A 57,671-nucleotide genomic window follows, 5' to 3' on the forward strand; every position below is an offset into this window, starting at 1 on the left:
GGTCGGTCCCGTAGCCGTGCGCCGCCCAGCGCTCCAGGGCGAACTCGTCGGAGGCGCTGGGCCGCACCGTACGGTCGGCGTCCGCCGCCGTGGCGTCGTACCAGTCGATCACCTCGTCGACCAGCTCGGCGTGGTCGGGATGGACCTGATAGGCCAGGTAGGCACGGGTGACGTCCCTCACCGACCCGTCGTTCATCCTCACCCGCCGTGGAAGCTGCGCCCAACCCCACGCCACCAGGTCCCCGCCGGAGAACCACAGCCGGCATGGCCAGGTCGCGTGGTCGGTGGCGTGTCCCCTGCCCCAGTTCCAGGCCAGCTCGCCGAACGAGGAGTCGCTGTTGATCAGGTCCGGTCGGACGGCGGTGACACGCTGTGCCAGGCCCTGCATGAGTCGTAGATCCGCGGCGTTCACATATCGGGGGGTCGTCATGGTGCACCACTGTGACAGGGCGCCGGGAAGCCGTCGAGTCGTTTTCGGGGCGCGGGTCACGGTGGAAGGCACGAAGGGCGGCGGCCCGGAGGGAGATCCTCCGGGCCGCCGCTGGGGGGGAATCGCCCCGGTCGCACGGAATACTCCGTGCGACCGGGGGCGGACACGGGCTCGGGCCCCCTAGTGCGGGCAAGAGTCCCGGTAGTCGGAGAAGTCCGTGCCGAAGCCGGTCCTGGGCGCCGGGCAGAGGAACTGCGTGTAACGCTCGTCCTCGTCCACGAAGCGCTTCAGCCAGGAGATGCTGTACTTGGCGATGGTCGAGTTGGAGACGTTGGGAGCGAAGTGGCTCGCGCCGCGCAGCTCCACGTAGGCGCGGTCCAGGTTGCTGTCCAGGCTCTCGTAGAACGGGATGGAGTGCAGACGCACGGAGGCGGTCACGTCGTCCTCGGCGCCGATGATCATGGTCGGAACCTGCACGTTCGACCAGCGCTTCTGGGTGTGCCAGGGCGTCAGCGGGATGGCGGCCTTCAGCTCGGGACGGCTGTTGGCCGCGGCGAGCGTTCCGCCGCCTCCCATCGAGTGACCCATCACGGCCATGCGGTCGCCGTCCACCCGGTCGGCGACACGGCTGTCGTTGGCCAGGTAGTCCAGGGCGGCCTCGATCTGGCGGCCCCGGCTGTTGGGCTGGTCCACACGGGTGATGGTGTCGATGGTGAAGACCACGAAGCCCTGCGAGGCGAAGCGGTGGCCCATCCACGACATCGAGGAGGAGCTGGCCGTGTAGCCCGGGGCGATGACCACGCCGCCGAACGTTCCTTGGCTCCTGTCGGTGGGGTAGTAGATGGTTCCGCCGCCGAAGCCGCGCACCAGCGACGACACGTTGACGCTGTCGGTGTCGAAGTGGCCGCGGGTGGCGGTGACGCTCCGCTCGGTCGGTGCCGGGCCGCGCTCATAGGGGTTGGAGGCGTGTGCGGGGGCGACGACACCGCCGGTGACGCCCGCCACGAGCGCCAGGGTCATCGCCGCGCGGGAGGCGAAGCGTGTCACCCGTGCGCGCAGACTCGGGCGAGGGCTTTCGGTTTCGGGGGAAAGGGGGTATGTTCGCACGCCTTTTTCCTTTTCTCGTGCAGCGGGAATCCACGCGCCTTTCAGGCGGCGCGGACTGGGTTCTCCCCGGGGGGGAAGCCGACCTTCCATACCTCAGGGGTCCAGGTATGGAGACCGACAGGAGGTCACCCGGGCTCTCGCGGACAGAGAGTGAAAAGGGACCGGGTACCAGAAGTCATATTCCCTTCACTCGTGGGTTAACTATGGTGTCGCTTCGATGAATGTGCATCCGTTGAACCACCAGTGGTGGTGCGGCGAAGTACGTGCGGGTGTTATAGGACAGGGCCACGCGGTGTTTTCGGTCTTGTCCGCTTGGGCAGGCGGACCTTGTAGGCGCATGACGAGGGAGTGAGGACCATGCCCGGTGCGGACGAACTTCCGTCGACGCTCCAGAGGTCTCCGAAAAAGGCCCAGCGCACCTGGATCAAGGCGCACGACTCGGCGGTGGAGCAGTACGGCGAGGGTGAACGCGCACACCGCGTGGCGTTCGCCGCGCTCAAGCACGAGTTCGAGAAGAAGGGCGACCACTGGGTGCCCAAGCAGCGCTCGGGCCCCTCGGACGAGCAGGCGTCCAACCCCCGGGCGGGCAGGGGCGAGGACAAGAAGACCGCGGGGGGAGTGGACGCCAACGCCTCCAAGGAGCACCTCTACCAGAGGGCCCGAGAACTCGGCGTCCAGGGGCGCTCGTCCATGAACAAGGACGAACTCGTGGAGGCGCTGCGCAAGGAGAACGACCGGCGCACCGCCAGGGCCCGCTCGTCCTGACACACCCTGGCGAAGAAGGAGGGGCGGGACCGGTCCGACCGGTCCCGCCCCTCCTACGGTGTCCGACGAACCTCAGCTGGCCTGGATCTCCCCGCCGACCGGGGCCAGGGTCTCCCCGGTGTAGTACGAGGACAGGAGCCCGCTGGCGAAGAACACGTACGAGGGCGCGATCTCGTCCGGATCGGCCGCCCTGCCCATCGGCGCCTGCTGACCGAAACCCTCCGCGCCCTTCTCTCCCAAAGTGGAGGGGATGAGCGGTGTCCACACCGGCCCCGGCGCCACGCAGTTGACCCGGATACCCCGGTCCATGAGCGTCTGGGCCAGAGAGTTCGACAGATTCATCACCGCCGCCTTGCTCGACGCGTAGTCGATCAGCGACTTGTTGCCGCGCAGGCCGTTGATCGACCCCGTGATGATGATCGAACCCCCCTCGGGGATGTGCGGCAACGCCTCGCGAACGGTCCAGAACACCCCCATCACGTTGACGTCGAACGTGCGGCGCAACTGCTCGGTGCTCAACTCCGAGAAGTCGTCCACCGGAGCCTGGGTCGCGGCGTGTTCGACCAGGATGTCGATCCCGCCCAGTTCGTCCACGGCACGACGGACCAGTTCGGAACAGAAGGACTCGTCGGCCAGGTCCCCGCGCACGCTCACGGCCTTACGTCCCTGCTCCCGCACCAGGTCCACGGTGTGCCGGGCGTCGTCGTCCTCGCTGAGGTAGCCGAAGACCACGTCGGCCCCCTCCTTGGCGAAGGCCACCGCCACGGCGCGGCCGATCCCCGAGTCGCCACCGGTGATCAGCGCCCGTTTCCCCTCCAACAGGCCACGTCCCTCGTAGTCGCGCATCTCGTCCCGGGGCCGCGGCTCCATGGGTTCGGTACGACCCGGGTGCGGCTGGCTCTGGGCCGGGGGCGGAGTCTCGGGCATGTCGCCTCCTCGCTCGTCGGTCTCCTGGCCTGCTCGCACCTACCCGCTTCGCCGTGTCCGACTCCCCTCGGTGTGCGCGGCGGATCTCCTTCGCACTGGCGCGGTGAACACCGACCCAAATGGGAGTCAACGGTGTTTGTCCGCGTTCCGCCTCGGTCAGTGGCACGGAAGGCAGGGGCACTCCGGCGCGGAGCCCGTCGACCGACGGAAGTGATGAGGGAGAGCGGACGTCATGAAGGTCGGTTTCAAGCTGTTCGCCGAGGCCTTCGGGCCCAGAGAACTGGTGGACCAGGCCATCCGCGCCGAGCAGGCGGGGTTCGACTTCGTGGAGATCAGCGACCACTTCCATCCGTGGTTGTACAGCCACGGACATTCCCCCTTCGTGTGGTCGGTGCTGGGTTCCATCGCCGAGCGCACCGATCACATCGGGTTGGTCACGGGCGTCACCTGCCCGACCATCCGCGTGCATCCGGCGATCGTCGCGCAGGCCGCGGCCACCACCGCCCTGCTGTCGGAGGGGAGGTTCACGCTGGGGGTGGGCTCGGGCGAACGCCTCAACGAACACGTGGTCGGCAAGGGGTGGCCCAACGCGGCCAGGCGCCACGAGATGTTGCGCGAGGCGATCCAGATCATCCGTCTTCTGTGGTCGGGCGGCTACCACTCCTACGACGGCAGGTACCTGACCCTGGAGGACGCCCAGGTGTTCGACCTGCCGGAGGAGTCGCCGCGGATCATCGTGGCCGCGGGCGGCGAGCAGGCCGCACTGCTCGCGGCGGAGGAGGGCGACGGTCTGTTCTGCACCGAGCCCAGCAAGGCGCTCACCCGGGTCTACCAGGACACCGGGGGCCATGGTCCGCGTTACGCGGAGGTGCCCCTGGCCTGGGCCACCAACGAGGGGGACGCCATGGACTCGGCGCGTGAGCTGTTCCGCTTCGCCCTGACCGGATGGAAGGTGCAGTCCGAGCTGCCCAACCCGATCAACTTCGAGGCCGCCACCGCGCTGATCAGCAGGGACGCGATGCGCGACGTGTTCGCGTGCGGCCCGGACCCGGACAAGCACATGCAGGTGGTGCGCGACTTCGCCGCCGCGGGGTTCGACCACCTGTGCCTGATCAACGCCGGCCCCGACCCCGAGGGGTTCTTCGACTTCTTCGAACGGGAGCTGTCGGGAATGATGCGCACGATGGGAAGGCCCGGCTGAGCACCCCCCGAGGCCCCGTGCGTGGGCGGTCCGGCCCATGCGACACGGTCGTCGGTGACCGGCAAGGCCCGGGGACCGCGCACGAACGGTGACGGCACCCGGCGCAGATCCTCGGGGGCACGGCCGGGTCACGGTGGGCGGAGTGAGAACCGATGAGGAGGGCGTCGCCCACCCGGATACGGGTGCCCGCGAGGGGAACCCGGCGGGGACAAGGGGATGAAACCCCGGTCGTGGCATTGCAGGAGCGTCGTTGCTCCGCTTTCAACGGCTCAGAGAAATTCCTTTTCCCGGGCTCTTCGCGAAGGGCGACAACACTTCGGAGAATACAAAAAGAATATATGCGTCACATGAGTGCGAACCTGCGTGTACAGGGGGTTCAGGGCCTCATCGACGCCGCTGCGCGGACCGAGTATGCCACGGGGGAACGACATTCGCGTCACCCCATGGAGCGTGCGTCACGGTGTTCGAGAAGGCTCCTGGGAGGAGGCGTCCCTTTTCCCCGTTCTGTCACACCCGCCCCCTAGGTTCTCCCGTGTGAGCGATCGATGGAGTACCGACGACGTATGGGCTCTGGCTCCGGACGCCGCCTCCCACAAGGCCGCCCTCAAGGTGGCCAAGGACGGCTCCTGGCCCGAGCGCGGAGTGGTCGCCGCCCCCGCGGGCGGCGCCTCCGCCTTGTGGGGCGAGTGCAAGGGCAGTGGATCCAAGCCCTACCTGGCCGCCGTGCACCTGGACGGCGCCGGAGGCCCCGCGTACAAGTGCAGCTGCCCCAGCCGCAAGATCCCCTGCAAGCACGTCCTGGGCCTGCTCGCCCTGTGGGCACAAGAACAGGTCGATCTGCGCGAGGAGAGGCCCGACTGGGTCTCCACCTGGCTCTCCGACCGGAGCGCCCGACAGGAGCGCGCACGAAGCGGCGCCTCAGCCACGGCCACCGACCCGAAGAAGGCCGCCGCCACCCTCCGGGAGAGGGAGGAGTCGGTGACGGCGGGGATGGAGGAACTCCGGCTCTGGCTGCGCGACCAGATCGACGCGGGACTGGCCGAGGCCCCCAAGCACGGCTACGACCACTGGGACCGCATGGCCAAACGCCTGGTGGACGCCAAGGCGGCCGGGGCGGCGTCCCTCGTGGAGCGGTTGCCGGGTCTGGTCCGCGCCGACGACTGGCCCGAGCGTCTGCTCGAACGACTCGCCCTCCTGCACCTGCTGGCCCGTGGCCACCGCGCGGGCGAGGCACTGGACGCAAGGGTCCGCGGCGCCGTACGCGCCCGCGTCGGCATCGCCACCAGGGTCGAGGACGTCCTGGCCCGAGGCGAACGCGTCCAGGACACCTGGCGGGTCCTGGGCCTGCGCGACACCGTCGCCCCCGAGGCCGGCATGCGCGCCCGCCGCCTGTGGCTGCGCGGTACCGAGAGCGGACGCACCGCCCTGTTCCTGAGCCACGCCCGCCCCGGACAGGCCCCCGCCACCCCCTTCCGCGTCGGTACCGACGTGACCGCCGAGTTCGCCTTCCACCCCGACGGACACCGCGCCGTCGCCGTCGACCAGGGCCGGACCACTCCGGCCTCCCCACCGGCGGGGGGAACGGCCGCCGAGGCGCTCGACGCCTTCGCCGCCGCCCTCGCGGAGGACCCCTGGACCGAGGCCTGGCCGATCGTGCTCGACCGTGCCGTACCCGGCCGCGAGGACGATCGATGGTGGCTCATCGACCCCGACGGCGCCGCGCTGCCACTGACCACCTCCGAACCCTGGCACCTCCTCGCGGTCACCGGCGGACACCCCGCCACCATCGCCGCGGAGTGGTCGCCCGGCGAGGGCCTCACCCCCATCACCGCATGGGGCCCCGATGGAAAGGCGGTCTCCCTGTGACCGACGCGCGCACCCCCGCACCCCCGACCCCCGCCGACTCCTGGGACGACCTGGTCTCGGTCGCCCTGGTCGGCACCTCCCGACGCGGAGTCCCCCACACCCCCGACCTGCCGGACGTCCCCGGGACCGGGAACGACGAGGCCGCCCTCGCCCTGCTGGACCGCGCCGCCCTGGCCGTCGTCCGCCGCGCGGCCGGACACGTTCCCCGGACCGGCGTCGCGCCCGTCCCCACCGCCGCCGAGGACCCCCGTCCCGAGGTCGGCGAGGCCGCCACCGACCACCTGAACCACATCTTGGAGCACAAGCCCGAACTCCTCCCCGAGTGGCTGGAACTCGTGCTCTCCAGCGGACGGCGGGCCGCGCACGCCAGTGTCCCCGCCCTGCTCGACCGGGGCGTGCGCGACGGCCGCCTGCGTCCGGCACTCGCCACGGTCGTCGGTACGCGAGGACGGTGGGCGGCCGGCCTCGACCCCGCATGGGCCTACGTCCGGGACGAGCCCGCCCCCGAAGACCGCTTCAGCGAACGGGACTGGGAACACGGAGACCCGGGCCAGAGGCGTCGCTCCCTCCTCGCCCTGCGCGCCACCGACCCCGACCGCGCGCGTGAACTCCTCACGGGGATCTGGCCGGGTCTGGCCAGGGCCGACCTGCGCCGCCGCCTCCTGGAGACGTTCGCCATCGGCCTTGGACCCACGGACGAGGACTTCCTCGAAGGGGCGCTCGACGACCGTAGCGCCGGCGTGCGCGGACTCGCGCTGTCCCTGCTCAACCGGCTCCCCGACGGCGCCCACGCCCAACGACTGCGCGACCACGTCCTCGCGCACGCCCGTCCGCGCGAGGACGGCGCGCTGTGGGTGGACCCGGTGGACACACGCGATACCGCCCTCCACCGCGACCTGGCCCTGGCCGCCCCCTCCGCAGGCGCCGAGAACGACTCCGAACGGTTCGAGCGGGTCTGGGCCCTGGTCACCCACGCGCCGCTGGACGTGTGGACCACTCTGCTCGGTACCGACTCCGCCGGGGTCGTCGCCGCCGCGATGAAGAAGACGGCGGAACCCGCAGGGCTCTTCGAGGCCCTCGCCAACGCCGCCGTGGTCCAGGAGGACGCCGCATGGGCCAGGGCCCTGCTGGAAGTCCTCGGCCCGGCCCTCTCCCGGACCCGGCCCGTGCGCACACGAGAACCGTTCCGCCTGGACCGGCTGCTGGACCTGTTGCCTCCGGAGGAACGCTACGCGCGCGTGCTCCACGCCCTGACCAGGACGGACTCGCTCCACCGCTACGGGGAACTGCTCCAGGCCACCCGGGGCCCGTGGTCCGCGGAGCTGTCCGCCGAGGTCCTGCGGCGCCTGCACGCCCCACGGCGCGGGAACGACCACGCGGGCTATCGGCTGGTCTGTGAGGTCGCCGCCCTGCGCATGCCCCCCGCCCACGTCGCCGACCTGCACCCCCAGCTCCCCTTCGACGACTCCACCGCCGACGCCTACCTCCACCTTCGGGACACCCTCCGCTTCCGTCACGACATGCACAAGGAGCTGTAGTTGACCACCTCCGCACCCTCCCTCCGCACCGACGCCGCCCAGGCCCTGCGCCCGCACGCGGAGCAGACCTACGCCGCCGAGATCGAGGCGCTGGCCAAGGTCGACGACCGTCAGCGTCCCCCCGGCTGGCGGCTCTCCCCCTGGGCGGTCACCCGGTACCTGTTGGGCACCACCCTGGACGACGGCACCGAGATCACCCCCAAGTACATCGGTGCGCGCCGTATCGTGGAGGTCGCCGTGGCCACCCTGGCCACCGACCGGGCGCTGCTGCTCATCGGCGTCCCCGGCACGGCCAAGACCTGGCTTTCCGAGCACCTGGCCGCCGCGATCTCCGGTGACTCCACCCTGCTCGTCCAGGGCACGGCGGGGACCTCGGAGGAGGCCGTCCGCTACGGCTGGAACTACGCGAGGCTGCTCGCCGAGGGACCCTCCGAGGCCGCCCTCGTGCCCAGCCCGGTGATGACCGCCATGGCGCGGGGGAGCATCGGCCGTATCGAGGAGCTCACGCGCATGCCCTCAGACGTGCAGGACGGCCTCATCACCGTGCTCTCGGAGAAGGCCCTGCCCGTGGCGGAGCTGGGCATCGAGGTGCAGGCCCAGCGCGGGTTCAACATCATCGCCACCGCCAACGACCGGGACCGAGGAGTCAACGACCTCTCCAGCGCCCTGCGTCGTAGGTTCAACACCGTGGTGCTGCCGGTGCCCGACAGCGCCGAGGACGAGGTGCGCATCGTCACCCAGCGCGTGGAACAGCTCGGCCGCTCCCTGGAACTGCCGGAGGTGCCCACCAGCCTCACCGAGATCCAGCGGGTGGTCACGGTCTTCCGGGAACTGCGCTCGGGGGTGACCGAGGACAACGGAACCAAGGTCAAGTCGCCCAGCGGAACGCTGAGCACCGCCGAGGCGATCTCGGTGATCACCAGCGGGATCGCGCTGGCCGCGCACTTCGGCGACGGGCGACTGCGGCCCGCCGACGTGGCGGCCGGCATCCAGGGCGCCGTCGTCCAGGACCGGGTCTCCGACGGTGTGGTGTGGCGCGAGTACCTGGAGACCGTCGTCCGCGGTCGCGAGGGCTGGGGCGACTTCTACCGTGCCTGCCGCGAGGTGGGCGCCTGATGGCCCGACCCCGACTGGACACGAGCGGACTGCACGTCCTGGGCGTACGACACCACGGCCCCGGATCGGCCCGAGCCGTCCGGGCGGCCCTGGAGGAGATCGAGCCCGACGCCGTGCTGATCGAGGGACCACCGGAGGCGGACGCGCTCACCGCCCTGGTGGGCGAACTGGAACCGCCGGTGGCGCTGCTGGTCTACGCCGACACCCCCAAGGGCGGCAAGGAGCCCGCGACGGAGGGGGACGCGAGGGACAGGTGGGCGTTCTGGCCCTTCGCCACCTTCTCCCCCGAGTGGGAGGCACTGCGCTACGCGGTGACCACCGGTGTCCCGGTGCGCTTTTGCGACCTGCCCGCCGCGCACACCATCGCCGAGCGGATGGCCGAGGAACGGCACGGTGAGAACGAAGGCGCGGAGAAGGAGGGTGCGGACGACGGCGAGGTCGGCGAGCCCGAACGTGTCCGGCTGGACCCCCTCGGGGTCCTGGCCGAGGCCGCCGGTTACGACGACGCCGAACGCTGGTGGGACGACGTCATCGAGCAACGCGGCGACGGCGAACCCTCCCCGTTCCCCGCGATCGCCGACGCCATGGCCGCCGTCCGCGCCGAGTCCGGTCCCGTACGAGGCAGGGAGGCACGTCGGGAGGCGTACATGCGCCAGACCCTGCGCGCCGTGCTCAAGGAAGGACACGAAAAGGTCGCCGTGGTCTGCGGCGCCTGGCACGCCCCCGCCCTGCGCGAGGTGTCCGACCACCCGATCAAGGACGACACCGCGCTGCTCAAAGGACTGCCCAAGGTGAAGGTCACCGCCACCTGGGTGCCCTGGACCCACGGACGTCTGGCCACGGCGAGCGGCTACGGCGCGGGTGTGGCCGCACCCGGCTGGTACCACCACCTGTTCACCGCCCCCGACCGGCCGGTGCACCGCTGGTTGACCGACGCCGCCAGGATGCTGCGCCAGGAGGGGCAGTCCGTGTCCTCCTCCCACGTCATCGAGGGGGTACGGCTGGCCGAGAGCCTCGCCGTGCTGCGCGGGCGTCCGCTCGCCGGACTGGAGGAGGTCTCCGAGGCGCTCACCGCCGTCCTCTGTGAGGGCGAACCCGTCCGGGCCGCCCTCGTCCACTCCCGGATGGCGATCGGTGAACGGCTGGGTTCGGTACCCCCGTCCACCCCCATGGTCCCCCTCCAGCGCGACCTCATCGCCGCACAGAAGCGGTTGCGGCTCAAACCCGAGGCCGTCACCCGAGACCTCGACCTGGACCTGCGCAAGGATAACCAGCGCGAACGCGGGGTACTGCTGCACCGGCTGCGGATGCTCGGCGTGGAGTGGGGCGTTCCCCGCAGGTCGGACACGGGCAACAAGGGCACCTTCCGGGAGTCCTGGCGGCTGCGCTGGGACCCGGACATGGACGTGGCGTTGATCGAGGCCTCCCGGTGGGGCACCACCGTGGCCTCGGCCGCCACGGCCAGGGCGGTCGACCTCGCCGGAACCGCGGACCTGCCCGGGTTGACCTCGCTCACCGAGCAGTGCCTGTTCGCCGAACTGGAGCGGGCACTGCCCCGGGTGCTGTCCCTGCTCACCGACCGCGCGGCCACCGACGGTGACATCACCCACCTGATGGCGGCGCTGCCCCCACTGGCGCGCTCGACCCGCTACGGGGACGTGCGCGGCACCGACGGCGCGCACCTGCGCGTCGTCGCAGAGCAGATCCTGCGCCGCGTGTGCGCCGGACTGGCCCCGGCGGCACACGGGCTGGACGACGACGCGGCCGCGCGGTTCGTCGGGCACATCGACGCCACGCACACCGCCGCCGCGCTGCTGGGCGGCGAGGCCGTCCAGGACTGGAACGCGGCACTGCTCTCCCTGGCCCGACGCGACACCCTGCCGGGACGGATCGCCGGACGGGTCAACCGGATGCTGGCGGACGCCGGACTGGTGGAGGCGGACGAACTGCGCCGCCGCCTCGGCCTGGCTATGTCACCGGGGGTCGACGCCGCGGGGGCCTCCGCCTGGCTTGAGGGCTTCCTCCAAGGCAGTGGTCTGATCCTGGTGCACGACCAGCGCCTGCTCGGTCTGATCGACACCTGGCTGCTCGGCCTGCCCGAGGAGCGTTTCATCGCCGTGCTGCCGCTCCTGAGGCGCACCTTCGGGGCCTTCGACGGTCCCGAACGTCGGGAGATCGGCGCCGCGGCACTACGGCTGGGATCGGCCCCCGCCGCCGACCACACGGCCCCCGTCAGGGTGGACGTGGACACCGAACGCGCGGCCCCGGCCCTGGCCACCGCGCTGGCCGTCCTCACCGAAGGAAGGAACCGCGGATGAACACCGTGGACGAACGGGAACGCCGCTGGCGCCTGGTCCTGGGCCGGGAGGCACAGTGCCCCTCGGGGCTCGGTGCCGCCGACCAGGGGATGGACGGCGCACTGGAGGCGCTGTACGACAAGGGGGCCTCCGAGTCCGGTGCCGGAGGTCGACGCCGCGCCGGCCTGGGCGGCTCGGCGCCCCGGGTGGCGCGCTGGCTGGGCGACATCCGGGAGTACTTCCCCTCCTCCGTGGTGCGGGTGATGCAGAAGGACGCCATGGATCGGTTGGGCCTGCACCAGCTCCTGCTGGAGCCGGAGATGATGGAGGCCGTCGAACCGGACGTTCACCTGGTGGGGACACTGCTGTCCCTCAACCGGGTGATGCCCGACCAGGCCCGCGAATCCGCCCGCGCGGTGGTACGCCGGGTGGTGGAGGAGCTGGAACGCCGGGTGGCGCAGCGGACCAGGTCGCTGGTGCAGGGGGCGATCGACAGGTCGGTGCGAACCCACCGACCGCGCCGGACGGCCGACATCGACTGGAACGCGACCATCCGCCGCAACCTGGCCCACTACCTGCCCGAGCAGGGCACGATCGTGCCGCAGACCCTGGTGGGCTACGGGCGGCGCAGTCGCGGGGTGCACAAGGACGTGGTGCTGGCCATCGACCAGAGCGGTTCGATGGCCCCCTCGGTGGTCTACGCGAGCGTGTTCGGCGCGGTCCTGGCCTCCATGAGGACCCTGCGCACGTCCCTGGTCGTGTTCGACACCGCCGTGGTGGACCTGACCGAACAGCTGACCGACCCCGTGGAGGTGCTCTTCGGTACCCAGTTGGGCGGGGGCACGCACATCAACAAGGCCGTCGCCTACTGCCAGGGGTTGATCACCAGGCCCAACGACTCGATCTTCGTGCTGATCAGCGACCTGTGCGAGGGCGGTGTCCGAGCGGAGATGTTGAGGAGGGTGGCCGCGATGCGGGCCGCCGGGGTCCAGGTCGTGGTACTGCTGGCGCTGTCGGACGAGGGCGCGCCGTTCTACGATCGTCGGAACGCGGCGGCGCTCGCGGAGATGGGCGTGCCGGCGTTCGCGTGTACTCCGGACGTCTTCCCCGAACTGATGGCGGCGGCCATCCAGGGGGAGCCCCTCACGTCCTGGGTCGACAAGCACCAGGACGCCTGATCGGGGCGGGCGGGGCCGTGGCGGTCCCCGTCCGCCCTCTGACCGGCCGTGTCCGCCGCGACCGTGCTTGCGTGGTCGCTTTCGGCGCCGAAAGTGGCCACAGAAGCACGGTCGCGGGAAAAGGCGGGCTTGTTCGGCCGAGGGCCTCCGAGCCGCGGCGACGTTCCCGGTGTCGCGGCGGCTCTGGAGGCCCTGGCTCGGCCGGTGGTCACGGTCGGCGGTCCTAGACTCCGGCCTCCACCTTCGGAGAGGAGGTCTCGTCCGCCGGGAGGTCACGGTCCAGCGGAACGAGGAACTCCCCGTGGTCCATCTTCTTCACGCCGTCGACATAGAGGGTCGGTTGGAGGACGACGAGGTCCATGTGCAGGTTGCTCTCGACGGTTCCGCCGACGTCCGAGTTCGTGCCGAGCCCGAAGTGGACGGCTCCGTAGATGTTCTTGTCCTCACGCTGGCTGCCGACGATCTGCGCCTTCTTGTTCAGACCGATGGAGGCCTCGGTGGGGAACTCGTAGGCGGACTCGTCACCGAAGTCCCGCAGGTGGTCGCGGAACCGCTTGGCGTCCCGGTGCCCCTTGATGTCGACGATCCGGCCGTTCTCGATCGTCAGCAGGATGGGCTCGTCGATCTTGCCGAGGTGGTGCATGGTGAGGTCGGCGGCGTAGACGCCGTTCGCGGTGCCCTCCACCGGAGGAACGTTGAACTCGCCACCGGGGAAGAGGCACGCGTACATGGGGCTGCCCTCGCGCCCCTCCTCGGTGCGGCGGTAGGCCTTGAACGGATCCCAATCCTGGCCGCGAAGCGGCGGGACGAAGATCCTGTTCTCGACGCTGTACTCCAGGTCGGTGCCGAAGTCCGAGGTCACGCGAGCGGTCTTGGCGCCCTCACCGAAGACGTTCTTCGCCGCGTAGTGCTTCATCGTGGCGATCTCGTGATAGTCGGCCGTCGCCGCGCCGTATTGGAACATCTCCAACGTGACCTGGCCGTCCAGGCAGATCGTGGGGATGCCGGAGGCCATGGCGGCCATGGAGGCGGGGGAGTGCAGCATCGAGGTGGAGGCCACCAGGACGTTCACGTCGGCGGTCATCATCGCCGACGCCACCACGCTCGGCGGGTCGTAGTAGTCGGCGGGACGGGGTTCGAACATGGCCAGGGTGGGCTCGGCGCCGATGTCCTCGACGATGGACATGATCGCCTGCCACACACGGGCGTCCTGCCGCGTGTCCGTGACGATGACGACCTTGTCGCCCTCCTCGACGTTGGAGGTGAAGGGGCGACGCAGGTACTTGAGCGGTCCTGTGATCATTGACATTGACTGTGCTCTTTCAGGTTTCCGACGGGATCACTTGCTCTTGTGGAGCTTCAGGGGGATCTTCTTCCTGCTCCGCACGACGTTGTTCAGGCGCAGTTCGGGTTCGCCGGCGAGCTCGATGGACTCGTACTCCCGCACGAGTCGGGTGAGGATGACCTCGGCCTCCAAGCGGGCGATCATCTGCCCCAGGCAACGGTGGATTCCCACACCGAAGCCCATGTGGCCCGCGGTGTTGCGGTGCGGATCGAACGTGTCGGCGTCCTCGCCCCAACGACGTGGGTCCCGGTTGGCCGAGGCCAGGGACAGAAGGACCTTCGCGTCGGCGGGGATCTCCACACCGTGCACCTCGACGGCCTGGGTGGTGGTCCGGAAGAACAGCTGCACCGGAGCGTCGTGGCGCATGGTCTCCTCGATGGCGCCCTTGACGAGTGCGGGGTCCTCCTTGAGGTCCCTCCAGTACCGAGGGTTCCTGGCGAGGGCGAGGAGCGTGTTCCCGATCAGCGCGATGGTGGTGTCGAGCCCGGCGGTGAGGACCGACCGCACCAGAAGGGCCGCCTGCTCAGCGGTGATCAGTCCCTGGTCGTGCGCCGCCCAGATGTCGGCTCCGAAGCCCGTGTCGGCGAGGTTCTCGCGCTTACACGCCTCCTCGATCCAGGCGTGGACGGTGTCCGCGTGGCGGAAGGCGTCGTGGTAGATCTCGTTCTTGGGACCCTCTGAGTTGAAGGCCATGAGGCCATAGAGCAGAAGGTTGTCGCGCCCGTCGGGGCGGACACCGACCGAGTCGGGGAAGACCGCGATCGGGAACGCCTCGGCGATCTCGGTGGCACCGTCGATCTCGCTCCGGTCCCCCAGCGCGGCGACGTGTTCCTCGGCCGTGGCCTCGAACTGCGCACGCAGGTTGCGGATGGCCCTCGGCGAGAAGATGCCGTTGACGATCTTGCGCATCTCGGTGTGCTGGGGCGGGTCGGCGTTGAGCAGGAGGCTCGGTTTGCGCCATGCCTGCTCCTTGGCCGTGTCAGTGATGCCCACACCCCGGCTGGAGCAGTACGTCTCCCAGTCCGACATGGCGGCCGCGACGTCTTCATGGCGGTACATGGACCAGAAGCCGTACTTGGTGTTCTTCACGACCGGTCCGGCGTCGCGCAGGCGAGCGTACCGATCGTACGGAGACCGGAGCAGTCCCTCCTCCCACGGGTCAGTGGGATCTTCTACAGCCAACATGCGCTACCTCCATAGCGTTCTGTCAGAGCAGGCGGACGATCCGTATCGTTCTGTTGTGGAATACGGACGTTCCGCAGTAAGAACCATACACGTCGGTCTTGTCTGAGCGAAGACCCCGTGCGACATGCGCATACTGCACATTCTTCTCCTCTTGACAGCACTGTGGTCGTGGTTACTCTTGTGGAGACCTTGCTGAACGCAACGCATGTTCTGCTTAGGAGTGAGATGCAGCCCAGGATCACCTTCGTCCACCCCGACGGGACGCGGGACGACGTGGACGTCGCACCCGGGCGTTCGGTCATGGAGGCCGCCAAGATCAACCAGGTGGACGGCATCGTGGCCGAGTGCGGGGGCAACGCGATGTGCGCCACCTGCCATGTCTATGTCGCCGACGAGTGGACCGAGCGTCTGCCGGAGATCAGCATGGTCGAGGAGAGCATGCTGGAGTTCACCGCGTGTGAGCGGACCGACGCCAGCCGTCTGAGCTGCCAGATCGAGGTCACTGAAGAACTCGACGGCCTGGTCGTCGAGCTCCCCGAGGAGCAGCTGTGAGCGTGGACGACGTCGTGATCGTGGGCGCCGGCCACGCCGGTGTCCAGACCGCGGTCACGCTGCGCAAGCGCGGTTTCGAGGGGCGGATCAGCCTTGTCGGCGCCGACGACGAGGTGCCCTACCAAAGGCCCCCGCTGTCGAAGACCTACCTTGAGGCCCTGGTCGGTGGCGAGGGGGCCCTCGGGGGTCTGCTGGACCTTCAACCGGAGAGCGCGTACGAGAAACTGCGCGTCCATCTCCTGCGTGGCCGCGAGGTGACGGCTCTGGACCGTGACCGTCGCCTGGTCCACACCTCCGACGGCGAGGAACTGCGTTACGACAAGCTCGTGCTCGCGACGGGGGCCCGCCCCCGCACACTGGATCCGCCGGAGGAGGTCTCCGATCGTGTCGTCCACCTCAGGACGAAGTCGGACACGGAGCGTCTGGCGCGACTGGTGGGACCCGGTGCGAAGGTCGCCGTTCTCGGCGGCGGGTTCATCGGACTGGAGGCCGCCTCCGTCCTGTCCCGGCTCGGCGTCGAGGTCCAGGTCTTCGACAACGCCCCCAGGGTCCTGAACCGTGGGCTCAGCACGCGCATGGCGGACCACCTGGTCGAACAGCACCGCCGCAACGGAGTGTCCATCCACACGGACTGGTCGCTGGAGCGGGTGACCACGGGCGAGCACCGACCCGTGGCGCTGTTCTCGGACCGGGGGGACGGATACGAGTGCGATCTCGTCCTGACCGGGATCGGTGTCCTGCCGGAGACCGGCCTCGCGCGTGCCGCCGGACTGACGGTGGACGACGGTGTCGTCGTGGACGGGTCCCTGCGCACCTCCGACGGCGACATCTACGCGATCGGGGACTGCGCACGGTTCCCCTCGGACCGCTCGACGGGCGGTTCCCTCCGGCTGGAGTCGGTACAGAACGCGACCGAACAGGCCAAACACGTCGGCAACGCGATCGCCACCGGCCAGGACGGTGAGTACGAGTCCGTTCCCACCTTCTGGACGGAGCACTGGGGCCTCCGGGTCCAGATGGCGGGCATCGTCGAGCCCGGGGACGAACTCGTCGTCTCCGGAGAACCGGACGAGGGCGCCTTCTCGGTGCTCGCGTTCCGCCACGGCCGCCTCGTCGCGGTCGAGTCGGTCGACCGACCGATCGATCACCTGTCCGCACGTCGGATCCTCGGCGACCGGGAGAACCTTCCGTCCGCGCGGGATCTGGACGCATACGAGTACGACCTGACCGCGTGGTCGAAGAGGTCGCGGGAATCTTCAGTCCGAGAGGTCGTGGGCCGCACATGACGCCCGAGAGCGTGAACGAGAACGGCCGGAAGCGCGACCCCGTGGCGCGTGCCTTCCAGGTGCTCACCTACATGATCGAGCAGCCACAGATCGAGTTCGGTGTCCGTGAGATCGCCAAGGCGTGCGAGCTCCAACCCAGCACGGTCCACCGGGCCCTGGGCTCCCTGATCGAGTCGGGCGTCATCGTCCAGGACGAGGGGTCGGACAACTACCGCGTCGGCCTGGACCTGCTGCGCCTGTGGAGCCTCACCCACAAGAAGGCCGACATCCGCGGACTCGCGCGCAAGAGGTTGCAGGCCGTCGTGGAGGCCTGCAACGAGACGGTCATCCTCGGCCTGTACGACCGACGACGGCGGCAGATGCTCCGGGTGGACAGCATCGAGTCCAGCCACCCGCTCCGATACGTCTTCGACCTGTTCCAGTGGACCGAGATCTACCGGGGCGCCTCGGGACTCTCCATCCTCGCCAACCTGCCCGACGACGAGTGCGCCGAGATCCTCGCCGCCGCCGAGAGGGCCGGCGACTCCCCGTGGCCGGGCCGAGCCCTGGCCCAGGCCGAGATCGACCGGATCCGCGAACAGGGCTACGCGGTCACCCGGGGACGGCGGATTCCCGGTGCCGTCGGTATCTCCGCGCCGATCTTCGACCACCAGAACGACGTCGTCGGCAGCTTCATCCTGACCGTCCCAGAACAGCGCATCGACGACGCGCGACTGCCCACCTACGTGGATCTGGTCGTCAAGGAGGCGTGTGCGCTCTCCAGGGACCTGGGTGCGCTCCTCGAACAGGACCGGAAGGGAGGGCCGTCGCGTGACTGAGACGCGGGCCGACGGTATCGTCCTCGTTTCCCCAGCTGGTAGCACGGGTGACATATGGTGGCGAGTCCGGAACGAACTCACGTCCGAGCTCGATGTCCGGGTCTTCGACCACCGAACGGTCCCGGTCGACCCTGGTACCGGTCGGAGCTTCGAGGCGGTGGCCGAGGCGCTCATCGACCGACTCCACGCATGGCGCTTCCAACGCCCCGTGGGTGTGGGCATCTCGATGGGCGGCATGGTGTTGCAGTACGCGGCCGCCCGTGCGCCCCACCTCTTCCATTCGCTCGTGATCGGTAACACCAACCACCGACAGGGCGACGCCCAACGGGAGGCGATCCTTCGCAGGTCCGCAAGGGCTCTGGCCCCGGATTTCGAGGGATACGTCACCGACGTCCTGAGCCGCTGGTTCAGTCTGACGTTCCGCGACTCCAACCCCTCGGACGTGGTGCGGACCCGGCGCATCCTCCAGAACGTGACCCCGGGGGAGCACGCCGAGGACTGGCGGATGATCTCGGCACTGAACGCGACCCCCCTGCTGCCCCGGATCACCTGTCCCGTCACGGTCATCGCCGCCGACGGAGACGAGTCGACCCCGGTGCGCACACAGGAGGAGATCGCGAACCTGCTGCCCCTCTCCCACCTCACGGTGATCGGGGGAGGCGCCCACATGTCCTGCGTCGAACGGCCGGACGTATGGGCCCGGAGCATCCAAGAAGCCGCGTCCGCGGCTCCGGGGACACATGGTCGCCCCGCACCGAGCAAGTGAAGTGAGCTGGAGGAGAAAGCTAGTGCCCCGTGCAACGAAGCGGCTGGACGTCGTCGTGGTGGGAGCCGGCATCGGTGGTCTGGCCACCGCGCTGGCGCTCCTCAAGGAGGGCCACCGCGTCCGGATCTACGAGCGCGCCGAGGAACTCAGCGAGGTGGGAGCGGGACTACAGGTGAGCCCGAACTCCACCCGGGTGTTGGAGTACCTCGGGGTCGGGGAGGCGCTGGCGGCCACAGGTGTACGGCCGGAGCGGCTCGAAAGTCGGGACTGGGAGCAGGGAGAGCTCCTGGGCACCCACGAGATGAACAGCGAACCGCTGAGGTACGGCGCCTACCACTACCTCATGCGGCGCGCGGACCTGCTCGACGCGCTCGTCTCGGCGGTCCCCGCCGAGGTGATCCACCTGGGTCGGACCGTGGTGGACATCGAGCAGGGCGACGAGAGGGCGGCCATCGTCCTCGAAGGCGGCGAACGCGTCGAGGGTGACGTGGTCGTGGGCGCCGACGGCATCCACTCGACGGTCTCGCGTCTGCTCTTCGACGTCTCCAAGCCGCGCTTCTCCGGCACCGTGGCCTACCGCGCGCTTCTTCCCGCCGGTGATGTCCAGGACCTCGACCTGCCGAACACGTCCACGAAGTGGTGGGGGCCGGTCGTCGAGCACCACCTCGTGCACTACTACGTGAGCTCGCTGAAGACCTTCAACATCATCGCCGTCGTTCCCGAGGAGGGGTGGGAGACCGAGTCGTGGACGGCGAAGGGCGAACCGGAGGAACTGGTCAAGGCCTTCGCCGACTACGCCGACCCCATCCCCGAGCTCGTCCGCCGGGCCGGCACCCCCCTGAAGTGGGCGCTGCACGAGCGCGAGCCGCTGGAGAAGTGGTCCGAAGGACGCTTCACCCTCCTCGGTGACTCCTGTCATCCCATGGTCCCGTTTTTGGCCCAGGGCGCCGCGATGGCGATCGAGGACGCGGTCGTGCTGGCACGAGCCCTGTCCAAGGCCGAGGAGACCGGCGTCGAACAGGCGCTCAAGGTCTACGAGACCACCCGCCGTTCCAGGACGGCCCACATTCAGAACCAGGCACGATCGACACCCCCGACACGTGGAAGCTCCGCGACTGGATCTACGAGTACGACGCCATGACCACCCCTCTTCTCACCGACGCGGACGTCGCTGAGACGGCAGACGCTGGAGGCAACCGATGAAGAAGTCCCTGTCCCTGATGGCCGGTGCGAGTGCCCTCGCCGTGCTCCTGTCCGCCTGCGGAGGCGGAGGCTCGGCCGGGGACGAGGAGTCCGTGGACGAGATCGTCTTCTCCGTCTGGGAGACCGGCATGACCGGCACGCTCCCCCTCGTGTTGGCCGACGACGAGGAGATCCAGGAGGAGTTCGGCGTCAACGTCTCGGCGCTGACCACCCCGAACCTCCCCGAGGTCTACCAGAACCTCCTCGTCGGAAGGGCGCACGCCAACGTCGGCGCCCCCGAGACGATGGCCTCCCTCCGCGGTGAGGGCGGCGACATCCGGATCGGCGGTGTGGTCGCACCGAACACCGTGTCGATCCTTGGACCGGAAGGCGACTTCTCCCTGGAGGACCTGAAGGGCAGCCGACTGGCCGCGATCACCTCCTCCGGCGCGTGGGCGATCCTGACGGCACGCCTGGAGGCGGAGGGCATCGACGTCGACGAGGACCTGGAGGTCGTCAGCGTCTCCAACACGCTCACCGGCGCCGCCTAGGTCGCGGCGGGGACCGCGGACTACGTCATGGGATGGGAGCCCTCGGTCGACCAGACCCTGAACCTCTACCCCGACTTCGACGTGCTGGTCTCCACCGAGGACCTGAACCTGGAGAACTCCTGGCAGTTCATCCTCGGAGTCAACGACGACATCTCCGACGAGGACGTCGAGGCGCTCCTGGGCGCTCTGAACGCGGCCGCGGACAAGATGCGTCAGGACCCCGAACTGGCGGACTCCTACGGTGAACGCCAGGGCTACACCGACGACACCGTCTCCCGTGTCCTGGAGGACGAGAGCCTCCCGATCGACGCTCGCCCGCTCGACGACGAGATCCGCGAGTCGTTGCTCGCCGACCTCACGACGGCGCACGAGGCGGGCGCTCTCACGACCGAGCCCAGCGCCGACGTCTTCCGCTGAGGAGGTGGACACTATGACAACGAGTACGCCAGTGAGCACCAAGGAGAAGCCGTCGTCGAGCGCCGCGGGCGCCCCTGAGAAGGCGACGTCGGGCAACCTGCTCCGCGCGGTCAAGGACAAGTGGGCGCTGGCCCTGGTCGTGGCGGTCATCCTCGGGCTGGTGCAGCTTTCGAGCATGATCCTCCCGCCGTTCCTCTTCCCCGGACTCGGCGACATCGCGATGGCCGTGGTCGACATCCTGGCCAACCAGAAGTCGGACATCCTGATCACCATGGCGCGGTTCGTGGTGTCGCTCGTCGTGGCGATCGCCGCCGGGTGGATCATCGGCCTGGTGATGGGCGCGTTCCGGAGCACGGTCGGCGCCCTCTTCACCCCGCTGTTCTCCATCATGCAGGCCGTACCGGCCCTGTCGTGGGTCCTCCTCGCGGTGCTGTGGATCTCCGACATCAACATCCGGATCGGGTTCATCTGCTTCGCCATCAGCATGCCGCTCATCGCGATCGCGGTGTACGAGGGCATCCGCAACATCGACCCGGAGATCGTGGAGGCGGTCGACCAGTTCCGTCCGACCAAGCTCCAGGCGCTCCGCATGCTGCTGATCCCGCAGTCGGTCGTCTACATGATCATGTCGCTCCGCTCGACCACCGCCTTCACCCTGCGGATCCTGGTGTTCGCGGAGCTCATCGGTGCCGCCAGCGGTATCGGTCAGCGGATGCAGGTCGCACAGACGAACTTCCAGCTCGACATGATCTTCGCCTGGACCTTCCTCCTGATCCTTGTCAACTTCGCCCTGGTGTATCTGATCGACGTCGCTGAGAAGCATCTTCTCGCCTGGCGTGGAGAGGCGGTCATCCGATGAGTCCCAACATCATTGAGGTCAACGACGTCTCCGTGTGGTTCGGGGACTTCAACGCGGTCTCCGACCTGTCCTTCTCCATCTCGGAGGGCTCCCGGGTCGCCATCCTGGGGCGTACCGGTGCCGGAAAGTCCACCCTGCTCAACCTCCTGGTCGGAAACCTGGAGCCGACGTCCGGCACGGTCCGCGTCGCCGGACACGACCCGGTGCGGGAGCGCCGGGAACTTCAGGGCCTCCTGTCCATGGCCTACCAGTCCCCTCGGCTCCTGCCCTGGCGCACGGCGCGCGAGAACGTCGAGGTGGGGATGGAGATCCTCCGTGTCCCCAAGGCCGAGCGGCGCGAACGCGCCGAGCACTGGTTGAGGATGGTGCACCTGGACAACGCCGGCGACCGCTACCCCGCACAGCTGTCCGGCGGAATGCGGCAGCGCACCTCCCTCGCCCGAGCCTTCGCCATCGGCCCCCGGCTGATCTTCCTGGACGAGAGCTTCTCGGCCCTGGACGAGGTGACGGCGAAGGGCCTGCGCGCCGACTTCGTCACCATGTCGGAGGAGTCGTCGGTGAGCGCCGTGATCGTGACCCACAGCATCGAGGAGGCGTTCGAGATCGCCGACCGCGTGCTCGTCTTCGGTCGTCCCGCCCGCATCCTCGGCGACTTCGACGCCGCCGAGGTCAGGCGGAAGCACGGTGACAACTTCCTGCCGTTCCGCGAGCACATCCACCAGATGATGGTCGATGCGGAGAAGGCGGACGCGGAAGCGGAGGCGAAGAGCCTTGTCGAAAGCTGACCTGACGACGAACGGCGCCGACCCCGTAGTGGTGGTCACCGGAGCCTCACAGGGCATCGGCGCCGAGATCGTCGACTTCGCCAGGAAGGAGGGCTGGCGCGTCGCGGCCTTCGACGTCAAGGCGTTCGAGGGCGAACAGTCCGAGCGTGTGCGCGCCTGGCGGGTCGACATCGCCGACGAGGGCTCCGTGGCCACGGCCCTGGCGGACGCCGAACGGCACTTCGGCCGCCTCGACGCCCTGGTCAACGCCGCGGCGCTCTTCACCGCGCTGGACCACAAGCCGTTCACCGAGATCGACGTCGACGAGTGGGACCGGGTGTTCTCCGTCAACGTGCGAGGCGCTTTCCTGCTCAGCAAGCACATCACACCGATGCTGCGCAGAGCGGGCGGAGGATCCATCGTGCTCTTCTCGTCCAACGTCGTCTCGTTCGGGATGAAGGACTTCATGCACTACGTCAGCTCCAAGGCGGCCGTCGTGGGCATGGTCCGCGGCCTCGCGCGCGAGTTGGGCTCCGACGGCATCAGGGCCAACGCCGTCGCGCCGGGGTTCGTGACCACGGAGGTCACCGCCAAGGAACGGACGGACGACTACCGGGAGGCGCTCATCGCGCGCCAGGTGATCCCCGTCCCCACCGTTCCCGAGGAGATCTGTTCCGTCGTGGGCTTCCTGATCTCCGATCAGTCCAAGGCGATGACGGGGCAGACCCTCTTCGTCAACCGCGGCACCCACATGGGGGCGGTCTGATGTCCAAGGAGGTGCGGAACGTGGAACGTCCGGTGATCTCGCCGCTCGACGGCAGTGAGATCGAAAGAGCGGTCTGGACCTCCCCGGAGGACGTGGCGCACGCGGTCTCCGGGGCGCGCACGGCGCAACGGGACTGGGCCGCCGCGGAACCGACGGTCCGGCGCCGTGTCCTGCTGGACGTGGCCGCGGCGATCCGGGCGGACGCCGACACGATCGCGCGGCTGGAGTCCCTGAACACGGGCAAGCCCGTCGTCGACACGTTGAGGGAGGCCAAAAGGGCGGCCGACTGCTTCGAGTACTACGCGGGGTGGGTCGACCACGTCGTGGGGGACACGCTCCCCATGGGCGACGCCAACCTGGTCTACACGCTGCGCGAACCGGTCGGCGTGGTCGCCGGCATCGTCCCGTGGAACATGCCGTTCGCCTTCGCCGCGAAGAAGATCGCGCCGGCGCTGGCCTTCGGCAACGCGTGCGTGCTCAAACCGGCGCCCGAGACCCCGCTGACGGCGCTGAGGCTGAAGGACATGGTCGAGGCCGCCGGGGCGCCCGAGGGCCTCGTGCGGGTCCTCGTCGGTGGTGGGGACGTCGGCGCCGCGCTGGTGGAGGCCGACGGGCTCGGACTCATCGTCTTCACCGGTTCGGTCGCCACTGGCAAGGTGGTCTCCCGCGCCGCCGCGGGCAGCCTGGTGCCGTGCGTGCTCGAACTCGGCGGCAACAGCGCGCAGGTGGTGTTCGACGACTGCGACATCGACGCGGCGGTGGAGTCGGTCCTCCTCGGCGGATACGCCTCCACCGGGCAGATGTGCGTGGCCGGACGCCGGATCCTGGTGCAGGAGAGCGTCTACGAACGGTTCGAGGCGGAGGTGGCCGAACGGGTCGAGAACCTGGTGGCGGGGGACGTGCGCCGTCCGGGCGTCTCCATCGGCCCCCAGACCACCGCCGCGCAGCGGCGGATCACCCTCGACGCGATCCGCGAGGCGGAGGCCGAGGGCGCCACCATCCGGGCACAGGGGTCGATCGCCCCGGAGGCCGAGGGGTCCGGCGGGTTCTACGTGCCGCCCACGCTGTTCACCGGCCTTCCGGAGCACTCCTCCCTGCTCCGAGAGGAGGTCTTCGGCCCGGTCGCCGCCATGACCCCCTTCGAGGACGAGGCCGAGGCCCTGCGGCTGGTGAACGACTCGGCCTACGGCCTGGTCGCCGGGGTCTGGACCCGGGACATCGTGCGGGCGCACCGCTTCGCGCGGGACGTGGAGTCCGGCACGGTGTGGATCAACACCTTCCGGGTGTTGAACGACCGGGTGCCCTTCGGCGGGGTCAAGGACTCCGGGCACGGACGGGAGAACGGGGCGTCCTCCTTCGAGACCTACACACGGGTGAAGTCGGTGTGGGCCTCGTTGGAGGTGGGGAAGGGCCACGGCTTCGGCTTCGCGGGAGGGCCCGCGTCCTGACCGGCCCGTGTCCGCCCGGGGAGGGCGGACGGCCGTCACCCGGCCGGGTGACGGCCGGGACGGCGCTTCCACGCGAGGGCGGTCCCGTGGTGGGGCCGGGACCGCATGGCCGCCTGCGCCGCTTCCTCGGTCGGGCCCTGCTCCAGAGCGGGGCCCGACCGTGTTTCTGTGGTCATTTTCGGAGCCGAAAGTGGCCACGAGAGCACGGTCGCGGGAAGAGGGCGGGCTTGTTCGGGCGAGCGCTACCCGGCGCGGGTGATGCTCGACAGGATGTACCCGGGGCGTTGGAGGTCCCGCCAGGTGAACCGGACCACGCGAACGTCGGGGTACCACAGCTGTAGGGCGTTCTGCCGCTCCCGATCCCTGAGCAGGGCCTGCGGTGTGCTGTGTGGACCGACCCCGTCGGCCTCACCGATCAACCTCCGCTCCTCCCACCAGAAGTCCACCACGGCGATGAGAGACCCGGACCCGTCGGTGAAGCCCTGCTGAAGCGCCGTGGGAGGCAGGCCGCCGTCGACGCACACCAGACGGACACGGGTCTCCAGGGGACTCTGCGCACGGGCGTCGGCCAAGGGCCACCACGCGCGTACATTGACGCACCCCCGCCTGCCACGATTGGTCGTCTCGATCCACTCGGTGTCCTCGTCGTCGACCAGACCCTGGTTCAGGGACGAGTCCATGAGGCAGACCGCCGTGTCCCGGTCCACGCGCGTGAGGACGTCCGCCAGGGTCCTGCGCGGGCTCGTCAGGCGGATGCGGTCGCCACGGGTGACGACCTCCTCCTCAGGCACGTTCCAGGTGTGCAGGGTGATCCCGTGGACGTGGCGCTGGGTACCGCGCGCCGGGATGACCATGTGGACCTCCCGACCGTCCCACCGACGGAGTCCCCGCATGCCCCACAGGCGTGCGGCGGTTTCCCCGCCGGCGAAGGCACGGGGCCCCGTGGCCAGCTGGGCGGCCATCACCACGCTCAGGAACATGTCGTCGGTACCGGGGGAGGGGAGGAGGGACCGGACGGAGTACACCTGGGGATAAGGGCTCCCCCAGGCGCCGCCCCGACGCAGGCGGCGCACGTCGCAGTGCCGCACCCCGTGGGCGCGCGCCTGCGGCCAACTGAGGACCCCGTACTGGCCGAACGCGGTTCCGACGGCCGCGGCGACGGGGCCCTCCGACGGCGAGGGCCTTGGAGATTCGTTCTTCCTCATGCCCTCCAGTGTCCGAAGGACACGCCCGTGACGCCGGCCCCATCCCTGACCTGTGGATGAGCGGCCCGTGCCCGCCGCGACCGTGCTTCCGTGGTCGTTTTCAGCGCCGAAAGTGGCCACAGAAGCACGGTCGCGGGGGGAGGGCGGGATTGCTACCCGGGGACCGTGGCCACGAGAGCACGGTCGCGGGGGGAGGGCGGGGATCGCTCAGCGCAGCGTACGCGCGAACAGGTCGGCCAGCTCGGTGTAGTGGCGTTCGGTCGCCTGCTCGTGGTACATGGACGTGTCCTCCATGCAGTAACCGTGGAGTGCGCCCTCGTACACGGCCGTGGTGGCCTTGACGCCCGCACGGGCGAACTCGGCGTCCAGGGCCTTGATCGCCGACGGGGGCATCGAGTCGTCCTTGTCGGCGTGCCCCGCCAGGACCTCGGCCCTGACGTGGGGGACACAGAGGTGCGGGCTGTCCGGGGCGTCGGTGACCAGACCGCCGGTGTGGAACATGCCGACGGCGGCCACCTGGTCCGGCATCTGTGCCGCCGCGCGCAGGGCCAACCGTCCGCCCATGCAGTAGCCCGTGACGCCGAAGGGGGCGCGGGCCACCCCCGGCAGGCCGAGCAGGGTCGAGGAGTAGGCCTCCAGGTCGCGGGCGGCCTCCTCCGGTGTGTGGCCGGCGATGAGCGGGGCCACGGTGGGGAAGAACTTCTGCCGGGCACCGGGCTCGCGCAGGTCGACCTTGGGGCCGAGGTCGGCGGCCCGCCCGTGGCGGTAGAAGACGTTGGGGACCAGCACGATGTATCCCCACGACGCGATGCGGTCCGCGATCCGTTCCAGCTGCGGCCTCAGCCCGATGGCGTCCATGTACAGCAGGACGCCCGGAACGTCCTGGGACCCGTCCGGCCGGGCGACGTAGGCCTCGGCGACGCCGTCGGCGGTGCGGATCTCGATGTGTTCTCCGGTGGTGCTCATATGATCATCCCTGGTCAGAGGCGGCGAGGGGTTCACCCTCCCGAGCATGGCAGGCCCGCCGATGACGGACGGCGCCGGGGTGGTCCCTCGGCGAGCCCCGCCCCAGAACAGTGTTCGGCCGCTTTCGCGCATCCAGGGCCGGGCCCGCCGAGCCGCGAGGACACCGCCGGCCCCCGCCGACGACGGGCGTCCCCGCCGCGAGCGGCGCGGACGCACGGGTCGGGGGCGGGCACTCGCCCGCCCCCGACCCCGCCGCTCCGTCTACCTCTCCAGGTCCGGTTCCTCGTCGGGCCGCGCCGAGTCGGGTTTGAGCGGATCGTGACCCACCGACATCAGCCGACGCCGCCACTCGGCGTCCTCACGGCGCGGGTCCGCCAGCTGGTCCCGGACGAACTCCGTCACCTCGCGCATCAGCTCGGCGTCGTCCTCCGTCACGTCCGTACGGCGCTTGTTGAGCAGGTTCACGATGTCCTCGCCGGTCCGGCTCACCGGGCGGGCGGGGTCGTTGTCGAAGGCGTCCTCGCCGGAGGCGTCCGTGAGCAGCCACTCCCGCAGCTCCTGGCCGGTCATGTTCACCACCGCGTGGAAGTCCTGCCAGGTCCGCTCGGTGACGGTGTCGTGCTCAGCCATGCTCCCATCCCTTCGTCCGGGGTTCGGTTCCCGTGGTTCAGAGTCCTCGACGCGCTCTTCGCAGAACCGCGACACCGGCGGCGCCCGCGACGAAGCCCGCGGCGCCCAACGCCGCCACGGTGCGGCGTCGCTGGCTCATCTCCTGGAGAAGACTGCTCTCCCGTGACTCGTCGTCGAACTCGCCGTGCGCGCCGAAGTCGCGTACGTCGTCCAGGGGGTGGAACAGGTTGTCCCTCGTGATCGGGTGGGCGTCGCGCATCTGGCTCTCCGGCCCCGAGCGTCCCTGCTGCCAGTCCACCAGCCGCGGTGCGAACCGCTGGCCCAGGACGGTGCCCACGGTGGAGATCCCCACCCAGTACCGACGACGCCGGGGGTGCTCGGCCGCCCACACGATCGCCCGGGCCGCGACCTCGGGCTGGTACACCGGCGCCACGGGGCGCGGGCGGTGGCCGTTCAGACGTGAGCGCGCCCAGGTGAACTGCGGTGTGTTGACGGCGGGCAGGTGCACCTCCGTGAATCTGATCCGCGAGCCCCGGTGGAGCAGTTCGGCGCGCACGGAGTCGGTGAACCCGCGTATGGCGTGCTTGGCGCCGCAGTACGCCGCCTGCAACGGGATGCCCCGGTAACCCAGCGCCGAGCCGACCTGCACGATCACTCCCCGGTCCCGGGGCAGCATGCGCTCCAGCGCGGCACGGGTGCCGTGGACGTAGCCGTGGTAGGTGACGTCGGTGACTCGGCGGTACTCCTCCGGTTCCACCTCCATGAAGGGCGCGATCACGGTGGCGAACGCGCAGTTCACCCAGACGTCCACCGGGCCCAGCTCCGACTCCACCCGTGCCAGCGCCCCGCGCACCGCGTCGGCGTCGCTCACGTCCACCGCCACCGACATCGCGGGCACACCCTCGGCGCGCGCCTCCTCCACGGCGGCGTCCAGCCCGGCCTGTCCTCGGGACAGCAGGGCCACGGCGTATCCCCGATGGGCGAACTCTCGCGCGGTCGCGCGACCCACGCCCGCGCTGGCCCCGCTGACCACCACCACACGGCCCTCTGCCTTCGCGGCCACCCGGCACCTCCATGGTCGAAAACGGCGTTCTTCCCGTCCTCCACTGCCCGCTACCCGAGAGCACCAACCGTCATGTACGCCTCACCCCGAGCCCGTGAACTGTCGTTTCGCCGATCCCGCTCTGGGCAGGCGCCAACAGCAAGACCCGCCTCGGACACGGCACGGAAAGGGAAGGGATGAGAAGCGACACGGCGCGCATCGGTGACCACGGCTTCCTCTCGGACTGCCGCACGGCCGCACTCGTCACCCCCGAAGGAACGATCGACTGGTTGTGCGTGCCCCGGTTCGACGGTGCGTCGTTCCTCGGAGGGATCCTGGACTCCGAACGCGGCGGTTCGTGGACCATCGAGGTCCAGGGCGCGCGCCCGGTCGAACGCGCCTACGTCGGTGACACCCTCGTCCTGGAGACCCTGTGGAGGGGAACGGACGTGGAGGTGGCCGTCCGCGACCTGCTCGCCGTGCGTTCCTCCGGGGAGGAGGGCGCGGGCCTGTACCGCGAGGGGGTCCTGCTGCGCGTGGTCGAGTGCCGCTCCGGCGGCGCGTCCGTGCGTTCCCGGGTCGACGCCAGACCCGACTACGGGCGTACCCCGCCGGTGTGGGAGCACGTGGACGGAGGTCTGCGGGAACGTTCGGGGCCACTGTTGTCGGGTGTGCCCGCGCCCCGCCTCGGTGAGGACGGGGTGCCGGAGTACCGTGTGGAGCTCTCCGAGGGGGACACGGCCGTGTTCGCCCTGGACTACCTGCACGGTGAGCGCCTCATCGACCAGGGCGAGGCCGCCGGTCTGCTCCGGCGGAGCCTGGACACCTGGCGAGCCTGGTCGGACAGGACCGACTACCAGGGGGTGGGCGCCACGCACGTGCGGCGCAGCGCGCTCACCATGCGGGGACTGCTCTTCGAGGAGAGCGGCGCGCTGATCGCCGCCCCCACCACCTCACTGCCCGAATGGCCCGGCGGACCCCGCAACTGGGACTACCGCTACGTGTGGCACCGCGACGCCGCGCTCGTCGTCCTGGCCTTCCTGCGCCTGGGGCACGCCGAGGAGGCCGGTCACTACCTGCGCTTCCTGTTGAGGATGTGCGGCGACCCGATCCGGGGGATCCCGCCGGTGCAGGCGGTCGACGAGAACCCTCCGGGGGAGGAGGAGATCCTCGACCACCTCTCGGGTCACAGGGGATCGACACCGGTACGGGTGGGCAACGACGCCTACGGGCAGCACCAACTGGACGTGTACGGGCACATCCTGGACGCGGCGCTGTCCTACGAGATGGCCACGGGCGCGCTCCAGGACGCCGACATCGACCAGTTGGCCTCGGTGGTGGACTCCGCGTGCAGGCTCTGGCGGGAACCGGACGCGGGGATCTGGGAGGTGCGGTCCGGACTCCGTCACTGGACCCACTCCAAGCTCTACGCGTGGCTGTGTCTGGACCGGGGGATCCGGCTCGCCACCGAACGGGGCCGGGAGGACGACTTTCCGGTGGAGAAGTGGCGTGAGGAGCGGGAGGCCGTCCGTGAGGAGATCCTCGAACACGGCTACGACCACGAGAGGGGTTCCTTCCGGCAGTCCTACGGCTCCTCCAACGTGGACGGGTCCCTGCTGAGGATTCCGCTGCTGGGCTTCCTGGACGGGGACGACCCGCGGGTGCTCGCGACCCTGGAGCGCGTGGACGCCGAACTGGGGGACGACGGCCACCTCGTCCACCGCTACGACCCCGAACTGACCGACGACGGGCTCGGCACCCCCGAGGGTGCCTTCCTGCTGTGCTCCTTCGACATGGTCTCCGCCCTGGTGCTCGCCGGCCGGGAGGGGGAGGCCAGGGAGAGGTTCGAGGAGCTGTGCGGATACGGCGGGGACCTCGGTCTGCTGGCGGAGGAGATGCACGCCGACGGCACCATGCTGGGCAACTTCCCCCAGGCGTTCACCCATCTGGCGCTGATCGAGGCGGCCGTCAACCTCGACCAGGCGGGGGACACCGAGGCGTTGCACGCGTGGGTGAACGGCAGAGCCGGAGAAGCCACGAGACGAAGGAGGAATCCGGTCGATGGCTGAGGAGACCACCGAAGAGATCAAGGAGACGATCTACCAGGAGGCGGAGGCCTACCGGGGCGACAGCGACCAGCCCCTGGGCGGGTACGCCGCCATGGTCGCGGGTTACGCGGGCCTGGTGGGGGCCGGGCTGCTCGCCGCGCGTATGCTGCGGCGCGACGGACGGACAGCGAACGTGGGCCCGTGGGATCTGGTGCTGATGGGACTGACCACCCACAAGGTGTCCCGGATGCTGGCCAAGGACGCGGTCACCAGCCCCTTCCGCGCGTTCTTCACCCGTTTCCAGGGTGTCTCGGCACCGGCCGAGTTGGCCGAGGAGGTGCGCGGCCAGGGCGGCCGTCGGGCGGTCGGCGAGCTGATCACCTGTCCGTTCTGCGTCGCGCAGTGGATCGCCACCGGGTACGCCTTCGGGCTGGTGTTCGCGCCGACCCTCACCCGGGGCGCCGGAGCGGTGTTCAGCTCGGTCGCCGTCTCCGACTGGCTCCAACTGGCGTACGTGCGCTTGCAGAAGGCCCAGGAGTAACAAGACACACCGAAGGGGCGAGGGACCGGGAGAGGGTCCTTCGCCCCTTCGGTACGTTCCGTTTCCTGAGGGATGGTGAGGGCGGCCACGTCCGGGAACGGAACGCACCGCCGTCCAGGGTCAGGACCGGTGGCTTCCGCGGCGGCGCCCGCGGTGCTTTCCGTCGTCCCCGCGGTCCCCCTCGCCCCCCAGGTCCTCGTGGTCCTCGGGGTCTCCCGGACCGGCCACCGTGGCCTCCGGAGGCGTGCCGACGACGAGTCCGAAGAGCACGTGGTCCAGCAGGAGCGCCCACCTCTCCTGCGGTCTGGACCTGCGGGCGTGGGCGAGTCCGAGGCCCGGTGCGACGAACAGCTCGAACACTCCCCAGGAGAGCACACCGTAGACCGGGCCGGTGAGCCTCGACCTCCGCAGTCCCCGGGGCAGGAAGGCGAACATGGCGCCCGCCGCCGCCCCGTAACCCCAGTGGGCCAGCTCGATCGCGGCCTTCCTCCGGTGCGGGGGGACGCTCTCCAGGACGGCGGGCACGCCCTCGGCCAGAACGGCCTCGGGCGGCGTACGTTCGACGAACCCCATCCCGACCGCGACCTGGCGCGCACCGCTCATGGCCATCGCGCCCACAGTGCCCCGTACGGCGCCCCTGATCAGGGGATGTCTGGGAGGGGCGTCCTGTTTCCTGCTCATCTCACGGCTCCCTTCGCACCTTGTATGCCCTTCTCCCCTGACCGGTGCGCGCGCTTTCACACGCCTCGGTACGGCGGCGTGAAGGAGTCGTCCCTGGGTAGTCGTGACGACCATGGCGACGGGAGGCGAACGGCCGAGGACCCGCGAGGGGAACCGGACGGGAGTACGGCCCGGCGGCGTGCGCCGAAAGAGACTCCACCCCCACCTGTGCGTACGTCGCCGGGGCCTGCTCGGAGGTCCTGGGTCCTGGTGCGGCCCCGCCTTCGCGGGGAGGACGACCGGAGGCCGCCGTGTCCCGTGGACGCCGATACGCCGATACGCCGATGACGCCGAACTCCTGGGGGAGAGGAACCGAAAGGACGGGCGGGAAGTGGTAGTGCGGTGGCTGAGGGAGGCCTGGAGCCGGTGGAGCGACAAGGTGTACCGGGCCGTCAGCAGGCGGGGCTACGAGCGGGAGACCGCCGTCGTCATCATCAAGTGCGTCATCGCCTCGACCTGCGCCTGGGCGCTGGGCCTGCTCATCGTGGACTCACCCCAGGTCGGATTCGCCCCCTTCTCCGCCCTGCTGGTGGTGCGGCCCAGTGTGTACGGTTCGGTGCTCCAGTCCGGCCGCTACGTGGCCGCGGTCTTCCTCGGCGCCCTCATCGCCGGACTGACCGGACTCACCATCGGACCGGACCTGTGGGCGTTCGCCCTCGTCGTGCTGTTCACGATGGTGTTGGGTCAGTTCCCGTTCTTCGGCGAACAGGGCAAGCAGATTCCCGTGATCGCGGCGTTCGCCCTCGCCGGCGGTACCGCGACCAGCGTCGCGGACCTGGTGTCCCTCCTGCTCATGGTGCTGCTGGGAGCGGGCACGGCCCTGGTGACGAACATGGTCTTCGCCCCCACCATCCGTTTCCGTGACGTCAAGAGCGCGGTGTTGGACTTCGCCGACGGCCTGGGCGGTCTCTGCCGTCGGATGGCGGACGGTTTCCGCGAGGGGAGCGACGGGCTCGGCGACCTCGGCTACTGGAGGCAGACCGCGGACGGCTTCGACGCCACCGCGCGCAACGCCAGGGAATCGGTGTCGGAGCAGGAGTACCGGGTCCGTCTGAACCCGAGGAGGCTGGTGGCCGGGGCCCCTCCCGCGTGGGTGCCCGTCGCCTACCGCGACTGGATCACCGCCCTGAGCCGATCCTCATGGCACCTACAGTCCCTTCTGCGGACCCTGTCGGCCTCCTTCAGTTCCCGGTCGCACTTCCCAGAGCCGAGTGACTCCTTCCTCCGCGTGTTCGCCTCCCTCCTGGACACCGCCGCCGACGTCTTCGAGACGATCCGCCAGACCGAGGAACCCGAACGCGAGACGTTCTCGCGGGACCTGAGCGCGTGCCTGGAGCGGGCGTTCGAGGAGATCTCGCAGGTGAGGAGCCGGTTGGGGGAGTACGGGGACCCGAGCCTGTGGTCGGTGCACAGTGCGATGCTCACCGACCTGACACGCCTGATCGAGGAGCTGTACGAGGGGCACGAGGACACCGAGAGCGGTACACGCGGGGGCGCCGTGCGAGAGTGACGGCGACGCCCGGGAACGGAGGACGACATGGGATCCACGGTGGCCATGGGCGCGGCGTTCCGTACGGCCTGCGCGCTCGCGGCCCTGACCCTGCTCGCCGGGTGCGGCGCCCCCGAGGGCGAGGGCGGGGCACCGGACGGCGGTGACACGGTGGAGGATGCGCCGGAGGTCTCCGCCGAAGCCGGACGACCGGAGGAGGTGACCTCGGGGCTGGAGGTGCCCTGGGGCCTGGACTTCCTTCCCGACGGCTCCGCCCTGATCGCCGAACGCGACTCGGCCGAGATCGTGCGGGTGACCGAGGACGGCACCGTGACGGACGTCGGAACGGTGGAGGAGGCGGTCCCCGGCGGGGAGGGCGGCCTGCTGGGCCTGGCCGTGCACCCGGACTTCCCCACGCGGCCGTACGTGTACACCTACTACACCTCCGCCTCCGACAACCGGATCAGCCGCTGGGAGTACGACCCCGAGGACGAGGCTCTGAGCGCGGAGGAGGTGATCCTCGACGGCATCCCCTCCGCCTCCCACCACAACGGAGGTCGGATCGCGTTCGGTCCCGACGGCCTGTTGTACGCGGGCACGGGGGACGCCGGTCTGAAGGAGTCGTCCCAGGACACCGACTCCCTGGCGGGCAAGATCCTGCGCATGACCCCCGAGGGGGACCCCGCCCCGGACAACCCCTTCGACGACCACGTCTACAGCTACGGGCACCGCAACGTGCAGGGGCTGGCCTGGGACGAGGAGGGCGACCTGTACGCCACCGAGTTCGGCCAGGACGAGCTGGACGAGGTCAACCTGATCGAACCCGGAGGCGACTACGGGTGGCCCGAAGTGGAGGGTCCCGGCGGCGGGGACGAGTACGTCGATCCGCTGGTGACCTGGAGTCCCGCGGAGGCCTCGCCCAGCGGAGCGGCGATCGCGGGCGGTTCCCTGTGGGTGGCCGCGCTGCGCGGCGAGCGTCTATGGGAGGTGCCGCTCACCGGGGACGGCGGGGTCGGCGAACCGGTCGAACACCACCGGGGGGAGTACGGGCGTCTGCGCACGGTGGTGGCCACGCCCGACGGTGGGGGCCTGTGGTCGACCACCAGCAACCGCGACGACTACGGAAGCCCGTCGGAGGGGGACGACCGCGTGCTGCGGATCCCCCTGGACTAGGGACGACGGCTCCGCGCCCCGCCCGGCCCTGCGGACACGGAAACGGGCGAGGCGCCGAGGACGTGCGGGCAGGCGGGCGGGGCCCCGCGCTCTCTGCGGGGCCCCACCTCTTCCCTTGGAGAGGGGTCTTGCGGGCGGGTGCTCCTCACACCCCCGTCAGGCGCAGACGGACTCGTTGAGGGTGAACCTCGCGGGAACGGAGTTGGCTCCGGACGGGAGCCCGCCGAGGAAGCCGAACGTGACCTCCCCGCCCGGAGCGATGGTGGCGTTCCAGTCCGCGTTGCGGGCCGTCACCGAGTGGCCCGACTGGGACAGGACAGCGCTCCAGTGGCGGTCCACGTACTGTCCTCCGGTGAAGGACCACACCAGCTCCCAGCCCTCCACGGGCTCCTCGCCCGTGTTGCGGACGGTCACCTGGGCGGTGAAGCCCTCCCGCCACTGGCCCTGGATCTCGTAGTCGACCTGACACGGCGCGCCGGCGGGGAGGGCGGCGTCGCCCTGGTCGGCCAGGAACCCGGCCACCCAGGCCAGCGGGGCGTTCCAGTTGATGGTCAGCTCGTTGGTCGCCCAGGAGTCGATGTGGTCGATGTAGCAGAACTGGGGGGCGCATCCGGCCAGGTTGGCCTGGGCCACGGGGTCCCAGGTGGAGGCGTCGGAGTTGGGGCCTCCGGCCAGGGTCCCGGGGGGCGGGTTGGGCAGGCTCGGGTCCAGCTGGTTGGCGTACCAACGGCTGTGCTGGTTGACCGAATCGTTGGTGCCGTACCCGGTCACGTAGGACCGGTTCAACGCGTTGCGCCCGAGGACGTAGTCCATCCCCTCCGCGACGGCGTCGCGGAAGCGGACGTCGCCGGTGATGTCGTAGGCGGTCGCCACGACCACCAGGTTGTTGAGCACCTGGCTGTTGGAACCCCAGACGAACTCACCGTTCTCGGGCGCGTAGGCGATCCCGTACGGGTGCTCCTCCACCGCCCGCGCGTACCGCTCGGCGCCCTCGACCACGGAGTCGCGGACCCGGTCGCGGTCGTCCAGGGCGCTGGGCACGGTGGCCAGTTGCAGGCGACCGAGCGCGCCGGTGCTCTGCCAACTGAAGCCGTACTCGGAGAAGACGTCCCCGGTGTGCAGTTCCGAGGAGGTCACCGCCTCCTCGTAGACATCGTCCCCGGTGGCCAGGTACAGCTCGGCCGCGGCCCAGTAGAACTCGTCGGTCACGTCGGTGTCGTCGTAGGGACCGCCTCCCTCGCCGCCGGCGGTGGCGTAGCGTTCGGGTTCGGCGACGGCCGCCTCCCAGGCCGTCTCGGCGGACTCCAGGCAGTCGGCCGCGAAGTCGGCGTCGTAGGGGGCGAACACCCGGGAGCACTGGGCGGCGGACGCGGCCAGGTTCAGCGTGGCGGCGGTCGACGGCGGGTGCAGGTAGCGGGGCTGGGGGTCGTCGGCGGGCATCAGGGGCAGACCGGTCCAACGTTCGTCGTGCACCTTGTGGTGCGCCATCCCCGCGAGCTCCTCACCCTCGGGGACCTGCATGGACAGGAGGAACTCCATCTGCCAGCGGGCCTCGTCCAACACGTCCGGTACGTCGTTGTCCCGCTCGGGGACGGCCAGGGTGGAGTCGGCGACCCGGGCGGGGTCCCCGGTCGGCGCGGTGTGGGCGCGTTCGTAGACGCTCATCAGCTGGTGGACGGAGATGCCGCCGTTGACCACGTACTTGCCGTGGTCGCCCGCGTCGTACCAGCCCCCCGACACGTCGAGCGCGTAGTCGCACGGGGAGGAGGGGTGGCAGGTGACCTCGGTGTCCCCCTGGTTGGGCGCGACACCGACGTGCCCGGCCTGGCGTCCGTACCCGGGCGCGATCTCGTCGAGGATCTCGATGCCGCTGCGCTGGGTGTAGTAGAACTCCAGGGCGTCCGTGGCCAGCGCGCCGTAGAGGTCGGACGAGACGTCGAAGGGGTGGCTGGTCTCCCCGTCCGCCGTCAGCGTGTAGCCCTCGCCCGGCCGGGTGAGGGCACCGAAGTCGACGGTGTGCACGTTCTGGCCCGAAGACGCGTCCAGGCCCCGGGGCACGGTGAGCCCCTCGGCCACGACCGTGCCGTCGGCGTCGGCCAGCTCCCAGGGCAGGGCCTCCTCCGCGTCGGTGACCACGGTGGCGTTCTTGGGGCCCTGCGGCAGGTAGCCGACCTGGTTGACCCGGACGCGAGGGCCGGTGTCGGGCTCGTACACGGGCGGCTCCGCGCCGCCCAGCAGGGACACGTCGTCCAGGCAGAAGGTCCAGTCCTCGTCGGCGCCGCCGATCTGGAAGGCGACCTGTGCGTCGGCCATGTCCGCCGAGGCGGTGAACACGTACTCGTAACGCGCGGACTCGCCGGAGAGTACGGGCCGCTCGTCCAGTTGGGTGCGCCAAGGGTCCACGGGTTCCTGGACCAGGGCGCGCACGGGGCGGGCGTCGGCTCCCGAGGCGGTGAAGGAGAAGGCGTAGGACTCTCCGGCCACGAGGGGGACGTCGTTCTGGCCGATGATCTGGTCCCATGGGTCGCCGGTGCCGCCGGGGACGTCCACGCACAGGACACCGTCGTCGGTGACGGCGAGGTCGATCCCCTCCGTCGCCCACCAACCGGTGGTGCCGTCCGCGAAGTCGCCGTTGACGATCTGTTCGACGGGTTCGTCGTCGGCCTGGACGGGGGAGGCCACGAGGAGGCTCGCGCTGAGTGCGGCCGTGGCGCCGAGCGCCATGGCCGTTGTTCTTCGTGCCGGGCTCAAAGGGGGGTCCTTCCGCCGGGGGGTGAGCGGCCGGAAGCGCTGGGAGCGCTCCCAATAGTATGATCATTGTTGTGTCGCCCCTCACGGCTGTCAATGGGGGCAAAGGGAAAGCCCCCGGGGAGTGCCGGGGGCGTGGGGGAGGGGTCTGGCGGGTCTTCAGTCCGCCAGCAGACCCCGGGCGATGACCTCCTCGACCAGGGCGCGGCGCACCTCGTCGGTCTCGCCCTCGTGTCCCGGATGGCCGGTGGCGGCGCGCAGTTCGGCGCGGACGGCCTCGACCACGGCGTCGCCGCGCACGATCTCGGCGAGCGGAGCCGCCTCGATGGACTCCTTCCACCTGCGCAGGTTGTCCAGGCGGCCGTGTTCGACGGCCTCGTGGCTGATGTGGAACAAGGCGTCGAGGTTGCGGTGGTAGGCGTCGGTGTCCGTGAGGTCCACGTCGAGGATCTCCACCGGCCGGTTGCCGCCGTCCTCGGTGGGGCGCAGGTGGTAGACCTTCCACAGGCGGCCGTTGGTGAGGAACACCCATTCGGCGCCCTCCTCCGCGGCCAGGCGCCGGGCGGTCTGGATGTTGCGCTGGTCGAGCTCTTGTCCGACCCGCCGCACCTCCACCGGGGCGAACAGCTTGCCGTCCCGCACGATCGCGTAGTCGATCGAGTCCCCGCTGGTCCGGTACTCGGTGGTCATGTCCTGGTACTTGCTGTAGTTCAGCCCCACGTCGAAGAAGTCGGCCACGAGCATGCGGGTGTCCCCGTCGTTGGCGTCGCGCTCGATGAGGTCGTTCAACGGGCCGCTGAGGCGGTCGACCGCCGCGGCGACACGGCCGCGAACAGCGGTGTCCCAGCTCAGCGTGGTGCTGGTGAACTCGCCGGTCCTGGTCATGACCTGGGTCTCTTCAACGTCCATGAATGCCCGTTCCCGTGTGTGCCGAAGGTCCCGCCACGCGGTTCTCACCGGGACCGGGGACACGCGGACGGGGGAGAAGAATCGGCCTCGATGCTACAGCTGACACGGGTTCGGGGCACCTTCGGCGAAACCGGGCCCGTCCGGCCGGAACGCCCTGGCCGGACGGACTCCGCGGTGCCCTCGGCCGAGGTCGTCGCGCGTCCTCTTCTCCAGGACGCGCGGGACGGCGACCGAACCGGGGGAGGGTGCTCCTCGGGTCCCCGTCGACCAGTCGTGATGCGACGAGAGGGGATGCGGTGAGGAAGGTCCTCCGGATCCACGGACACGGCGTTACCGACCACGGACGACGCGAAGGGGGGTGCGGGACCCGTGGTCCCGCACCCCCCTTTTCGCGACGGCCCCTCGTGGGGCCGGCCGGTCAGACGCGCTCACCGGCCAGGTGCTCGACGAAGGAGCGGTAGTCGCGCAGGGCCACCCTGAGCGACTCGGTGTCCGTACCGCTGCCGCCGTCCCAGGCGGAGCGGAGGTCGGCACGCCGGGCCTCGATCTCGGCGACCACGGCCTCGGCGACCCGCGCCGCCAGCGCGTCGGCGTCGCGCACGGCCTGCGAGGGGTCGTCGACGAACTCGCCCTGGGCCGCGACCCAACGGTCGCGTACCTCCCGCGGGTCCAGCCCGCGGGGCCGCAGCCTCCACGACTCCCCCGAGGAGTCCGAGGAGTCCGCCTGGGCGGGTTCCCTCGTCTGCGCGGTCCTCCGCGACGCCCCCGTGGGCGCGGCTCCGCGTTCCCGGCCTCCTCGGCCGTCCGACACCATGGCCCCACCCTCAGGGGGCGCGGCGGCGTCGTGCACCTCCGCGTCGACCCTCACAGGGCCGGCCGTACCCGGGGAGCCCCCCGGCTCGACCCGTTCCGACCCGTGCTTCCGTGTTCCCGTGTCCATGAGGGGATTCTCGGGACGGTTCATCGTCCTTCCTCCGTTCGCCTCTCCGGATGGTGTCCCGGCACGCTCGTCCGCGCGCCCGCCGCCCCGACGGTGCCGTCGACCGCGGGCGGTCCGCCCAGCAGGGCGCCCACCAGGTCGCGGTAGGCCACCAGTGCCTCACGCAGGTACTCGGTGCGGCTCTCGTCAGACTCGGCGAGCCGACCCGCGTCCTGGGTGCGCCGTAGACCGGCGACCGCCGTGGGATGGTCCACCGACAGGTCCCGGAGACGGTGTTCGAAACCCTCGTCGGTGTCCGCGGGGGCCGGGGGAGCGGGATAGCCGCGATCGGCCATGATCGCCCCCACCGTGAGGCGGGCGTCCTGGACGGCCTGCACGGGAGCGTCCACGAATTCCTGCTGGACCGCGGCCCACGCGTCGGCGTGAGCCCTGCGCTCCTGGTCGGTGAGGTCGCGGATGCTCATGCCCTCACGGCGTTTGAGCCGTTCGGACAGATCACGTTCGGCCGCGTCCGAGTCCCCGTGCGCTCTCACGGCCCGGTCGTACTCCGGACCGAAGCGCTTCTTGAGCCTGGCGGTGCGCCGGCCCGGCAGGAGCGAGGAACGCGCCACGAACGCGATCACCGCGACGATGACGAGGAGCGCTATCAGCGAGATAATGAGAATGATTCCGGTATCCACAAAGGGCACCTCCTGCCGCACCCCCGTGCCCTCAGAGCCCATGCTGAAACACGCACCCGTTCTGACCAGGAATGATGACCGAAACCCTGCCCGGTACGGAGATCAGAACGGAATCAGGTTCTACCTGGGGGACAGGGGTGGGTGGTCCGCGTCGCCCCGCCCTTCCACGGTGATCTTGTGGCGACCGTGCCCTGGTGGTCACTTTCGGAGCCGAAAGCGACCACCGGAGCGCGGTCGCGACGAACACGGCGAGAGTAGACCGTCCATCGGTGGACCTTGGTGAAACCGATCCCGGTGTAAAGACGCGGGGCTCCGCTCTGGTTGGAGGTGTCCACACCGATGCGGGCTCCTTGGTAACCCCGTTCGTGGCCGGCGGCGAGGGCTCGACCGATCAGCGTGCCGGCCATGCCCTGCCGGCGCCAGGCCTGGCGGGTGCCGACGTTGGTGATCGACAATTCCTTGCGGCCCGTCGTCTCGTGTTCGGCGGGATAGTGGGAGACGAGGACGAAGGAGGCGACCTCGTTCTCGGGGGTGAGCGCCAGGAACGAGAGTTCGGGACGGAACGTGGTGGCGCGGACCTTGTGCAGCCAGGCGTCGGGGGCGACCTCGGCGCTTCCCCAGTGTTCACGGAAGGCATCGTTGTAGGCCACTCGTGTGGCTTCCGCGTACTCCTCCCCGAACGGGACGACGCGTAGTCCTCCGGGCGGTGCCGCCGACGGCTCGGATGCGGTGATGTCCATGGCCATGTCGACGAACCATCGCACAGGGCGGAAACCGCCCGAGGCCAGGACGTCGGCCATCCAGCGTTGACGGTCGTGGACGAAGATCTGGACCTCCCGTTCAACGCGGCCACGGGTGTCCGCGTGGGCCTGTGCGGAGGTCTCCTCGACCCAGTCCAGGAGCTGCCGGGACATCCGCGCGTTCCGTTGCCCGGGATGGACGAGGGCTTCGAGACGCGCGCGGTGAACCGTGTCCGCGGTGTCCTGTACTCGCAGCAGGGCATAGGCGACCATCCGATCGTTCAGCCAGGCGCTCGTGGTGGCCTCGGGAGGAAGGCCGGGATCGTGCAGGTCGTCGAGCAGCTCCTCGCGACCGATGTGCTCTCCGGTCGGTTCGTGCTGTTCGGCGGCGGCGAAAAGGGCGGCCCAGGCGTCCACGTCATCGGGGGTGAGGGGACGCCACAGGGGGACAGGAGTCGTCATCTCCCCACGATGGCGGATCCGGGTGGCTCCGAAGGGAAGATGGCCGCATACGGCCAGGGGGGGTGCCTTCTGGGTGCGCCGGCCCGCGGACATGGCGGGGTGCCTCGTGCCGGGTGCGCTGGCCTGCGGACATGGCGGGGTGCCTCGTGCCGGGTGCGCTGGCCCGCCGGGGGCGCTCCTCTGTCAAGGTCAAGCAGTCCTTGGTCCGCCACTTCCCCCGTGATCTTGCTCCCAGCGTCACTGAGAACGCTTGGCAGTGACGCCCCGAGCAAGATCACCGGGAAAAGGCGCGCTTCTCCACTCGGGCGGCCGGGGTCGGAGGCGGCGGAACGAACCAGTGGATCTTGCTCCGGGCGTCACCGGGGGCGCCCGACAGTGACGCCCGGAGCAAGATCAGGCAGAGCGGCGGCGGGCCGGACAGGCTTGTCGCAACGCGCCGCTTGCCAGACTTGCCAGAGAAGCGTCACGGAGAACACGGAGAACACGGGCGGGGACAACACCCCGCGCAAGCGCACGGGCGGGGACAACACCCCGCGCAAGCGCAACGGCGAAGACAACATCCCGCGCAAGCGCACGGGCGGGGACAACATCCCGCGCAAGCGCAACGGCCAGGGGTCCGGTCTGCACCGGGCCACCTGGCCGTTCGCGTGTCTGGAGCGGATGACGGGAATCGAACCCGCGTTATCAGCTTGGGAAGCTGAAGTTCTACCATTGAACTACATCCGCGCTGCGCTCGTCGGCGAGAACCGATCGGCGACGCATGTCATCCTAGCCCAACTCCGGGGCCGCTGGGCAAGTCGATCCCCGTCACGCTGTGTCATGAAACCCCCCGCGCACCGCCTCCTCACCCCATGTGGGCTGCGTCGCCGGTGCAAGCGGTAGGTTTCAGAGCGTGTTGCTCTCCGATCGCGATATCAGGTCAGAAATCGACGCCGGGCGGGTCAAGATCGACCCCTTCGATCCCGGCCTCGTCCAACCGTCGAGCATCGACGTACGGCTGGACCGCTTCTTTCGGGTGTTCGAGAACCACAAGTACCCGCACATCGACCCCTCGGTCGAGCAACCGGACCTCACCCGGTTGGTGGAGGCCGACGGCGAAGAGGCCTTCATCCTGCATCCGGGGGAATTCGTCCTGGCGTCCACCTACGAGATGGTCACCCTTCCCACCGATCTCGCCAGCCGACTGGAGGGCAAGAGCTCCCTGGGACGACTGGGGCTGCTCACCCACTCCACGGCGGGGTTCATCGATCCCGGTTTCTCCGGGCACGTCACCCTGGAACTGTCCAACGTGGCCACACTCCCCATCAAGCTCTATCCGGGGATGAAGATCGGCCAGCTGTGCCTGTTCCGCCTCTCCTCGCCGGCGGAGCACTCCTATGGTTCCGCGACCTACGGGTCCCGCTACCAGGGTCAGCGCGGACCGACGCCGTCCAGGTCCCACCAGAACTTCACGCGAACCCACATTTGAGGGCAGACAACACCGAACCGTTTACGGTACGGTCATGAACAGACACGTTCCGTCGATTGACCTGCCCGTATCCTTTTCGTGATGGAAATCACTGTTTAGGAGAGGGTGGTATACATCACATATCGCGCTTCTCGGGCCTCCGCATCCACTGCCATAGGTCGACAGATGGTTTTTGCGCAGGTTAAACATGTTATTTCCCGGTTACATACTGCCTGAACTGGGGGTACATACCTCGGTATGGTTTGCCCCCGACGTGAACCAGGTGGCGGCTCTGATCCGGTGAGGGCGCGCGGGAGGGCTCCGCGTAGGCCGCTCACCTGCGATGACCGCGGGTCGCCGAAGGGACGGATGCGCTCCTTGGCATGACCCGCGACCGGGACAGCCCCACGAGGAGACCGTGCCAGCAGTACGCGCAGACCACCTGTACAAGGTGTTCGGTAAACAGTCCAGAGCCGCCGTCGAGCGTCTCTCGGACGGCAGTCACCGTGACACCATCGCCGACCTCGACGTGACGGCAGCCGTCATCGACGTGTCCTTCGAGGTCGAACCTGGCGAGATCTTCGTCGTCATGGGCCTGTCGGGATCGGGGAAGTCCACCTTGATCCGCATGCTCAACGGTCTCCTGGAACCCACTTCGGGAACGGTCGAGATCGATGGCGTGGACATCACCGCCCTCAACAAGAAGAGTCTTCTGAAGCTGCGGGGCGAGAAGATCAGCATGGTCTTCCAGCACTTCGCGCTTCTGCCGCACCGCACCGTGCTGGAGAACGCCGCCTACGGCCTGGAACTGCGCGGACTCCCGCGCGGGGAACGCTACGAGAAGGCCCGCGAGACCCTCGGACTGGTGGGGCTCGGCGGCTGGGAGGACAAGTTCCCCCAACAGCTCTCCGGCGGTATGCAGCAGCGCGTGGGCCTGGCCCGGGCCCTGGCCGCGGACACCGACATCATCCTCATGGACGAGGCGTTCAGCGCTCTGGACCCGCTCATCCGGCGGGACATGCAGACACAGTTGATCGAGCTCCAGGCGAGCCTGGGCAAGACCATCGTCTTCATCACGCACGACCTCAACGAGGCCATGCGCCTCGGAGACCGCATCTGTGTGCTCCGCGACGGCCGCGTCGCGCAGATCGGCACCGCGCAGGAGATCCTCAGCGAGCCCGCCAACGACTACGTCGAGCGGTTCATCGAGGACGTCGATCGTACCCGCGTGCTCACCGCCGCCTCCGTGATCGACCCCGACGCTCCCTCGGCCGGCGCGGACGCGCCCCGGGTCGCCGCCGACACTCCTGTCGCCGACCTGTACTCCAGCGCCTCCTCCTCCGACAGCCTCCGGGTGGTCGCCGAGGACGGCAGCGTGCTGGGCACCGTGACGCGTAGCTCCGTGCTCGCCGCCCTCGGCACCGGAAAGGAGACGTCGTGACACCGGTCGACTTCCCGCCGAGCCTGCCGATCGGCGAGGGCTTCGAAGCCTTCAACGCCTGGCTCAAGAGCAACTTCGGTCCCGTCTTCGACGCCATCGGTGATTTCATCCGCTGGGCCGTGGGCGCGCTGGCCGGCTTCTTCACCGACCCGGCGGCGGGGCAGCTCGCCTTCATCGCTGCCGTGATCATCGCGGTCCCGTTGCTGCGCAGCCGGCGTCTGCCGCTGGTGGCGATCGTCGCCGTGGTCTCGCTGCTCTACGTGTCGCAGGCGCAGTTCGCGTTCGGCAACACGATCATCAACGCGCTGCCCCCACAGATCTTCCTGTGGGCGATGAACCTGTTCGACCAGCAGTACGTGGACGCCTACTTCTGCATCTCGCTGCTCTTCCTCGTCGCCGTCACCGTGTTGGGCATGCTCGACCGGGGCACCCGTGTGCGCACGGGCGTCGTCGCCGGCGGCTGGCTCGTGGTCGTCCTGCTCGGCTGGCTCGCCCTGCCCGCCCTGGTCAGCGACCCCAGAGCGCTCCTGATGATCCTGTTGCTGAGCCTCCTGGCCCTGTCGGTGGCGGGATGGAAGATGGGCCTGTTCGGCTTCGTCTCCCTCGCCCTGGTGGCCTCGGTCGGCCAGTGGGCCAACGCCATGGACACCCTGGGCCTGGTGCTCGTGGCCAGCGCCATCGCCGTGGTCATCGCGATCCCCATCGGCATCCTGGCGGCCTACAACGACGTGGTCAGCAAGATCGTCAAGCCGGTCCTGGACCTGATGCAGACGCTGCCCGCCTTCGTCTACCTGATCCCGGCGATCTTCTTCTTCTCCATCGGCGCGGTGCCCGGTGTGGTCGCCACCATCGTGTTCGCGATGCCCCCCGGTGTGCGCCTGACCGAGCTGGGTATCCGTCAGATCGACAAGGAGTTGGTGGAGGCCGGCGAGGCCTTCGGGGCTCCCAGCCGGAAGATCCTCACCGGGATCCAGCTGCCGCTGGCCCTGCCCACCATCATGGCCGGGGTCAACCAGGTCATCATGCTCGGCCTGTCGATGGTCGTCATCGCGGGCATGGTCGGCGCGGGAGGCCTGGGAAGCGCGGTCTACCAGGGCATCACCCGCAACGACGGCGCGCTCGGGTTCGAGGCCGGCATCTCGGTGGTCATCCTGGCCATCTTCCTGGACCGCCTCACCGCCGCCGTCACACGCCGGGGGCACCACTCCCCGGCCCAGGCCGCCTGAGACCCGCACCCCCCGCACACCGAAGTTCCCTAGGGAAGGAATCCCACGATGTACAGCCGCAAGCGCATGACGGCTCTGTCCGCCGCCGGCATGAGCGCCGCACTCCTTCTGACCGCATGCGGTGGTGGCGGTGGAGAGGACCTCACCGGACCCGCGGACGGCGGTGGGGAGGACGTCCAGGAGATCAACATCGCGCTGATCGCCTGGGAGGAGGCCATCGCCACCACGAACATGTGGAAGGTCATCCTGGAGGAGAAGGGCTACGACGTCACCGTCACCGAGGTGGACGTCGCCCCGATGTACCAGGGCGCGGCCAACGGCGACGTGGACCTGTTCCTGGACACCTGGCTCCCGGTCACGCACGCCGACTACTGGGAGGACTACGGGGACCAGCTGGAGGACCTCGGCTCCTGGTACGACAACGCCAAGCTGACCATCACCGTGCCCTCCTACATGGAGGACGTGAACAGCATCCCCGACCTGGCCGACAACGTCGAGGAGCTGGACGGCCGGGTCGTGGGCATCGACCCGGGCGCCGGTCTGACCCGCATCACCAAGGAGGAGGCGCTGCCGGGCTACGGTCTGGACGGCGACTTCGAGCTGGTGGAGTCCTCCACCGCGGCGATGCTGGCCGAGCTGGACTCCGCGATCGCCGAGGAGGAGCCCATCGTGGTCACCCTGTGGCGTCCGCACCCGGTCTACGCCAAGCACGACCTCAAGGACCTGGAGGACCCCGAGGGCCTCATGGGCGACGCGGAGAGCATCCACGCGGTCGGCCGCGCCGGCTTCGCCGAGGACTACCCGGAACTGTCGGGCTGGCTCCAGGACTTCGAGATGACCGACGACGAGTTGGCCACTCTGGAGGCGCTGACCCTCGAAGAGTACGAGGACGACCCCGAGGAGGGCGCCCGCGTCTGGCTCTCGGAGAACCCCGAGTTCGTGGAGCGCACCCTGGGCGGGGACGCCGAGGGCCTGGAGTTCTGACCGGGACCTGAGATCCTCACCGCGACTCCGGACCGCTCCGGGGCCCGGTACGAGCGATGGGCCGCTCCCCGCACGGGGAGCGGCCCATCCGCGTCATGGGGGCCGGAGCGAGGACGTGCCGACGTTTCCCCGGAGCGTTTCGCTAGATCTGGTAGCCGCCCTGGGCACCTCCGTACCCGGGGTCGATCTGCCGGTTCCGCTCCCGTCTGGGAAGGAGGTAGGCGGCGAGCAGGCCGCCGATGAAGCCGAAGAGGTGCGCCTGCCACGAGACACCGGGGTACTGGGGCAGGACCCCCCAGATCATCGTCCCGTAGAACAGGATCACGCAGATCATGATCACGATGTCGATGGTCTTGCGTTCGACGATGCCGCGCAGCACGGTGTAGCCGAAGTAGCCGAAGACCAGGCCGCTGGCCCCCACCGTGAGGGAGTAGGGCGAGCTGAACAGCCACACCCCCACGCCGCTGACCACGACGATGATCAGCGTGGTGAGCAGGAACCTCCCCAGACCGCTGAACGCCACGAGCGAGCCCAGTACCAGGAAGGGCAGCGAGTTGCCGATGAGGTGTTCCAGGTTGCCGTGCATGAACGGCGCGGTGAACACGGTCCAGGGCTCCTGGAGGTTCCAGGCGCGCAGGCCGAACTGTTGGTCGAGTCTTCCGAGGAACAGAAAGCTGTCGAGGATCTCGAAGACCCACATGGCCGCGAGCATCCCCGCTACGGTCAGGATGGCGGTGATTCTGGACTGCTTCACCCCACCGAGGGTAGATGACACGGCCTTGCGGTGGTATGTCCATGGGGCGCGTGGTGGGTCATCGTCCTGTGTGACCACGGTCGCCTGGGCGCGCACGGGCTCGGCGGGTACGAGCCGGGGCCTTTGAGGAGGGGCCTTTGCGGCGGGGAGGCTCAGGAGGTCAGCGACTGGTTGCGCGGCGGGATGCCGACCATCGCCATGAAGGAGTCGACCCGGGCCGGGCTGGTCAGCCCGGTCAGGGGCAGGTGTGTGCGCGAGGTGCGGCGGCTCTGGAGTGAGGGGAAGCGCTTGGGCCGTCCGGTGGTGTCGCACAGTCCCAGGGAGCGGATCCGGCCGGGGAGCACGTAGTAGGAGCCGATGTCCTGGAAGGGGACCCGCACGACGTAGCGGCCTCGCACATAGCGGAACTCCCCTTCGGAGACCTCCAGTACGGGGGACGTGAGCATGTGGCCGTGTACGGCCAGAGCGATGCCCGCGAGGGACAGGAGGACGCCGAGGGTGATCCCGGCCCAGTGGGAGGGTTCGGCCACGATCACCACGACACCCAGAACCACCAGAGCGTAGCCAGTCCACAACTCCATGTGTTTGCGGCCCGCAGGGCAGACCAGGCGGACTGTTTCGGACACGGCAGCGGCCTCTCTCGAAGGGGTGTTGCGGGGGAGGTGACGGCGATCGCCGTACGAAACCCTATCGGCTCCGGCGGGAGGAGGGTGGTGGTTTCGGACAGTCGGGTGCACGGATTTCAGTGCACACTCTGCGTGCTTTGTCCCCTAGTGATCCTTGTGTCTACTTTACCCGATGATCATCAGATCGTCCTACGAATGTTGTCACGGCGAGTCCTGATGGTTCTACGGCGTGAGAGGAAGGAGTCTCAGAACGGATGTTTCACCCGATTTGATCGGTTTTGAGCTTTTTGTCTGTTTCTCTGTATGTAATCAACTGAGGCGAATGCGTAGTTAAACGACGTTTACTTTACCATAAACAGTGTTGACTTTCTTAAGTGATCCGCAATCCATTTCTGGGGTGTCCGAATCCCGGGGAAGTGGTGCTCTGTCTCTCCGGCGCCCCTGACCTGCCGTGACATCTTTGTTACTGGTGAGTAGTCAACGCGTTTCGAAGACCGGGGTCGATGAGCGCGAACCGGTTGCGGATGGATCACGAATTCGGCATTGGGGCTATACAGACATTTCACTCAATGGTCTTCTGATCGACTAATCGCCTAAGTCCTGTGGGGGTGTGCGAACCACACCGCCCCTCAGGTTCGGCTCGTATCCGTGATCAAGGGTGTGTCTGATGGAAAACCGTAGGAAACTGCTGGGGGCTGCGGCCGTCGGCGTCTCGGCGGCCCTGGTGCTGGGCGCCTGCTCCCCGCCCGCCGACGATGACGGCGCCGGTGGCGCGTCGTCGGTCAGTTGGATCGTGAACCAGGCGGGCGGCGGTTGGAACCACAACACGCCCGAGGGTGGCTCGGTCTACGTCATCCAGATGCTCCACGGTGTCCTGCCCGTCCCGGGTCACTGGGACCCCAGCGGCGAGTGGCAGTGGAACACCGACCTGCTCGTCAACACCCCCGAGTTGATCAACGAAGACCCCATGGTGTGGGAGTACGAGATCAACCCGGACGCCAACTGGAGCGACGGCGAGCCCATCGACGCCGACGACTTCATCTGGACCTGGAAGATGAACAGCGGCAACGAGGAGCTGTGCGCGGACAACTGCAACTCCCGCGGCACGCTCCTGACGGCGCAGTTCGAGAGCGTCGAGGGCTCCGAGGACGGCAAGACCGTCACCGTGACCATGAAGGACGGCGAGAAGTTCCCCGAGTGGTTCACCTTCGCCGCTGACGGCCTCTACCCGGCCCACCTCGCCGAGGCCGAGGGCTTCGACCTGGACACCCCCGAGGGCATGCTGGAGTCCTCCAACTGGTTCAACGAGAACCCCATCCCGATCTCCGGTGGCCACTACCTCATCGAGGAGGGCGCCGCACTCGACGGACGCGTCGTCAAGACCGTCAACGAGGACTACTACGGCGATCTCCCCAACATCGAGGAGATCATCCTGGAGGTCAACACCGAGGAGGGCAGCTGGGTTCCGGCGCTGTCCAACGGCGAGATCCAGGGCGCCGCCCCGGCCAGCTGGTCCGACGACGTCATCACCCAGCTGGAAGACGCCCAGGGCGTCGAGTTCGGCATCGAGCCCGGCGGTAGCTGGGAGCACGTCGACATCAACATGGACAACGAGACCCTCTCGGACAAGGCCCTGCGCCAGGCGATCTTCATGGCGATCGACGTCGAGAACATCGCCACCCGTACCTACGGTGAGAAGTTCCCCGAGATCGAGCCTCGCACGAACCACATCTTCGACAACAACAGCGAGTTCCACGAGGACGTCGTCACCGAGCTCGGACAGGGCTCCGGTGACAGTGAGGCGGCCCTGGAGGTCCTGGAGGACGCCGGTTACGAGCTGGACGGCGAGACCCTCACCCTCGACGGTGACGAGGTGGCCCCGCTGCGCCTGCGCTACACCGCCGGCCACGTGGCCCGTGAGATCATCGCCGAGCTGATCCAGTCCGACCTGGCCAAGATCGGCGTCACCATCGAGATCGAGACCACCGACGACCTGGGCGGCACCCTGTCCGAGCAGGACTACGACCTGATGATCTACGGCTGGAGCGGCACCCCGGCCTTCGCCAGCTCCCCGAGCCAGTTCTGGCGCAGCGACAGCGGCAGCAACTACGGCAACCTGAACAACAGCGAGGTGGACGAGCTGGTCGACAAGGCCATGAACGTCGCCACCCCGGAGGAGTCCGCCGTGTTCGCCAACGAGGCCGCCGCGCTGGTGGCCGAGGAGGCCTACGTCCTGCCCATCGTGAGCACCCCGGTGTTCTACTTCTACGACACGAACTACCTGAGCGGCGTCACCGACAACAACTCTCAGTCGCGTCGAGCCCTGTGGAACCAGCACGAGTGGTCCGCGGTCGAGTAGCAGTTCTCCCGGACCACCCAGCTCCGCGTCGGATGACGGGGAGACGGCCCTGACCCGGTGGCCGCCGTCGGGAACCCCCGGCGGCGGCCCGGGCACGGCCGGGCCCCTTCCCGACCCCCCTGGTCGGAGAGGGACTGGTATCCCCGCTCCGGGGAGCGCTCAGCGAAGGACCTTCCCATGCTCGTATACACCGCGCGCCGCTTCGCCGTGGCGATCCCAGTGCTCCTGGCGGCGTCGGTCCTCGTCTTCCTCATGGTGGACCTCAGCGGCGACCCGCTGTCGGATCTGCGCATGCAGCAGCCACCCCCCAGTCCTGAGACCATCGCAGCCGCCGAGGCCAGGTACTACCTCGACCGGTCGATCCCGGAACGGTACTGGCTGTGGATGACGGGCATCGGCGGCAACGGAGACATCGGCCTCCTCCAAGGCAAGTTCGGACCCTCGGTCCGCGGCGGCCCCTTCGACATCGGTGAGCAGTTGGCGTCGGGGATCTCGATCACCATCCGCCTGGTCTCCGCCGCGATCGTCATGGCCCTGGGCCTGGCCATCGTCTCCGGCGTCATCAGCGCCATGCGCCAGTACTCCAAGCTCGACTACACGCTCACCTTCATCGGCTTCCTCGCCCTGGCCATGCCCACCTTCTGGTTGGGCGCCCTGATCAGGGAGGGCGGCCTGTGGTTCAACAAGACCACGGACACGAGCTTCTTCTACACCATCGGCGCCAACTCGGCACGGGTGAGCAACATGACCGGCTGGGAGTACTTCCTGGACTCCGCCGGTCACCTCGTGCTGCCCACCGTCACCCTGATGCTGACCAGCTACGCCGCATGGAGCCGCTACCAACGCACCTCCATGTTGGAGGTGCTCAACAGTGACTACGTGCGCCTGGCCCGTGCCAAGGGCGTGCGCAACAGCGTGGTGGTGCGTCGGCACGCGCTGCGCACCGCGCTGATCCCGTTGGTCACGGTCGCGACGATCGGCATCGTCGGCATCCTCGAAGGCGTGGTCATCATCGAGACCATCTTCCAGTGGCGAGGTCTCGGATACTTCTTCATCGAGGCGGTCAAGGCCAAGGACACCTTCGCGCTGATGGCCTGGCTCATGTTGAGCGGCACCCTCGTCGTCCTCGCCAACCTCATCGCCGACGTTCTCTACGGCGTTCTCGACCCCAGGATCCGCTATGAGTGACCTCCACAACCGCCTGGTGAGCGCGGAGGCCGACAGGCCGGACCTCACCGAGGAGAACGTCAACAAGGGCGAACAGCTGACCCAGATGCAGATGATCTGGCGGCGGTTCCGGCGGCACCGGGCCGCGATGGTCAGCCTCGTGCTGCTCCTCGTGATCGTCGCCTTCGCCTTCGTCGGCCCGCTCGTGTGGCCCTACGACCACACGGTCAGCCGGGACATCGCGGGGAACCTGTCACCGAGCCTGCAACACCCCTTCGGCACCACCAAGCAGGGCAACGACGTGTTCGCGCAGACCATGCGCGGGGCTCAGCAGTCGTTGAAGGTCGCGCTCGTGGTCTCCATCGTGTCGACCACGATCGGTTCGATCTGGGGTGCCATCGCGGGTTACTACAGGGGCCGGATCGACGCGATCATGATGCGGATCGCCGACGTGTTCCTCATCATCCCGCTCATCGTGGCCGTGGCCGCCATCAGCGGCAACGTGCGCGGTGGCACCACCTGGTACGCGGTGGCGTTGATCATCTGCTTCTTCTCCTGGGCCACCATCGCCCGCGTGGTCCGCGGAGTGGTGCTCTCCCTACGGGAACAGGAGTTCATCGAGGCCGCCAGGGCGGCCGGGGCCAAGGTCACTCGGATCATCTTCCGCCACCTGCTGCCCAACGCCGCGGGCCCGATCATCGTCGCGGCCACGCTGCTGGTCGCGTTGGCGGTCCTGACCGAGGCCTCGTTGTCCTTCATCGGGTTCGGCATCCAGCCCCCCGACATCTCACTCGGGAAGATGGTGGAGGGCGCCAGGACCGCGGCCTTCACCCGGCCCTGGCTGTTCTATCCGCCGGGTGTGTTGATCGTCCTGATCTGCCTGACGATCAACTTCATCGGTGACGGCCTGAGGGACGCACTCGACCCACGACAGACGATGGTGCGGCGATGACCACGACGGAACACAAGAGCGAAGGCCCTGTCGCGGCCGACGACGAGATCGTCCTGGACGTCCAGGACCTCAATGTCACCTTCTCCTCCGAGGACGGCCCCCTCCAGGCCGTACGCGGCGTCTCCTACCAGGTGCGTCGGGGCGAGGCCCTGGGCATCGTCGGAGAGTCCGGCTCGGGCAAGTCGGTCACCTCGATGGCGATCATGGGCCTGCTGCCCAGGACCGCGAAGGTGTCCGGTTCGGCCCGCGTCCTGGACCAGGAGGTGATCGGGCTCAATGACGCCCAGATCAGCAAGGTACGGGGCAGGAGGATCGCGATGATCTTCCAGGACCCGCTGACCTCGCTGAACCCGGTGTACACGATCGGTTACCAGATCGTGGAGGCCATCCTCACCCACCGGAAGACGACCAAGCAGAAGGCCCGGGAGCGGGCGATCGAGCTGCTCGACAAGGTCGGTATCCCCAACCCCGAGCGGCGGGTCGACCAGTATCCGCACGAACTGTCGGGCGGTATGCGTCAGCGCGTGGTGATCGCCATCGCCATGGCCAACGACCCCGACATCATCATCGCCGACGAGCCGACCACCGCCCTGGACGTGACGGTCCAGGCACAGGTGCTGGAGGCCTTGGAGGCCGCGCGCAAGGAAACGGGTGCGGCCCTGGTGCTCATCACCCACGACCTCGGGGTCGTGGCCGGGCACGTGGACCGTGTCGCCGTGATGTACGCCGGACGCCTGGTGGAGACCGGCACGGTGGAGGACGTGTTCTACCGTCCGCGTATGCCCTACGCGCTGGGTCTGCTGGGTTCGCTGCCGCGTATGGACGAGGAGAGGGGCGCACGGCTCACCCCCATCAAGGGCACGCCGCCGTCCCTGCTCAACCTGCCCCAGGGGTGCCCGTTCGCCCCTCGCTGCCCGATGGTCCAGGACGTCTGTCTCTCCGAGGCGCCGGTGCTCACAGCGCCGGAGGACGCCGAGGAGCGGCACGAGGACCCCCTGGCACGGCACCTGGCCGCCTGCCACTTCAGCGACCAGTTGGCCGGAGCGCGTCCGCAGGACCTCTTCCAGGCGACCGAGCTGCGCGGCTCCGGACCGGAGGCCGTGGCCGAGGAGGAAAAGGACGCGGAGGCCGGTTCCGGAGCGGAGCAGGAGGGTGACTCCGCCTCCTCCGAGATCCTGTTGTCCGCCACCGACCTGGTCAAGCACTTCCCGATCCGCTCCAAGGGCATCCTCAGGCGCAAGGTCGGCGAGGTCCAGGCGGTCTCGGGGATCGATCTGGAACTGCGTGAACACGAGACCCTCGCACTCGTGGGGGAGTCGGGTTGTGGCAAGTCCACCACCGCACGTCTGCTCCTCCAGCTGATCAAGCAGACCTCCGGTGACGTGCGGTACAAGGGCAAGCCGCTGCACACGCTCTCGGAGGCCCAGATGCGGCCGCTGCGACGTGACCTCCAGTTGGTCTTCCAGGACCCGTTCGCCTCCCTGGACCCGCGGATGACGGTCTGGGACATCATCGCCGAGCCCATGCAGATCCATGGGCGCGGCAAGGAGGCCAAGCAACGGGTCGGGGAACTGCTGGACCTGGTGGGCCTCAACCCCGAGCACGGCTCGCGCTACCCGCACGAGTTCTCGGGCGGCCAGCGGCAGCGCATCGGTGTGGCCCGTGCGCTGGCGCTCAACCCCAAGGTGCTCATCCTGGACGAGCCGGTCTCGGCACTGGACGTGTCCATCCAGGCGGGCGTGATCAACCTGCTGGAGGACCTCCAGGACGAGCTGGGCCTGTCGTACCTGTTCGTCTCGCACGACCTGTCGGTGGTCAAGCACATCGCCGACCGGGTGGCCGTGATGTACCTCGGCAAGATCGTGGAGACGGGGACGACCGAGCAGCTGTTCAGCGCGCCCGCCCACCCCTACACGCAGGCGCTGATCTCGGCGATCCCGCTGCCGGACCCGGTCAAGGAGCGGACCCGGGAGCGGATCGTGGTCACCGGTGACGTGCCCAACCCGGCCAACCCGCCCTCGGGATGCCGGTTCCGCACCCGGTGCCCGAAGTTCGCCGGAGAGCTGTCGGAGACCGAGCGCCTCAAGTGCGTGGAGGAACCGCCCGTGTTGCTGGACCGGGGAACCGGCCACCAGGACGCGTGTCACTACTCCAAGGCCGTCGAGCTGATCTGACGATCGGCGGCGGTGCGGCCGGCGGGCCGGTACGGGATCGTCCCCGGACCGGCCCGCCGTCGTATGCGGACGACCGGAACGGACTTCGGCCGGTTTCTTCTCAGAACGGATCTTTGCGAAAACCTTCGCGAGGACCCACGGGAAGGGTCCTGGACCGGTGAACCGGGCACGCGTTAACGTTCGGTGCCCTTTCCCGTCCGTGAACGGTAGGAGACGCAGAGTTGAGAACCCCCGCCTTTCCCTGGAGACCCGCGCCCGGAACACATCACCGTACGCCACAGGGAAGTCACCGTACGCCCACGCGCTTCGGAGGCCGTCGCGGCACCGTGTGGACGGCCGCCGCCCTGCTCGCGGCGGTTCCGCTCGTTCCACTGGTGCCACTGGAGGCGCCCCCGGCCCACGCGGATCCGGTCGTCGCGGAGGAGCGACGGGACGATCTGCGGCAGGACCTCGACGCCATCCTCGACACCCCGGCCCTGAAGGGCGCGGTGTCCGGTGTGGTCGTCACCGACCCCGACACGGGGGAGACGCTGTACTCGCGTGACGGCGGAGAGCGGTTGCTGCCCGCGTCCAACATGAAGCTGTTCACCGCGGCCGCGGCGCTGGAGGTCCTGGGCGTCGACCACACCTTCTCCACCGAGGTGGTCGTGGAGGGCAGGCCCGGGAACAGACGCTCGGTGGAGGACCTGTACCTGGTGGGCGGGGGCGACCCGACACTGTCGGCGGAGGACCTGGACGCGCTGGCCGCCGACGTGGCCGCCTCCGGCGTCAAGATGGTGCGGGGCGACGTGTACGCCGACGACACCTGGTTCGACTCCGAGCGCCTCGTGGACGACTGGTGGCCCGAGGACGAACCCTACGCCTACTCCGCGCAGATCTCCGCCCTGACGGTCGCGCACGGAGACCGCCACGACACCGGGGTCACGGAGGTCACCGTGTCCCCGACCTCCGCGGGACGACCCGCCAGGGTGGACCTCGGTGTGGCCGAGGGTTACGCCGAACTGGACAACCGGGCCGTCACCGGCTCCGCCGGCAGCGGCAACACCCTGGTCATCGACCGCCCCGTGGGCACCAACACCATCACGGTCACGGGGTCCATCCCGCAGGGCGGCGCTCCGGTGACCGTGCTGCGTACCGTGGACGAACCCGCCGGGCTGGCCGCGCACCTGTTCGAACAGGCCCTGGAGCGACACGGGATCACCGTCACGGGTGGCACGGAGGCCGGCACCGCTCCCGAAGGACGGTTCGGCACCAGGGTCCTGGCCGACCACGAGTCCCCGACGTTGGGGGAGATCCTCGTTCCGTTCATGAAGTTCAGCAACAACGGGCACGCCGAGATGCTCGTCAAGAGCATCGGCCGGGAGGTCGCCGACGAGGGCTCCTGGGAGGCGGGGCTCGCCGGAGTGGAGAGCGCCCTGGTGGGGTTGGGCGTGGACACCTCCGACCTGGTCCTCAACGACGGTTCGGGGCTGTCCCGGGGCAATCTGGTCACCGCCGACACGATCATCGACCTGATCCAGCGTTCGCGTGAGGCGTCGTGGCGGGAGACCTGGAGCGCCTCCCTGCCGGTGGCGGGGGTGGCGGACCCGTTCGTGGGCGGCACCCTGAGGCTTCGGATGGGCGGGACCGCCGCCGAGGGCGTCGCCCTGGCCAAGACCGGCACCATGACCGGGGTCAGCGCCCTGTCGGGGTACGTGCCCGGCCCCGACGGCGGCGGACTGGTGTTCAGCGTCGTCAACAACGGCCACAGCGGTCCGGCGCCCACCGGGGTCCAGGACGCGGTCGTGGTGAGGTTGGCCGAGTACCTGGGACATCGGGCGCCCTCGGGGGTGAGGCCGCGGAGCGCGCCCCACACCGGCGGTGAGCTGGAGTGCTCCTGGGAACTGACCTGCTGACGCGCCGGGCGCGTGACCGGACGGATCATTGATCCCGGGCCGTGGGGGCCCCTCCCACGGCCCGTCGGTTCCTCGGGCCGGGGCCCTACCGGGAACGTCGGCCGAGGAAGGCCGGAAGGCGGGTCTGCCCGTGGGCGCCCTCGGAGGCGCCGAACTCGGGTGCGGTGACCAGTCCCCTCTCACCCGGGAGTCCACCGCCCTGATCGGGGCTCCACCCGCCCGCCACGCCTCGTGTGCGGAGTCGGTGGACTGAAGGGGCGGAGGTCTTCGCGCCGGCCGTCAACGCTGACCGCCCATCTCCAGGGCCATCACCCCGGCGATGATCATGGCGATCCCGCCCACCTGGACCCAGGTGAGCGTCTCCCCGAGGAACACGGTGCCGATCATGGCGACCAGGGCGATGCCCACCGCCGCCCACACCCCGTAGGCCACCCCGAGGTTCATGCCCCGGGTGAGGGCCTGGCTGAGCATGAAGAAGGCTCCGACGTACCCCACCACCACGACGACCGAGGGCGCCGGCCGGGTGAACCCCTCAGAGAACTTGAGGGACGTGGTGGCGATCACCTCGGCGATGATCGCTCCGGCCAGCCAGAGCCACGGCATGAGATTCAGTCCCCCGGAGAGAAGTCTGTGCGATCGACCGCGTGCCCGTGCGAGGCGATCGGAACGTCGTACCAGACTAATGGGCCGGTGGAAGGCCGCACGCGAGGCCGCGTCCCCGCACAGCCGGTGCCCGTGCCCCGGTCACCCGACACCGGGACGGCGGTCCCGGGGCCGTGCGGAACGGGGCGGGGAGCCGCCACCGCACGGGACCTTTGCTCCCCTCGGGGCGCGGGGACGGCTCGGGTGGAAAACCCCCACCCGGGGGTGTCGACCGATCCTCCCGGGTTGTATCGTCGGCGCTTCCGGCGTCTTCGTCCTCAGCCGCCGGGGTGACGACCACTCCATTCCGATGCATAAGTTTTCTGAACCTTTTTGGTTTATATGCGTCTTACTTACAGCAGACGGCGTTCGAGGCATGACATGGAGGTACCAGACGTGACGGGCACAACACCCCGGGTGGCGATGCGCCGGTTCGGCATCGGACTGGCCGCACTGGTGCTGACCGCCACCGCCTGCACGTCAGGAGAGGCCGAGACGCAGAGCGGCGGTTCGGACTCGGCCGAGGCCGAACCGGCGGAGTTGGTGATCACCCCAGAGGACGGCGCCGCGGAGGTCGCCCCCGACTCGCCGATCCGTGTCGCGGCGGAGAACGGCGTCATCACCGACGTCAGGGTGGACCAGGTCGTCGTCACCGAGGCCTCCCTCACCGAGGGAGAGGAGGAGGACCCCTCCCTCTACGAGATGAGCGGCACCCTCAACGGTGACGGCACCGAGTGGGTCAGCGACTGGAACCTGCGCCCCGGCTCGGACGTCGTGGTCACCGCCACCGCCGAGAACGACGCCGGTGAGCAGACCGAACTGGTCCACGAGTTCACCACTTTGGAGGCCGTCCCCGGCCGACGCCTGGAGTTGGCCTCCAACTTCCCCGTCACGGGCGACACCGTCGGCGTGGGCATGCCGATCGTCATCAACTTCGACCTTCCGGTCACCAACAAGGCCCGGGTCGAGAACTCCATGGAGGTCGTCTCCGAGCAGGAGGTCCAGGGCGCCTGGAACTGGATCAACGACCAGACCGCGGTCTTTCGCCCCGAAACGTACTGGGACCCCTACCAGTCCGTCAGCGTCGACCTGAACCTGGCCGGTGTCGAGGCCTCCGAGGGGGTGTACGGCGTGAAGAACCACCGGATCGACTTCGAGGTCGGCCGGGAGTTGATCGCGACCATGCACGTGCCCGACCACGAGATGGTCATCACCGTGGACGGCGAGCACGAACGCACCATCGAGGTCAGCAACGGCAAGGCCTCCCGCCACTTCGACACCACCACCAGCGGCGTCCACGTCCTGATGGAGCGCTACGAGCAGATCACCATGGACTCCACCACCGTG

Annotated in this window: 50 protein-coding genes and 1 tRNA gene (2 of these 51 only partly in view); 32 read left to right on the top strand and 19 right to left on the bottom strand. The window is 69.3% G+C overall.

Going from position 1 to position 57,671, the window contains the following annotated elements:
• Both PFX91_RS02835 and PFX91_RS02840 read right to left on the bottom strand, forming a co-directional pair.
• Positions 1-430 carry the 5' portion of a GNAT family N-acetyltransferase gene (locus tag PFX91_RS02835; protein WP_285729175.1) on the bottom strand. The gene continues 518 nt to the left of window position 1, outside the view, so 430 of the gene's 948 nt are visible here — the first part of the coding sequence; the start codon lies at positions 428-430; its stop codon lies beyond the left edge, outside the window.
• Positions 431-610: 180 nt separating this feature from the next.
• Positions 611-1,537, bottom strand: a complete 927-nt coding sequence (locus PFX91_RS02840; protein WP_285729176.1) for an alpha/beta hydrolase family protein — start codon at positions 1,535-1,537, stop codon at positions 611-613.
• Between the two features lie 357 nt (positions 1,538-1,894).
• Between PFX91_RS02840 and PFX91_RS02845 the strand changes: the two genes are divergently transcribed.
• Positions 1,895-2,302 carry a ChaB family protein gene (locus PFX91_RS02845; RefSeq protein WP_285729178.1) on the top strand — a complete coding sequence of 136 codons (408 nt, stop codon included), beginning with the start codon at positions 1,895-1,897 and terminating at the stop codon, positions 2,300-2,302.
• Positions 2,303-2,374: 72 nt separating this feature from the next.
• Here the strand turns inward: PFX91_RS02845 and PFX91_RS02850 are convergent, their stop codons facing one another.
• On the bottom strand, positions 2,375-3,229 hold the full coding sequence (locus tag PFX91_RS02850) for an SDR family oxidoreductase (RefSeq protein ID WP_285729180.1): 855 nt from the start codon (positions 3,227-3,229) through the stop codon (positions 2,375-2,377).
• 232 nt (positions 3,230-3,461) lie between these two features.
• Here PFX91_RS02850 and PFX91_RS02855 point away from each other — a divergent pair, with 232 nt between their 5' ends.
• The 6 genes from PFX91_RS02855 to PFX91_RS02880 all read left to right on the top strand — a co-directional run bounded on the left by PFX91_RS02855 (position 3,462) and on the right by PFX91_RS02880 (position 12,425).
• Positions 3,462-4,430, top strand: coding sequence for a TIGR03557 family F420-dependent LLM class oxidoreductase (locus tag PFX91_RS02855; RefSeq protein WP_285729181.1), 969 nt, complete (start codon positions 3,462-3,464; stop codon positions 4,428-4,430).
• A 609-nt stretch (positions 4,431-5,039) separates the two neighbouring features.
• Positions 5,040-6,296 carry an SWIM zinc finger family protein gene (locus PFX91_RS02860; protein WP_285729538.1) on the top strand — a complete coding sequence of 419 codons (1,257 nt, stop codon included), beginning with the start codon at positions 5,040-5,042 and terminating at the stop codon, positions 6,294-6,296.
• Positions 6,293-7,834 carry a DUF5691 domain-containing protein gene (locus PFX91_RS02865; RefSeq protein ID WP_285729182.1) on the top strand — a complete coding sequence of 514 codons (1,542 nt, stop codon included), beginning with the start codon at positions 6,293-6,295 and terminating at the stop codon, positions 7,832-7,834. Before PFX91_RS02860 ends, PFX91_RS02865 begins: the two co-directional genes overlap by 4 nt.
• Positions 7,835-8,950 carry an ATP-binding protein gene (locus tag PFX91_RS02870; protein ID WP_285729183.1) on the top strand — a complete coding sequence of 372 codons (1,116 nt, stop codon included), beginning with the start codon at positions 7,835-7,837 and terminating at the stop codon, positions 8,948-8,950.
• The gene (locus PFX91_RS02875) at positions 8,950-11,268 is read left to right on the top strand and encodes a DUF5682 family protein (RefSeq protein ID WP_285729184.1); all 2,319 of its coding nucleotides are present in this window, start codon (positions 8,950-8,952) and stop codon (positions 11,266-11,268) included. The genes PFX91_RS02870 and PFX91_RS02875 overlap by 1 nt, the downstream gene beginning before the upstream one ends.
• A complete protein-coding gene (locus tag PFX91_RS02880; protein WP_285729185.1) occupies positions 11,265-12,425 on the top strand; it encodes a VWA domain-containing protein in 1,161 nt (386 codons plus the stop codon). The genes PFX91_RS02875 and PFX91_RS02880 overlap by 4 nt, the downstream gene beginning before the upstream one ends.
• A 223-nt stretch (positions 12,426-12,648) precedes the next feature.
• Here PFX91_RS02880 and PFX91_RS02885 read toward each other — a convergent pair whose 3' ends face one another.
• Both PFX91_RS02885 and PFX91_RS02890 read right to left on the bottom strand, forming a co-directional pair.
• Positions 12,649-13,734, bottom strand: coding sequence for an aminopeptidase (locus tag PFX91_RS02885; RefSeq protein WP_285729186.1), 1,086 nt, complete (start codon positions 13,732-13,734; stop codon positions 12,649-12,651).
• 30 nt (positions 13,735-13,764) lie between these two features.
• Entirely contained in the window at positions 13,765-14,955 is a 1,191-nt protein-coding gene (locus PFX91_RS02890) for a cytochrome P450 (RefSeq protein WP_285729188.1), read from the bottom strand.
• Between the two features lie 225 nt (positions 14,956-15,180).
• On the opposite strand from PFX91_RS02890, the gene PFX91_RS02895 reads away from it, so the two are divergent.
• From PFX91_RS02895 to PFX91_RS02945, 11 genes are read left to right on the top strand one after another with little or no spacing between them, the layout of a single operon-like run.
• Positions 15,181-15,507 carry a 2Fe-2S iron-sulfur cluster-binding protein gene (locus PFX91_RS02895; RefSeq protein WP_285729190.1) on the top strand — a complete coding sequence of 109 codons (327 nt, stop codon included), beginning with the start codon at positions 15,181-15,183 and terminating at the stop codon, positions 15,505-15,507.
• A complete protein-coding gene (locus PFX91_RS02900; protein ID WP_285729192.1) occupies positions 15,504-16,793 on the top strand; it encodes an NAD(P)/FAD-dependent oxidoreductase in 1,290 nt (429 codons plus the stop codon). The genes PFX91_RS02895 and PFX91_RS02900 overlap by 4 nt, the downstream gene beginning before the upstream one ends.
• Positions 16,790-17,611: an IclR family transcriptional regulator gene (locus PFX91_RS02905; RefSeq protein WP_285729194.1), complete on the top strand. Its 822-nt coding sequence runs from the start codon at positions 16,790-16,792 to the stop codon at positions 17,609-17,611. Before PFX91_RS02900 ends, PFX91_RS02905 begins: the two co-directional genes overlap by 4 nt.
• Positions 17,604-18,377 carry an alpha/beta fold hydrolase gene (locus tag PFX91_RS02910; RefSeq protein WP_285729196.1) on the top strand — a complete coding sequence of 258 codons (774 nt, stop codon included), beginning with the start codon at positions 17,604-17,606 and terminating at the stop codon, positions 18,375-18,377. Before PFX91_RS02905 ends, PFX91_RS02910 begins: the two co-directional genes overlap by 8 nt.
• Before the next feature lie 22 nt (positions 18,378-18,399).
• Positions 18,400-19,518, top strand: a complete 1,119-nt coding sequence (locus PFX91_RS02915; protein ID WP_285729198.1) for an FAD-dependent oxidoreductase — start codon at positions 18,400-18,402, stop codon at positions 19,516-19,518.
• Between the two features lie 58 nt (positions 19,519-19,576).
• The gene (locus PFX91_RS02920) at positions 19,577-20,110 is read left to right on the top strand and encodes a substrate-binding domain-containing protein (protein WP_285729200.1); all 534 of its coding nucleotides are present in this window, start codon (positions 19,577-19,579) and stop codon (positions 20,108-20,110) included.
• 27 nt (positions 20,111-20,137) lie between these two features.
• Positions 20,138-20,527: a hypothetical protein gene (locus PFX91_RS02925; protein ID WP_285729201.1), complete on the top strand. Its 390-nt coding sequence runs from the start codon at positions 20,138-20,140 to the stop codon at positions 20,525-20,527.
• 13 nt (positions 20,528-20,540) lie between these two features.
• Complete coding sequence (locus PFX91_RS02930) at positions 20,541-21,386, top strand: ABC transporter permease (RefSeq protein WP_285729203.1); 846 nt, start codon at positions 20,541-20,543, stop codon at positions 21,384-21,386.
• A complete protein-coding gene (locus PFX91_RS02935; protein WP_285729205.1) occupies positions 21,383-22,171 on the top strand; it encodes an ABC transporter ATP-binding protein in 789 nt (262 codons plus the stop codon). The genes PFX91_RS02930 and PFX91_RS02935 overlap by 4 nt, the downstream gene beginning before the upstream one ends.
• Positions 22,158-22,916 (top strand): SDR family NAD(P)-dependent oxidoreductase, encoded by a 759-nt coding sequence (locus PFX91_RS02940; RefSeq protein WP_285729206.1) that lies wholly within the window; start codon positions 22,158-22,160, stop codon positions 22,914-22,916. The genes PFX91_RS02935 and PFX91_RS02940 overlap by 14 nt, the downstream gene beginning before the upstream one ends.
• Positions 22,916-24,364 (top strand): aldehyde dehydrogenase family protein, encoded by a 1,449-nt coding sequence (locus tag PFX91_RS02945; RefSeq protein WP_285729207.1) that lies wholly within the window; start codon positions 22,916-22,918, stop codon positions 24,362-24,364. The genes PFX91_RS02940 and PFX91_RS02945 overlap by 1 nt, the downstream gene beginning before the upstream one ends.
• 242 nt (positions 24,365-24,606) lie before the next feature.
• Here the strand turns inward: PFX91_RS02945 and PFX91_RS02950 are convergent, their stop codons facing one another.
• The 4 genes from PFX91_RS02950 to PFX91_RS02965 form a co-directional block, all read right to left on the bottom strand.
• The gene (locus tag PFX91_RS02950; RefSeq protein WP_285729209.1) at positions 24,607-25,569 is read right to left on the bottom strand and encodes a PDDEXK family nuclease; all 963 of its coding nucleotides are present in this window, start codon (positions 25,567-25,569) and stop codon (positions 24,607-24,609) included.
• Positions 25,570-25,776: 207 nt separating this feature from the next.
• Positions 25,777-26,535, bottom strand: a complete 759-nt coding sequence (locus PFX91_RS02955; RefSeq protein WP_285729211.1) for a dienelactone hydrolase family protein — start codon at positions 26,533-26,535, stop codon at positions 25,777-25,779.
• A 261-nt stretch (positions 26,536-26,796) separates the two neighbouring features.
• Complete coding sequence (locus tag PFX91_RS02960) at positions 26,797-27,165, bottom strand: DUF3140 domain-containing protein (RefSeq protein ID WP_285729212.1); 369 nt, start codon at positions 27,163-27,165, stop codon at positions 26,797-26,799.
• Positions 27,166-27,202: 37 nt separating this feature from the next.
• Entirely contained in the window at positions 27,203-28,228 is a 1,026-nt protein-coding gene (locus PFX91_RS02965) for an SDR family oxidoreductase (RefSeq protein WP_285729213.1), read from the bottom strand.
• Positions 28,229-28,404: 176 nt separating this feature from the next.
• On the opposite strand from PFX91_RS02965, the gene PFX91_RS02970 reads away from it, so the two are divergent.
• Complete coding sequence (locus tag PFX91_RS02970; RefSeq protein ID WP_285729214.1) at positions 28,405-30,276, top strand: glycoside hydrolase family 15 protein; 1,872 nt, start codon at positions 28,405-28,407, stop codon at positions 30,274-30,276.
• Positions 30,269-30,796, top strand: coding sequence for a DUF1360 domain-containing protein (locus PFX91_RS02975; protein ID WP_285729216.1), 528 nt, complete (start codon positions 30,269-30,271; stop codon positions 30,794-30,796). The genes PFX91_RS02970 and PFX91_RS02975 overlap by 8 nt, the downstream gene beginning before the upstream one ends.
• Positions 30,797-30,916: 120 nt before the next feature.
• Here PFX91_RS02975 and PFX91_RS02980 read toward each other — a convergent pair whose 3' ends face one another.
• Complete coding sequence (locus PFX91_RS02980; protein WP_285729539.1) at positions 30,917-31,405, bottom strand: hypothetical protein; 489 nt, start codon at positions 31,403-31,405, stop codon at positions 30,917-30,919.
• A gap of 442 nt (positions 31,406-31,847) precedes the next feature.
• Here PFX91_RS02980 and PFX91_RS02985 point away from each other — a divergent pair, with 442 nt between their 5' ends.
• Together PFX91_RS02985 and PFX91_RS02990 are read left to right on the top strand one after the other, a co-directional pair.
• On the top strand, positions 31,848-33,026 hold the full coding sequence (locus PFX91_RS02985) for an FUSC family protein (protein ID WP_285729218.1): 1,179 nt from the start codon (positions 31,848-31,850) through the stop codon (positions 33,024-33,026).
• Between the two features lie 27 nt (positions 33,027-33,053).
• Complete coding sequence (locus PFX91_RS02990) at positions 33,054-34,178, top strand: PQQ-dependent sugar dehydrogenase (protein ID WP_285729220.1); 1,125 nt, start codon at positions 33,054-33,056, stop codon at positions 34,176-34,178.
• Between the two features lie 156 nt (positions 34,179-34,334).
• On the opposite strand, the gene PFX91_RS02995 is transcribed toward PFX91_RS02990, so the two are convergent.
• The 6 genes from PFX91_RS02995 to PFX91_RS03020 form a co-directional block, all read right to left on the bottom strand.
• Positions 34,335-36,902, bottom strand: coding sequence for a glycoside hydrolase family 9 protein (locus PFX91_RS02995; RefSeq protein WP_285729540.1), 2,568 nt, complete (start codon positions 36,900-36,902; stop codon positions 34,335-34,337).
• A 183-nt stretch (positions 36,903-37,085) separates the two neighbouring features.
• Positions 37,086-37,835 (bottom strand): hypothetical protein, encoded by a 750-nt coding sequence (locus PFX91_RS03000; RefSeq protein WP_285729221.1) that lies wholly within the window; start codon positions 37,833-37,835, stop codon positions 37,086-37,088.
• A gap of 418 nt (positions 37,836-38,253) precedes the next feature.
• Positions 38,254-38,799: a hypothetical protein gene (locus tag PFX91_RS03005; RefSeq protein ID WP_285729222.1), complete on the bottom strand. Its 546-nt coding sequence runs from the start codon at positions 38,797-38,799 to the stop codon at positions 38,254-38,256.
• Complete coding sequence (locus tag PFX91_RS03010; protein ID WP_285729223.1) at positions 38,796-39,455, bottom strand: hypothetical protein; 660 nt, start codon at positions 39,453-39,455, stop codon at positions 38,796-38,798. Before PFX91_RS03010 ends, PFX91_RS03005 begins: the two co-directional genes overlap by 4 nt.
• 113 nt (positions 39,456-39,568) lie before the next feature.
• Positions 39,569-40,657 (bottom strand): GNAT family N-acetyltransferase, encoded by a 1,089-nt coding sequence (locus PFX91_RS03015; protein WP_285729224.1) that lies wholly within the window; start codon positions 40,655-40,657, stop codon positions 39,569-39,571.
• A 652-nt stretch (positions 40,658-41,309) separates the two neighbouring features.
• Positions 41,310-41,383 (bottom strand) — tRNA-Gly (locus PFX91_RS03020).
• A 166-nt stretch (positions 41,384-41,549) separates the two neighbouring features.
• Here PFX91_RS03020 and dcd point away from each other — a divergent pair.
• The 4 genes from dcd (at position 41,550) to PFX91_RS03040 (ending at position 45,755) form a co-directional block, all read left to right on the top strand.
• Complete coding sequence (gene dcd / locus PFX91_RS03025) at positions 41,550-42,125, top strand: dCTP deaminase (protein WP_285729226.1); 576 nt, start codon at positions 41,550-41,552, stop codon at positions 42,123-42,125.
• A 421-nt stretch (positions 42,126-42,546) separates the two neighbouring features.
• A complete protein-coding gene (locus PFX91_RS03030; RefSeq protein WP_285729541.1) occupies positions 42,547-43,545 on the top strand; it encodes a quaternary amine ABC transporter ATP-binding protein in 999 nt (332 codons plus the stop codon).
• Positions 43,542-44,771: an ABC transporter permease gene (locus tag PFX91_RS03035; RefSeq protein WP_285729227.1), complete on the top strand. Its 1,230-nt coding sequence runs from the start codon at positions 43,542-43,544 to the stop codon at positions 44,769-44,771. Before PFX91_RS03030 ends, PFX91_RS03035 begins: the two co-directional genes overlap by 4 nt.
• A 48-nt stretch (positions 44,772-44,819) precedes the next feature.
• Positions 44,820-45,755, top strand: a complete 936-nt coding sequence (locus PFX91_RS03040) for a glycine betaine ABC transporter substrate-binding protein (protein WP_285729228.1) — start codon at positions 44,820-44,822, stop codon at positions 45,753-45,755.
• A 142-nt stretch (positions 45,756-45,897) separates the two neighbouring features.
• Here PFX91_RS03040 and PFX91_RS03045 read toward each other — a convergent pair whose 3' ends face one another.
• Both PFX91_RS03045 and PFX91_RS03050 read right to left on the bottom strand, forming a co-directional pair.
• A complete protein-coding gene (locus PFX91_RS03045) occupies positions 45,898-46,509 on the bottom strand; it encodes a rhomboid family intramembrane serine protease (protein WP_285729229.1) in 612 nt (203 codons plus the stop codon).
• Between the two features lie 152 nt (positions 46,510-46,661).
• Positions 46,662-47,135, bottom strand: coding sequence for a hypothetical protein (locus PFX91_RS03050; RefSeq protein ID WP_285729230.1), 474 nt, complete (start codon positions 47,133-47,135; stop codon positions 46,662-46,664).
• Positions 47,136-47,802: 667 nt separating this feature from the next.
• Between PFX91_RS03050 and PFX91_RS03055 the strand changes: the two genes are divergently transcribed.
• The 5 genes from PFX91_RS03055 to dacB all read left to right on the top strand — a co-directional run bounded on the left by PFX91_RS03055 (position 47,803) and on the right by dacB (position 55,682).
• Positions 47,803-49,494: an ABC transporter family substrate-binding protein gene (locus PFX91_RS03055; protein ID WP_285729231.1), complete on the top strand. Its 1,692-nt coding sequence runs from the start codon at positions 47,803-47,805 to the stop codon at positions 49,492-49,494.
• A gap of 177 nt (positions 49,495-49,671) precedes the next feature.
• Entirely contained in the window at positions 49,672-50,682 is a 1,011-nt protein-coding gene (locus tag PFX91_RS03060) for an ABC transporter permease (RefSeq protein WP_285729232.1), read from the top strand.
• 85 nt (positions 50,683-50,767) lie between these two features.
• The gene (locus PFX91_RS03065) at positions 50,768-51,613 is read left to right on the top strand and encodes an ABC transporter permease (protein WP_285729542.1); all 846 of its coding nucleotides are present in this window, start codon (positions 50,768-50,770) and stop codon (positions 51,611-51,613) included.
• Positions 51,610-53,787, top strand: coding sequence for an ABC transporter ATP-binding protein (locus PFX91_RS03070; protein WP_285729235.1), 2,178 nt, complete (start codon positions 51,610-51,612; stop codon positions 53,785-53,787). Before PFX91_RS03065 ends, PFX91_RS03070 begins: the two co-directional genes overlap by 4 nt.
• Before the next feature lie 326 nt (positions 53,788-54,113).
• Positions 54,114-55,682: a D-alanyl-D-alanine carboxypeptidase/D-alanyl-D-alanine endopeptidase gene (gene dacB / locus PFX91_RS03075; protein ID WP_285729237.1), complete on the top strand. Its 1,569-nt coding sequence runs from the start codon at positions 54,114-54,116 to the stop codon at positions 55,680-55,682.
• A 279-nt stretch (positions 55,683-55,961) separates the two neighbouring features.
• On the opposite strand, the gene PFX91_RS03080 is transcribed toward dacB, so the two are convergent.
• Entirely contained in the window at positions 55,962-56,285 is a 324-nt protein-coding gene (locus tag PFX91_RS03080; protein ID WP_285729239.1) for a DMT family transporter, read from the bottom strand.
• Positions 56,286-56,720: 435 nt separating this feature from the next.
• Between PFX91_RS03080 and PFX91_RS03085 the strand changes: the two genes are divergently transcribed.
• Positions 56,721-57,671: the 5' portion of a L,D-transpeptidase gene (locus PFX91_RS03085; RefSeq protein ID WP_502888238.1), read on the top strand. It continues 351 nt past the right edge of the window; only the first 951 of its 1,302 coding nucleotides appear in the window; the start codon lies at positions 56,721-56,723; its stop codon lies beyond the right edge, outside the window.

The sequence above is a fragment of the Nocardiopsis sp. ATB16-24 genome (assembly GCF_030271535.1).
Classification (GTDB): Bacteria; Actinomycetota; Actinomycetes; order Streptosporangiales; family Streptosporangiaceae; genus Nocardiopsis.

Bases quoted from the DNA above. Each gene is read 5' to 3' on its own strand.
- PFX91_RS02845 (WP_285729178.1), top strand. From the start codon at position 1,895: ATGCCCGGTGCGGACGAACTTCCGTCGACGCTCCAGAGGTCTCCGAAA.
- PFX91_RS02850 (WP_285729180.1), bottom strand. From the start codon at position 3,229: ATGCCCGAGACTCCGCCCCCGGCCCAGAGCCAGCCGCACCCGGGTCGT.
- PFX91_RS02855 (WP_285729181.1), top strand. From the start codon at position 3,462: ATGAAGGTCGGTTTCAAGCTGTTCGCCGAGGCCTTCGGGCCCAGAGAA.
- PFX91_RS02875 (WP_285729184.1), top strand. From the start codon at position 8,950: ATGGCCCGACCCCGACTGGACACGAGCGGACTGCACGTCCTGGGCGTA.
- PFX91_RS02880 (WP_285729185.1), top strand. From the start codon at position 11,265: ATGAACACCGTGGACGAACGGGAACGCCGCTGGCGCCTGGTCCTGGGC.
- PFX91_RS02885 (WP_285729186.1), bottom strand. From the start codon at position 13,734: ATGTCAATGATCACAGGACCGCTCAAGTACCTGCGTCGCCCCTTCACC.
- PFX91_RS02890 (WP_285729188.1), bottom strand. From the start codon at position 14,955: ATGTTGGCTGTAGAAGATCCCACTGACCCGTGGGAGGAGGGACTGCTC.
- PFX91_RS02895 (WP_285729190.1), top strand. From the start codon at position 15,181: ATGCAGCCCAGGATCACCTTCGTCCACCCCGACGGGACGCGGGACGAC.
- PFX91_RS02905 (WP_285729194.1), top strand. From the start codon at position 16,790: ATGACGCCCGAGAGCGTGAACGAGAACGGCCGGAAGCGCGACCCCGTG.
- PFX91_RS02920 (WP_285729200.1), top strand. From the start codon at position 19,577: ATGAAGAAGTCCCTGTCCCTGATGGCCGGTGCGAGTGCCCTCGCCGTG.
- PFX91_RS02925 (WP_285729201.1), top strand. From the start codon at position 20,138: ATGGGATGGGAGCCCTCGGTCGACCAGACCCTGAACCTCTACCCCGAC.
- PFX91_RS02930 (WP_285729203.1), top strand. From the start codon at position 20,541: ATGACAACGAGTACGCCAGTGAGCACCAAGGAGAAGCCGTCGTCGAGC.
- PFX91_RS02935 (WP_285729205.1), top strand. From the start codon at position 21,383: ATGAGTCCCAACATCATTGAGGTCAACGACGTCTCCGTGTGGTTCGGG.
- PFX91_RS02945 (WP_285729207.1), top strand. From the start codon at position 22,916: ATGTCCAAGGAGGTGCGGAACGTGGAACGTCCGGTGATCTCGCCGCTC.
- PFX91_RS02950 (WP_285729209.1), bottom strand. From the start codon at position 25,569: ATGAGGAAGAACGAATCTCCAAGGCCCTCGCCGTCGGAGGGCCCCGTC.
- PFX91_RS02955 (WP_285729211.1), bottom strand. From the start codon at position 26,535: ATGAGCACCACCGGAGAACACATCGAGATCCGCACCGCCGACGGCGTC.
- PFX91_RS02960 (WP_285729212.1), bottom strand. From the start codon at position 27,165: ATGGCTGAGCACGACACCGTCACCGAGCGGACCTGGCAGGACTTCCAC.
- PFX91_RS02970 (WP_285729214.1), top strand. From the start codon at position 28,405: ATGAGAAGCGACACGGCGCGCATCGGTGACCACGGCTTCCTCTCGGAC.
- PFX91_RS02975 (WP_285729216.1), top strand. From the start codon at position 30,269: ATGGCTGAGGAGACCACCGAAGAGATCAAGGAGACGATCTACCAGGAG.
- PFX91_RS02980 (WP_285729539.1), bottom strand. From the start codon at position 31,405: ATGGCCATGAGCGGTGCGCGCCAGGTCGCGGTCGGGATGGGGTTCGTC.
- PFX91_RS02990 (WP_285729220.1), top strand. From the start codon at position 33,054: ATGGGATCCACGGTGGCCATGGGCGCGGCGTTCCGTACGGCCTGCGCG.
- PFX91_RS02995 (WP_285729540.1), bottom strand. From the start codon at position 36,902: ATGGCGCTCGGCGCCACGGCCGCACTCAGCGCGAGCCTCCTCGTGGCC.
- PFX91_RS03000 (WP_285729221.1), bottom strand. From the start codon at position 37,835: ATGGACGTTGAAGAGACCCAGGTCATGACCAGGACCGGCGAGTTCACC.
- PFX91_RS03005 (WP_285729222.1), bottom strand. From the start codon at position 38,799: ATGAACCGTCCCGAGAATCCCCTCATGGACACGGGAACACGGAAGCAC.
- PFX91_RS03015 (WP_285729224.1), bottom strand. From the start codon at position 40,657: ATGACGACTCCTGTCCCCCTGTGGCGTCCCCTCACCCCCGATGACGTG.
- PFX91_RS03040 (WP_285729228.1), top strand. From the start codon at position 44,820: ATGTACAGCCGCAAGCGCATGACGGCTCTGTCCGCCGCCGGCATGAGC.
- PFX91_RS03055 (WP_285729231.1), top strand. From the start codon at position 47,803: ATGGAAAACCGTAGGAAACTGCTGGGGGCTGCGGCCGTCGGCGTCTCG.
- PFX91_RS03060 (WP_285729232.1), top strand. From the start codon at position 49,672: ATGCTCGTATACACCGCGCGCCGCTTCGCCGTGGCGATCCCAGTGCTC.
- PFX91_RS03065 (WP_285729542.1), top strand. From the start codon at position 50,768: ATGCAGATGATCTGGCGGCGGTTCCGGCGGCACCGGGCCGCGATGGTC.
- PFX91_RS03070 (WP_285729235.1), top strand. From the start codon at position 51,610: ATGACCACGACGGAACACAAGAGCGAAGGCCCTGTCGCGGCCGACGAC.
- PFX91_RS03080 (WP_285729239.1), bottom strand. From the start codon at position 56,285: ATGCCGTGGCTCTGGCTGGCCGGAGCGATCATCGCCGAGGTGATCGCC.